We start from the raw sequence: 57320 nt of genomic DNA, 5'->3' as shown, positions 1-57320 counted from the left end.
CATCCAGGAGGTCGAGGCCGCCGAACCCCAGCCCGGCGAGGACGCCGAGCTCGCGGCCGAGGCCGAACGGCTGGGCCACGCCGAGGCGCTGGCCTCCGCAGCCACCACCGCGCACGGTGCCCTGGCCGGCGATCCCGCCGACCCGGAGGGCGTCGACGCCGCCACCCTCGTCGGGGGAGCCCACCGCGCCCTGGAGGCGGTGCGCAGGCACGACCCGGCGCTCGCGGCGCTCGCCGACCGGCTGGGCGAGGTGCACATCCTGCTCTCCGACATCGCGGGCGAACTGGCCGGATACGCCGACGACCTGGACGCCGACCCGCTCCGCCTCGCCGCCGTCGAGGAACGCCGCGCCGCACTGGCCCAGCTCACCCGCAAGTACGGCGAGGACATCACCGCCGTGCTGGCCTGGGCCGAGCAGAGCACCGAGCGGCTGGCCGAACTGGAAGGCGACGACGACCGGATCGGCGAGCTGGGCGCCGAACGCGACGCGCTCCGCACCGAACTCGCCACGCTCGCCCGTACGCTGACCGAGGCGCGCGCAGACGCCGCCAAGCGGTTCGCGGACGCGGTCACCGAGGAGCTGTCCGAGCTGGCCATGCCGCACGCCCGGGTCACCTTCGAACTCAAGCACGCCGAGGACCCCGACGGGCTGGAGGTCGACGGGCGCACCCTCGCCTTCGGCCCGCACGGCACGGACGAGGTGGAACTGCTGCTCGCCCCGCACCCGGGCGCCCCGCCCCGGCCCATCGCCAAGGGCGCGTCCGGCGGCGAGCTGTCCCGGGTGATGCTCGCTGTGGAGGTCGTCTTCGCCGACTCCGACCCGGTGCCGACCTACCTCTTCGACGAGGTGGACGCGGGCGTCGGCGGCAAGGCGGCCGTCGAGGTCGGCCGCAGGCTGGCGCGGCTGGCCAAGTCGGCCCAGGTGGTCGTGGTCACGCATCTCCCGCAGGTCGCCGCGTTCGCCGACCGCCACCTCGTGGTGCAGAAGACCGACGACGGCACGGTGACCCGCAGCGGCGTCCAGGCCATGGAGGGCGAGGACCGGGTGCGTGAGCTGTCCCGGATGCTCGCCGGCCAGGAGGACTCCGAACTCGCCCGCGCCCACGCCGAGGAACTTCTCGAAGCAGCCCGCACCGGAACGTGACGTTCTGCGGCACGAGCGCTGTCACTCGTGTGAGTGAGAGCGCCGCGCGTGCGCCCCACCGTGGCGGCACTCCGCGCCGTACGGCGGCACGGCGGGCCCCCGCGCCTGGCATCCTGGGCAGACCCAGCCCCCCACTGCCAGCCAGGAGCCCGCCTGTCGTGAGCCCGAGCCGTACCCACGCGCCGCGTCGGCCCGCGGTCGGCGCTCGACCGTCGCACGTCGTCCACGTGCTCGGCGGCGGCCCGGCGGCCGACGGGGCCGAGGCGCCCTCGGCCCGGACGGCAGCCCACGCGCGCTCCCTCGCCCAGGGGCTGACCGCACGCGGGGTACGGGTGACGGTGTGCACCCGGTACGACGGCGCACTGCGGCACGCCTTCACGGAGACCGGCGCGGAGTTCGCCGCCTTGCCGGGCCGTACGGAGGCGGACGCGGTGGCCCGGCTGCGTACTGTCTGCGCCGACGCCGACCTCGTCCACGCACACGGCCTGCGCGCGGGGCTGCTGGCCGCCTCCGCGCTCGGCAGGCGGCGCGGTGAGCTGCCGCTCGTCGTCACCTGGCACACGCTGCCCACGGCCCGGCCGGAGCACGCCTCCCGTGCGGATGCCGCCCGCGAACTGGTGACCCGGCTGCTCGCGAGGCGGGTGGCCCGCGCCGCCACCGTGGTGCTCGGCACCACCACCGAGGTGGTCGACATGGCGCGCCGCAGCGGCGCCCGCGACGCACGGCTCGCCCCGGCACCCATCCCGCTGGCCCGCGCCGGGGCGAGCCGGCCGGGGGACGAGTGCGAGGGCGAGGCCGAAGCGCTGCGGCACAAGGCACGCGCCGGTATCGGCGCCCTCGACCGCCCGCTGGTCCTGACCATCGGCCGGCTCGACGGGCAGCGCGGCCACGACACCGCGCTGACCGCCTCCCGCGGTTGGCGCCACCTCACCCCGCCGCCGCTGCTCGCCGTCGCCGGGGAAGGCCCGCAGCGGGTGTCGCTCCAGCACCGGATCGACGCGGAGAAACTGCCCGTACGGCTGCTGGGGCGGCGGGACGACGCGTTGGGGCTGCTGGCGAGCGCCGACATCGCGCTGCTGCCCACACGGTGCCGGGGGCGCTCACTGGTCGCCCAGGAGGCCCTGCGTGCCGGTGTGCCGCTGGTTGCCGCGGACGGTGGCGGCGTTCCCGAACTGGTCGGCACCGCCGCCGTACTGGTGCCGAGCGGCGACGCCGACTCCCTCTCCGCCGCCGTCCTCGCCCTCCTCGCCGACCCGGCCCGCCGCGCCGCACTCGCCGCCGCGGGACGTGAACGGGCCCGCACCTGGCCGACCGAGGACGACGCCGCGGCCCAAGTGCTCAGCGTCTACGACGAAGTCAGAGGCCCGGCCGCAGGTGCCGGCTGAGCCGGTCGGACTTCCTTCGACGATTCCGCCCGGAGCCGGCTCAGACCCCGTACGCTCCCGACGCCGTCAGGCGCAGTGCGGTGTCGATCAGCGGGACATGGCTGAACGCCTGCGGGAAGTTGCCGACCTGCCGCTGGCGCACGGAGTCCCACTCCTCCGCCAGCAGACCCACGTCGTTGCGCAGGGCGAGCAGCTTCTCGAACAGCTTCCTGGCCTCGTCCACCCGCCCGATCATCGCCAGGTCGTCGGCGAGCCAGAACGAGCAGGCCAGGAAGGCCCCCTCCTCGCCCGCGAGCCCGTCCACGTTCTCGGCGGTGCCGTGCTCGCCCGCCTCGCTGCTGGTGGGGTAGCGCAGCACGAAGCCGTCCTCGGTGGTCAGCTCGCGCTGGATGGCCTCGATGGTGCCGATGACCCGCTTGTCGTCCGGCGGCAGGAAGCCCATCTGCGGGATCAGCAGCAGCGAGGCGTCCAGCTCCTTGGAGCCGTAGGACTGGGTGAAGGTGTTCCGCTCCTTGTCGTAGCCCTTCTCACAGACCTGGCGGTGAATCTCGTCACGCAGGGCCCGCCAGCGCTCCAGCGGCCCGTCCACGTCGCCCGACTCGATGAGCTTGACGGTACGGTCGACGGCCACCCAGGCCATCACCTTCGAGTGCACGAAGTGCCGGCGCGGGCCGCGCACCTCCCAGATGCCCTCGTCCTTCTCCTCCCAGTGGTTCTCCAGGTAGCCGATCAGCTTGAGCTGGAGCAGCTGGGCGTAGTCGTTGCGCGCCAGGCCCGTCATATGGCCCAGGTGCAGCGCCTCGACCATCTCGCCGTACACATCCAGCTGGAGCTGGCCCGCGGCGCCGTTGCCCACCCGGACCGGCGTGGAACCCTCGTACCCCGGCAGCCAGCTCAACTCGGCCTCGGACAGTTCACGTTCGCCCGCGATGCCGTACATGATCTGGAGGTTCTCCGGGTCGCCGGCGACCGCGCGCAGCAGCCATTCGCGCCAGGCGCGCGCCTCTTCGCGGTAGCCGGTGCGCAGGAGGGAGGAGAGGGTGATGGCCGCGTCCCTCAGCCAGGTGAAGCGGTAGTCCCAGTTCCGCACCCCGCCGATCTCCTCGGGCAGCGAGGTGGTCGGCGCGGCGACGATCCCGCCGGTGGGCGCGTAGGTCAGCGCCTTGAGCGTGATCAGCGAGCGGACCACGGCCTCCCGGTAGGGCCCGTGGTAGGTGCAGGTCTCGACCCACTCGCGCCAGAAGTCCTCGGTGGTGCGCAGCGCCTCCTCCGGCTCGGGCAGCTCCGGTGCCTCCCGGTGCGACGCCTCCCAGCTGATGGTGAACGCCACCCGGTCGCCCGGGCCGACGGTGAAGTCGGAGTAGGTCGTCAGGTCCTTGCCGTAGGTGTCGGCCTCGGTGTCCAGCCAGACCGAATCGGGCCCGGCGACGGCCACCGTGCGCTGCCCCACCTTGTGCACCCACGGCACGACCCAGCCGTAGGAGAAGCGCATCCGCAGCGCCGAGCGCATCCGCACCCGCCCGCTGACGCCCTCCACGATCCGCACCAGCTGAGGTGCGTGGTTCTCACGCGGAGGCATGAAGTCGATGATCCGGACGGTACCCCGCGGGGTGTCCCACTCCGATTCGAGAACGAGAGAGTCCCCCCGGTAGCGGCGGCGGTCGGCCTGCGGCGGGTCACCGCCGGCCGGGTGGGCCGGGCCCACCCGCCAGAAGCCGTGCTCCTCTGTGCCGAGCAAGCCGGCGAACACCGCATGGGAGTCGAAGCGGGGTAGACAGAGCCAGTCGACCGTGCCGTCCCTGCCGACAAGGGCCGCGGTCTGCATATCCCCGATGAGTGCGTAATCCTCGATGCGCCCAGCCACGTGCATCTCCAGTCGAACGAACTGCGACGCCCCCGCGGGACGTGCTGGATGACCTGTGTGTTTCTGCCTGTCCCAGGCAAGTGTCCGTGAAGGATACGACGCAGCGAACCCTTCCGCTCGACGGTCGACTGGGTCCAGCTGCGCCGATTAGGTGACCTTCGCTGCTGCATTCTGCCGACGTTTACCTGCTGCGACTCCTCCATCACGCTGGGACGCGCCCAGTCGCTCGCCGACCCGGCGGGGCCCCTCGGTAGCCGCACCGCTCCGGCGGCACTGTTACGCTGGTAGCCCGTGGAGCGGTGGGCACGCGAACGCGATCTGTTCGAGACGAAGCCCCCCGAACCGCAGCGAGGCCACCTCGGACACCCGCTCCAGGATGCAGCCTCCGCACCCCACCAAGCGACCACGGGAGCCCCCTCTTGGCCATGCCGCCTACGTCCATGACGACCAAGCACCTCTTCGTCACCGGGGGTGTCGCCTCCTCGCTCGGCAAGGGGCTCACTGCCTCCAGCCTGGGCGCGCTCCTGAAGGCGCGCGGCCTGCGGGTCACCATGCAGAAGCTCGACCCTTATCTGAACGTCGACCCGGGCACGATGAACCCCTTCCAGCACGGTGAGGTGTTCGTCACCAACGACGGCGCCGAGACCGACCTGGACATCGGCCACTACGAGCGCTTCCTCGACGTCGACCTCGACGGCAGCGCCAACGTCACCACAGGGCAGGTCTACTCCACGGTCATCGCCAAGGAGCGGCGCGGCGAATACCTGGGCGACACCGTGCAGGTCATCCCGCACATCACCAACGAGATCAAGCACCGCATCCGCCGGATGGCCACCGACGACGTGGACGTCGTCATCACCGAGGTCGGCGGCACCGTCGGGGACATCGAGTCGCTGCCCTTCCTGGAGGCCGTCCGCCAGGTGCGGCACGAGGTCGGCCGCGACAACGTCTTCGTCGTGCACATCTCGCTGCTGCCCTACATCGGCCCCTCCGGCGAACTGAAGACCAAGCCCACCCAGCACTCCGTCGCCGCGCTGCGCAACATCGGTATCCAGCCGGACGCCATCGTGCTGCGTGCCGACCGCGACGTGCCGGTCTCCATCAAGCGGAAGATCGGGCTGATGTGCGACGTGGACGACGCCGCCGTGGTCGCCTGCAAGGACGCCCGCTCCATCTACGACATCCCCAAGGTCCTGCACTCCGAGGGCCTGGACGCCTACGTCGTCCGCAAGCTGGACCTGCCCTTCCGCGACGTGGACTGGACCCAGTGGGAGGACCTGCTGCGCCGCGTCCACCAGCCGGACCACGAGGTGACGGTCGCGCTGGTCGGCAAGTACATCGACCTGCCCGACGCCTATCTGTCGGTCACCGAGGCGCTGCGCGCGGGCGGCTTCGCCAACAAGGCCCGCGTCAAGATCAAGTGGGTCACCTCCGACGACTGCCGCACCCCCGAGGGCGCCAAGCGCCAACTCGGCGACTGCGACGCCATCTGCATCCCCGGCGGCTTCGGCGAACGCGGCGTGGACGGCAAGGTCGGCGCCATCACCTACGCCCGCGAGAACCGCGTGCCGCTGCTCGGCCTCTGCCTGGGCCTGCAGTGCATCGTCATCGAGGGCGCCCGCAACCTCGCGGGCATCAAGGACGCGAACTCCACCGAGTTCGACCAGGGCACCGCGCACCCGGTCATCTCCACCATGGAGGAGCAGCTCGACATCGTCGCCGGTGAGGGCGACATGGGCGGCACCATGCGGCTGGGCATGTACCCGGCCAAGCTCGCCGAGGGCTCCATCGTGCGCGAGACCTACGGCGGCGAGCCCTACGTCGAGGAGCGCCACCGCCACCGGTACGAGGTCAACAACCACTACCGCACCGAGCTGGAGAAGAAGGCCGGCCTGGTCTTCTCCGGCACCTCGCCCGACAACAAGCTCGTCGAGTACGTCGAATACCCGCGGGACGTCCATCCCTATCTGGTCGCCACCCAGGCCCACCCCGAGCTGCGCTCCCGCCCGACCCGCCCGCACCCGCTCTTCGCCGGCCTGGTCAAGGCCGCAGTCGAGCGCCGGCAGGGGGAGTGAGCACCATGGCCGACCGCATTGCCGACACCCCCGAGGAGTGGGAGGTCACCGCGACCTCCGAGCCCTTCCAGGGCAACAAGACCGGGGTCCGTACCGACCACGTCGTGATGCCCGACGGCTCCGTCGTCAGCCGCGACTACCAGACCCACCCCGGGTCCGTCGCCATCCTGGCCCTCGACGACCAGGACCACGTCCTGGTCCTCAGCCAGTACCGGCACCCCGTCCGCGAGAAGCTGTGGGAGATCCCGGCCGGGCTGCTGGACGTGCCCGGCGAGAACCCGCTGGTGGCGGCGCAGCGGGAGCTGTACGAGGAAGCCCACGTCAAGGCCGAGGACTGGCGGGTACTCGTCGACGTCTACACCACCCCCGGCGGCAGCGAGGAGGCCGTACGGATCTTCCTGGCCCGCCAGCTCTCCGACGTCGAGGGCGAGCGCTTCGAGGTCGCCGAGGAAGAGGCCGAGATGGAGCTGGCCCGGGTGCCGCTGGAGGAGCTGGTGCGGGGCGCGCTGGCCGGGGAGCTGCACAACAACTGCCTCGTGGTGGGGTCCCTGGCGCTGAGCGCCGCGCTGTCGAGCGGTGGCGGGCTGGGCGCTCTGCGGCCCGCCCAAGCGCCATGGCCCGCACGGCCCTTCGACCCGATGTAACGGCAGCCCGCCACCCCGTCCGCCTGCCCCTGTGAAGAGGGCGGGTGGACGGGGAAGGTCACCTGAGCCGATGTGGTGATTTTCGGGACGGGCGCGGCAACCAATGGCGGCTGTCCCCCCTACGCGGTGAACTACGCTCGCAACCATTCCTCCGCGCACACACCAGGTGAACAGCGAACGGGAGCGTAGCCCGTGACAGATCAGGCGGTGCAGCCCACGACGGCGGGGCCGGCCCCGCGCCCTTTCACGGGACCCCACCCCTTCACAGGCCGCGACCGCGAACTCCGCGCGCTGCGCGAGGACATCGAACGTGCGGGGCTGCACACCATCTCCGGCCGCCCCCTCCCACAGAGCCGGGTGCTGCTGATCGCTGGGGCGCCCGGCTCCGGCCGTACCGCTCTCGCCGAAGAGTTCGTCCGCCGGATCGCCGACCGCTACCCGGGCGGCGTGCTGCGGGCCCGCCTCACCGATCCCGGCGGCACCCGGGTCCCCACCGAACGCACCGCGCGCGACCTGCTGGCGGCCCTCGCGCAGGACGGGACAACCGGGACAGCCGGGGAAACCGGGGCGTCCGGGGCAACGGCTCCCGGCACACCGCCGCCCGGCGCCGACGAGTCCGTCGTCACCGAGACGCTGCGCGCCGCCCTCGTCCGCCGTGGCCGCGTCATCCTGCTGCTCGACGACGTGGCCGACTCCGACCAGGTGCTCGACCTGGCGCCGGAGAGCCGGGACTGTCTCGTGGTCGCCGTCTCCTCCGGGCCGCTCACCGATGTGCCGGATGTGCGCCCCTGCACTCTCGGCGGCCTCGACCGGGCCGCGGCCGTCGCTCTGCTGGCCCGGTACGCGGGCTCCGCGCCCCGCATCACGGTGGATCCGCGCAGCGCCGAGGCACTGGCCGAGCTGTGCGGCGATCTCCCCGCCGCGCTCACCCTGATGGGCGGCTGGCTCGGCGCACACCCCAAGCTCTCGGTGCTCGACGCCGACACGAGGCTGGCCGGGAGCGAACAGGCCGGCCCGGATGGCGAGGAGGCAGCACAGCCCCCGGCATCGCGGCCCTCGATGCCACGGCCCCCGGCGCCGCGAGCCCCCGCGCCGCCCGCGTCTCACTCGTCCTCCGCGCCCGGCACGCCCCCCGCACCCCTCGCACGGGCCTTCCGGCTCGTCCACGATTCGCTGACCCGCCCGCACGCGCGCCTGCTGCGGCTGCTCTCCCTCGCGCCGGCCGGCGTCGTCGACCCGCAGCTGGCCTCGGCGCTCGGCGGCTGCTCGGTGAGCACCGCGCACGCGGCCCTGGACGTGTACGTACGGCTCGGTCTGCTGCGTCCGCTCGACGACGAAGGCGGCGAAGGCGGCGACGGCGGTGGAAGCGGTAGCAGCGGTAGCAGCAGTGACCGCTATCAGGTGCCGGGCTGCCTGGATCCGCTGCTGCGCACGGAGTTGGCGGCGCACGAGCGTCCGGGCGAGGCGCTGCTGGCCCGGGCGCGGATGCTGGAGCGGCTGGTACGTCAGCTCCAGGCGTGCCGCGCGGTATGCGAACCGGCGGGGTCCGAGGCGCGCAAGGAGCTGGCGGGAATGCCGCGGGCGCTGCGCTTCCTGCACCCGCTGGAGGCGCGGGCCTGGCTGGAGGCACGGCGGCCCGCGCTGCTGTCGGCGGCCCGGATGGCCGTCGCGGAGGGGGAGGGGGAGCTCGACACGCTCGCCCGCCGGCTGGTCTCCGCGCTGGCCCGGGCCTTCGACGCGCACCGCGATCCCGAGGAGGCGGCGCCCGAGATCTACCGGCTGCACGAGCTGGTGCTGCGGGTCGCCGAGCGTAACCGTATGCACCGGGAGCGTGCCGCGGCGCTGCTCAACCTCGGGGATCTGGATGCGCGGACGGACCGGTTCGAGGAAGCCCTCGTCCGCTACCGCACGGCGCTGGACGCGGCCCGCCGGGGCAACGACGAGCGGGCGGCGGGCCGGGCCCTGGAATCGCTGGGTGACAGCTATGCGGAACTGGACGACTGCGACCGGGCCGCCGACTGGTACGGCAGGGCGCTCGCGCTGCGGCTGGCCCGGGACGAGCGGGCCGACCGGGAGGCCACGGCACGGCTGCACGGCCGGATCGGCACCGTCCACGCACAGGCGGAGCGCTGGGAGGAGGCGCTGCGGTCCTGGCGGGCCGCGGCGGCGGTCTTCCGCAGGCTGCGGGAACCCGGCGCCCAGGCGCGGGCGCTGGCGGAGGCCGCCCAGGTGCAGGAGCACGCCGGGTGGCCGCAGGACGCGCTGCGTACCTGGGGGCAGGCGCTGGAGGTCTCCAGGGGAGCGGGGGACGTCCGGCTGGAGTCGGCGCTGGAGCTGCGGGCCGCGGACGCCTGCGCGCGGGTGGGCGACCTGCGTGCGGCCCAGCGGCACCGTGCGGCAGCCGCGCGACTGCGGGGCTCGTCGCCGCGGGCCGCCGCGGCGGACCTCGGGCCGGGGCGCCGGGAGGAAGCGGAACCGGTTCCTGGGTACTCGGCGGACAGTGACGAGGGCCACTGAGCGACTGTCCGGAGCCTCATCTGCGGTGCCGACAGGGGCTCTGTCGCGCCACACCACCGGCAACCTGCGAAACGTAAAGCAATCCCGGAAAAGATCGACCCTTTGTAAGGCTGGACAGCTCAGCTTCCTTCATTAGACTGGTCGAGCCGCGGTCCCCCCGGTGTTTTCGAGCATGCGCGACCCGGCTTTCTCTGCCTTCTGCACCCTGAGTGAAGGACCGTGATCGACGTGAAGGTCGGTATCCCCCGCGAGGTCAAGAACAACGAGTTCCGTGTCGCCATCACCCCGGCCGGGGTGAACGAGCTGGTGCGGAACGGTCACGAGGTGTTCGTGGAGAAGGACGCCGGAGTCGGCTCCTCCATCCCGGACGCCGAGTACACCGGTGCCGGTGCCACCATCCTGGCTACGGCGGACGAGGTGTGGGCCACGGCTGACCTGCTGCTGAAGGTCAAGGAGCCGGTGGCCGAGGAGTACCACAGGCTCCGCAAGGACCAGACCCTCTTCACCTATCTCCACCTCGCCGCCTCCCGCGAGTGCACCGACGCGCTGCTGGAGTCGGGCACCACGGCCATCGCCTACGAGACCGTCGAGCCGGCCAACCGGACGCTGCCGCTGCTCGCGCCGATGTCCGAGGTCGCGGGCCGGATCGCCCCGCAGGTCGGTGCCTACCACCTGATGGCCTCCGCGGGTGGCCGCGGCGTGCTGCCCGGCGGCGTGCCCGGCGTGAACCCGGGCCGCGCGGTCGTCATCGGCGGCGGTGTCTCCGGCTGGAACGCCACCCAGATCGCCGTCGGCCTCGGCTTCCACGTCACGCTGCTCGACAAGGACGTCAACAAGCTCCGCGAGGCCGACAAGATCTTCGGCAACCGGGTGCGCACCATCACCTCCAACGCCTTCGAGTTGGAGCGTGCGGTGCTGGAGGCCGACCTGGTCGTCGGTGCCGTCCTCATCCCGGGCGCCAAGGCCCCGAAGCTGATCAGCAACGAGCTGGTCTCCCGGATGAAGCCGGGAAGTGTTCTTGTCGACATCGCGATCGACCAGGGCGGCTGCTTCGAGGACTCGCGGCCGACCACCCACGCCGAACCGACCTTCCGCGTCCACGACTCGGTCTTCTACTGCGTCGCCAACATGCCCGGCGCCGTGCCCAACACCTCCACGCACGCGCTGACCAACGCGACGCTGCCCTACATCGTGGAGCTGGCCAACCGCGGCTGGCGCGAGGCGCTGCGCCGCGACTCCGCGCTGGCCAAGGGCCTCAACGCCCATGACGGGGAGGTCACTTACGGCCCCGTCGGCGAGGCGCACGACCTGCCGGTGCGGGACATCACGACGCTGCTGGGCTGAGCCCGGAACCCGCCGGCGGGCTGGCGTGAGGGCTGGGACTTCAGCCCGCGGCCGGGGTCAACCCCCGGCGTCAACGTCAGCAACCTCACGTCACCGTCCGGACCTTGGAGGGAAGGTCCGGACGGTGACGTCGTCGTGTCCGCGGGACGGCGGCCCAACTTGCCCTTAACGTAACTGTCCAACCTTTTTGTCCACCCGGGAAACTACCCGGACGTCACTCGGGAGCCTCTTGACATCAGGGGGCCCGCATACCGACACATCGGGCCGTCTGAGGCGGATTGTGTTGCTGCGGACCGCCGACACGCCATAGAGTCGCCAACCGTCGGCATGGTGTCACGCTGACCTGTTGAGAAATTTCCTGGTCACCAAGGAGGTACGACGACTTGTGAACGAGTCGACATTTTCTCCCGGGGGTGGTCAACCAGGAGCGCCTGTACGAGGCCAGGGGTCCTCAGGTCCCACAGGACCCGAGGGTGTCGGCTCCGTCGCTGTCCGCACCTTCGCAGCCCACCAGAACCCGACGCCCACCATGACAGCCAACCAGAGCACGGACGGCCAACACGTGAACGCCACGGCCGGCGACGCTACGAACGGTCAGTCCGCCGAGCGTTTCGCCGACTACAGTGACCCGCAATACGACCCCAACTACGGCGAACTGCCAGAGGGTCGCTTCTACGACCCGGACGCGGAGTACGAACCCGATCCGGAGTACGCGGCCACGCTCGCGCCCGACGCCGCGCGCCAGCGCCGTGAGCGGATCGGCCCGACCGGGCGCCCGCTGCCGTACTTCCCGATTCCAGGGCCGGTGAACGAGCACGGCCCGGCCAAGATCATCGCGATGTGCAACCAGAAGGGCGGGGTCGGCAAGACGACCTCGACCATCAACCTGGGCGCAGCGCTCGCGGAGTACGGACGGCGCGTACTGCTTGTCGACTTCGACCCGCAGGGCGCCCTCTCGGTCGGCCTCGGCGTCAACCCGATGGAGCTGGACCTGACGGTCTACAACCTCCTCATGGAGCGCGGACTGGCACCCGACGAGGTGCTGCTGAAGACCGCGGTGGCCGGGATGGATCTGCTGCCCAGCAATATCGATCTGTCGGCAGCCGAGGTGCAGCTCGTCAGCGAGGTGGCCCGCGAGTCGACACTTCAGCGCGCGCTGGGCCCGCTGCTCAACGACTACGACTTCATCGTCATCGACTGCCAGCCCTCCCTCGGACTGCTCACCGTCAACGCGCTCACCGCGGCGCACAAGGTGATCGTTCCGCTGGAGTGCGAGTTCTTCGCGCTGCGCGGCGTCGCGCTGCTGACCGAGACGATCGAGAAGGTCCAGGAACGGCTCAACCCGCAGCTGGAGCTCGACGGCATCCTGGCGACGATGTACGACTCGCGGACGGTGCACAGCCGTGAAGTGCTCGCCCGCGTCGTGGAGGCGTTCGACGACAACGTCTACCACACCGTCATCGGACGCACCGTCCGCTTCCCCGAGACCACCGTCGCGGGCGAGCCGATCACGACGTACGCCTCCAACTCCGTAGGTGCCGCCGCCTATCGCCAGCTCGCCAGGGAGGTGCTCGCCCGGTGCCACGCCGAGTGAGTCTCCCGGCAGCCGACGAATTGTTCCGTACGACCGGTGGTACCGCCGTACAGCCCTCGGCACCGCAGCAGGAGCCGTCCGCACAGGTCGGCCAGGCGAACGGGGAGCCGCCGTCGGCCCAGCCCGCGGCGGGCCCGGCGCCGGGCGCCTCGCCGTCCCCCGGACCCAAGGTGCCCGCGCCCGCCTCCGAACCCGACCCGCAGGCCGACACCGCCGAACAGACGGCCGCTGCCGAGCCCGGCGAGTTCGGCAGCGAGGCGGTCAACGGCAGCCGTCGTACGGCCCGCGGGACGCGTGCCGGAGCCAATGCGGACGAGCAGCGCACCCCCGCGCCACCCCAACAGGCGGTTCCTGCACCGGCCGAGCGGACCGGCCGGCGCGGCAGCACCGCCAAGGGCCGTCAGGCGACCGGCTCTTCGGCCGCGACGTCCTCCGCGTCAGCGTCAGCGTCCGCTGCCGCTTCGCCGTCCCGCCGCGGCCGGGCGGCCCGCCGTCCCAGCGGGCGTGAACGGCACGACGAGAAGATCACGGTCTATGTCTCGGCCGAGGAACTGATGGACCTCGAACACGCCCGGCTGGTGCTGCGCGGTGAGCACGGACTCGCCGTCGACCGCGGGCGGATCGTGCGCGAGGCCGTGGCCGTGGTGCTGGCCGATCTCGAATCGCGGGGAGACGCGAGCATTCTCGTTCGGCGGTTGCGCGGGCGCTGACCTGCTTGCCAGTACGCTGCCTGCGATGCCCACTCCTGACGACGCACTCCGCAGCCGGGGCTCCCGCCGACCGCTGGGGCGGGGGCCCGGAACGGCGTACGAGTCGGAGCCGGCGTCCGTACCGGAGGCGGAACAGGCCCCGGTGCCACCCCCGCCGGTCGCGTCGGTGCCGGAGCAGCCTGTTGCCGAGCCGCAACCGGTGCCGGACGTGCCCTTCGAGGACCCACCGGACGAGCGCCCGGACAAGCTGGCCGAGGCCGAGGCCGAGGCAGAACCCGAGCAGAACGGCGGGCAAGAGGGTGGCGAAGAGGCCGGGCAGGAGGCCGACGACGGCCGTTTCCGGGTCGTCCTCGACAACTTCGAGGGCCCCTTCGACCTGTTGCTTCAGCTGATCTCCAAGCACAAGCTGGACGTCACCGAAGTCGCGCTCTCCAAGGTCACCGACGAGTTCATGGCCCATATCCGTGCCATGGGCCCGGAGTGGGACCTCGACCAGACCACCGAGTTCCTCGTCGTCGCCGCCACGCTGCTCGACCTGAAGGCCGCGCGGCTGCTGCCGCAGGCCGAGGTGGAGGACGAGGCGGACCTGGCGCTGCTGGAGGCCCGGGACCTGCTCTTCGCGCGGCTGCTCCAGTACCGCGCTTACAAGGAGATCGCGGGCATCTTCGCGGCCCGGCTGGAGGAGGAGGCCCGGCGCTTCCCCCGTACCGTCGGCCTGGAGGAGCAGCACGCCGAGCTGCTGCCCGAAGTGGCGCTCAGCGTGGGTCCGGAGGGCTTCGCCAAGCTGGCCGTCAAGGCGATGCGGCCCAAGCCCAAGCCGCAGGTCTACGTCGAGCACATCCACGCCCCGCTGGTCAGCGTCCGCGAACAGGCCGAAGTGGTCGTGGCGCGGCTGCGGGAGCGGGGCGAGGCCAGCTTCCAGGAGCTCACCGAGGACGCGCCCGACACCCTCACGGTCGTCGCCCGCTTCCTCGCGCTGCTGGAGCTCTACCGCGAGCGGGCCGTCGCGCTGGAGCAGGACGAGGCGCTGGGCGCGCTCCTCGTCAGGTGGCACGGCACGGCGGACACCGAACCGCTGGTGACCGACGAGTTCGACCAGGAGCCAGGGGAGCGCAACGATGACTGAGATCACCAGGCCCGACGAGGCACCCGAGAGCTACGAGGTGCAGGAAGCCGCCGCCGAGACGGACCAGGCCGCCGGGACGGATCAGGCGGCCCCGGACCCCGCCGGAGCCTCCGAGGTCGCCCAGCTGCCGCTGAAGCCCGCGCTGGAGGCCGTCCTGATGGTCGTCGACGAGCCCGCCACCCCCGAGCACCTGGCCAAGGTGCTGGAGCGGCGCCCCCGCGAGGTCTCCGACGCGCTGCGTGAACTGGCCGACGAATACACCACCCAGGGCCGCGGCTTCGAGCTGCGACTGGTCGCAGGGGGTTGGCGTTTCTACACGCACGGTGATTACGCGGACGCGGTCGAGCGCTTCGTACTGGACGGGCAGCAGGCCCGGCTGACCCAGGCGGCGCTGGAGACCCTCGCCGTCGTCGCCTACCGGCAGCCGGTCAGCCGCTCACGGGTCTCGGCCGTACGCGGTGTGAACTGCGACGGCGTGATGCGCACCCTGCTGCAGCGGGGTCTGGTGGCGGAGGCGGGCACGGAACCCGAAACAGGTGCGATCCTTTACAGGACGACGCATTACTTTCTGGAGCGGATGGGCCTGCGCGGCCTGGACGAGCTTCCGGAGCTGGCGCCCTTCCTTCCGGAAGCGGAGGCCGTTGAGGGGGAGACCCAGGAAGGTATGCCGTCGTTCGACGTAGACGATCCTTCCCCCGACTCCCAGACGGAACATTGATGCGAAGCAGCGGCAGGAACACCGGCGGAAACCGAGGCGGCAAGCAGGGCGGCGCGGGCCGAGCCGGCCAGGGGGGCCAGCGCGGGCAAGGCGGCCAGCGTGGCCAGGGCGCCCCCCGAGGCCAGCGGGGCCAGGGCGGGCAGCGAGGGCGGCAGCAGTCCTCCGACGCCCGGCCGCTCCGTCCCGAGGAGCGCCGCTACACCCAGGGCGGCACCAAGCCCGGCGGCGGCCAGCCTGGCGGCGGCAAGCCCGGCGGTCCCAAGGCGGGCGGCGGCAAGCCCGGCGGCGCCAAGAGCAACGTCCGCAAGGACGTCACCAAGAGCGGCGCCCCCAAGGCCCGTGACCGCAAAGCCTCGGCGCCCGCGCGCCCCCGCGAGTACGAGGCGAAGATCGAGGAGCGCAACCGGGCCCGGCACAGCAAGCCCCCCGTCAAGCTGCCCAAGACCTTCGGCGAGCAGGAGGGCGAGCGCCTCCAGAAGGTGCTGGCCCGCGCGGGCATGGGCTCACGGCGCGCCTGCGAGGAACTGGTCGAGCAGGCCAGGGTCGAGGTCAACGGCGAGATCGTCCGCGAGCAGGGGCTGCGCGTCGACCCCGAGAAGGACGAGATCAAGGTCGACGGACTGACCATCGCGACCCAGTCGTACATCTTTTTCGCCCTCAACAAGCCCGCCGGAGTCGTCGCCTCCATGGAGGATCCCGACGGTCGCCAGTGCCTGGGCGACTATGTCCAGAACCGGGAGACCCGGCTCTTCCACGTGGGCCGTCTGGACACCGAGACCGAGGGGCTCATCCTGCTCACCAACCACGGTGAGCTGGCCCATCGCCTCACTCACCCCCGCTACGGCGTCACCAAGACCTATCTCGCCGCCATTCAGGGGCCGCTGCCCCGGGACCTCGGCAAGCAGCTGAAAGCCGGTATCCGGCTGGACGACGGCTATGCGCGGGCCGACCACTTCAAGGTCGTCGAGAACACCGGCAAGAACTACCTCGTTGAGGTCTCGCTGCACGAGGGCCGCAAGCACATCGTGCGGCGCATGCTCGCTGAGGCGGGGTTCCCCGTGGAGAAGCTGGTCCGTACCCGGTTCGGGCCCATCGCACTGGGCGACCAGAAGTCCGGCTGGCTGCGCCGCCTCACCAACACGGAGGTCGGCATGCTGATGAAGGAGGTCGGTCTGTAGGGCCCGACCCGGTGCCGGTAGCCCGGGACCCCCAGCAACGGTGGGCCCGGCGGGCGCTCAGGACCACAGGGCGAGCTCGAGCGCCCGCCCCTCGGCATCGCGGCGAACCTCCAGCATCCCGGCCACAGCAGACCGGTTGACCCGCCCATGGATCCGCGGCGCGGGCTCCCAGCAGACGCGAGCGTCCAGCCGACGCTCGTCGATCATGAGGGCCATCACAGGACCGACGGCATCCCGGAAATGCGAGTCGGCGACGGCAAGCGCCAGCCCCTCGTCGGCCGTACACGGAATGAACCCGTCCTCGGCCAGCGCGCGCGGCGCGTACGGGCGGTCCGGGGCGAGCAACCAGTCGTCGAGCGGGACCACGTGGAAGAGCATGTCTTCACTTGTACCGTCTCACTGGGCGGTCGGCCCGGACATCCGCGCGTGCCCGTACCTACCCTGACCCGCCGGACACGGGCAACGGTGAGGAGCGGCGGTGGCGGAACGAGCAGTGCGTGCGGTGCGCGGCGCGGTACAGCTGGACCGGGACGACGCGGAGCACATGAACGAGCGGGTCGGCCGGCTGCTGACCACGGTGCTGGAGCGCAACAACCTCTCCACCGAGGACCTGATCAGCATCTGGTTCACGGCCACCCCGGACCTGCACAGCGACTTCCCGGCCGCCGCGGCCCGCAAGCTGGGCATCGTGGACGTGCCCCTCATCTGTGCGCAGGAGCTCGAGGTCGCGGGTGCGATGCCCCGGGTGGTCCGTATCCTGGCTCACACGGAGACCGAGCTGCCCAGGTCCGGCATCAACCACGTCTATCTGGGCGCAGCCGCAGCGCTCCGCAAGGACATCGCCCAGTAGGCGCAGCAGCCAAGTAAGGACGTCGCTCAGCCATGCGCACCGCCCTCGTGCTCGGCACGGGACTCATCGGCACCTCGGCCGCGCTGGCCCTCTCCGCGCGGGGAGTGAAGGTGCACCTCAGCGACCGTGACCCGGAGCGGGTCCGTACGGCCGCCGCGCTGGGCGCCGGTACGGAGGGGGAGCCCGCGCCGGGCTCGCCCGTGGACCTGGCGATCGTGGCCGTACCGCCCGCACACCTGGCGGCGGCCGTGGCCGACGTGCAGCGCCGGGGACTGGCGCGCGGGGTCATCGACGTGGGCAGCGTCAAGGGCGGCCCGCGCCGGGAGCTGATCGAGCGGGGCGGCGATCTGACGACGTACCTGGGCAGTCACCCGATGTCGGGCCGTGAGCAGTCGGGCCCGCTCGCCGCGACGGCCGACCTGTTCGAGGGACGGCCCTGGGTGCTCACCCCCACGCAGGGCACCGACACCACCAAGGGCACCGACACGGAGGTGCTCAACCTCGCGCTGGAGCTGATCGCGCTGTGCGGGGCCGTGCCGGTGGTGATGGACGCGGACGCGCACGACCGGGCCGTGGCGCTCGTCTCGCACACCCCGCAGCTGCTCTCCACCCTGGTGGCAGCGCGGCTGGAGGAGGCCGCCGAGACGGACGTACGGCTGTGCGGCCAGGGCATCCGGGACGTGACCCGGATCGCGGGCTCCGACCCGGGAATGTGGGTGGACATCCTGTCCGCCAACCCGGGGCCGGTCGCCGACATCCTCGCGGAGGTGGCCGGCGATCTGGAGACGGCGGTGCGGGCGCTGCGCGAGCTGGACTCGGCGGACGAGGCCAAGCGGGCCGACGGCGCCGCGGGCGTCGAGGCGCTGCTGCGCCGCGGCAACGCGGGGCGGGCCCGGGTCCCGGGCAAGCACGGCCAGGCACCGGCCGTCTACGAGACGGTGACGGTGCTGATCAGCGACCGTCCGGGCCAGCTGGCCCGGATCTTCGCCGACGCGGGCTCCGTGGGCGTCAACATCGAGGACGTCCGGATCGAGCACGCGACCGGGCAGCAGGCCGGGTATATGCAGCTCATGGTGGAGCCGGGCGCCGTACCGGTGCTGGAGCAGGTGCTGCGGGAACGCGGCTGGTCGCTGCGGCAGTAACCGGGCGGTCCGTGGATCTTGCGTACCCGGCATGGGGGCTGCGCTTGCCCACCCTGCGCCCCTGGCGCAGACTGCCCAAGCTTCGCAGGGGGACGCGCCCCGTCAGGGGCGCGGGGAACCGCGCGACCAGCCACAACGCACCCGCACCCCGAAAGCGTCGGCCAGGGGCACCCCCTGGTCGGCACACGCGCGGCACGCTGGAGGGAGGGCCCCGCCCCGGAACGCGGGGCCTGACACGACCGTGGCAGCCGGTAGCCTTGTGCGGGGACCCGGCCCGTCCCGTCCGTCCCCGTGCGCCGCCGCGCGCCGAGAGCCTCAGCCCCACGAAAGGTGCCCACAACCGTGTCTGCAACCCCGGCAGTGATTGTCGCCATCGACGGCCCCTCCGGCACGGGCAAGTCAAGCACCTCCAAGGCCGTCGCGGCCCAGCTGGGGCTGAGCTACCTCGACACCGGCGCGCAGTACCGGGCGATCACCTGGTGGATGCTGAACAACGGCGTCGACGTGGCCGACCCGGACGCGATCGCGGCGGCCGCGGGCAAGCCCAGCATCGTCTCCGGCACCGACCCGCTGGCCCCGGCGATCTCCGCCGACGGCGTGGACGCCTCGGGCCCGATCCGTACCCAGGAGGTCACCGCGGCGGTCAGCGCGGTCAGCGCGGTGCCGGAGGTCCGGGAGCGGATCACCGACCTGCAGCGGACCATCGCGGCCGAGGCGCGCGGCGGCATCGTCGTCGAAGGCCGTGACATCGGCACCACCGTGCTGCCCGACGCCGACCTGAAGGTTTTCCTCACCGCCTCGCCCGAGGCCCGGGCCGCCCGGCGCAACGGGGAGCTGAAGGCCACCGACGGCAAGCCCGTCAGCGACCTGGCCGCCACCCAGCAGGCGCTGGCCGCACGGGACAAGGCGGACTCCAGCCGCAAGGCCTCCCCGCTGAAGAAGGCCGACGACGCGGTCGAGGTGGACACCACCGAGCTGACTCTGGAGCAGGTCGTCGAGTGCGTCGTCACCCTGGTCGACAAGGCAGCGGCGGACAAGGCGGGAACCGCGGAGAACGCAGCGAACATGGAGAAGGCAGCCAGGTGACCGGAACCGACGCCGCTGCCAGTGAGCGGGGCGCCGCAGTCGGCCGCCGGATCGGCATCGGGCTGATGTACTCCCTGTGGCGGCCCCGGGTGCTGGGCGCCTGGCGGGTGCCGCCGACGGGGCCGGTGATCCTGGCGGTCAACCACGCGCACAATATCGACGGACCCATGCTGATGGGCACGGCACCCCGGCCGGTGCACTTCCTGATCAAGAAGGAGGCGTTCATCGGCCCGCTCGACCCGTTCCTGCGCGGCATCGGCCAGCTCAAGGTCGACCGCAGCGCCGCCGACCGTACCGCCGTCACCAGCGCGCTGGCCGTGCTGGAGCAGGGCGGTGTGCTGGGCATCTTCCCGGAGGGCACCCGGGGCGAGGGCGACTTCGCGGCGCTGCGCGGCGGGCTGGCCTACTTCGCGCTGCGCTCCGGCGCGCCCGTCGTCCCGGTCGCGGTGCTCGGGAGCACGGACCGTCCGGGCCGGGTGATACGGGCGCTGCCACCGCTGCGCAGCCGGGTCGATGTGGTCTTCGGCGACCCGTTCACCGTGGGGGACGGCTCCGGGCGCCGGACCAGAACGGCGCTGGACGAGGCCACCGTACGGCTCCAGGAGCGGCTCGCCGGGCACCTGACCGACGCCAGGCGGTTCACCGGCCGCTGACCCGCGTACCACCCGCACAGCAGCCGCGGCACCGGCAGCAGCTGAACAGACCCGCTGAACGACGAGGACGAGACGTCATGAACGACCAGATGCACCCCGCCGACGACGGCACCGAGCACGTCCACGGCGAGCTGGGTGACGCCGAGTTCGCCGAGTTCATGGAGCTCGCCGCCGAGGAGGGCTTCGACCCGGAGGAGGTCGAGGGCGCGCTCGGCGAGGCGGGGCATGGGCCGCTGCCGGTCCTCGCCGTCGTCGGCCGTCCCAACGTCGGCAAGTCGACGCTGGTGAACCGGATCATCGGCCGCCGTGAGGCCGTGGTGGAGGACCGTCCGGGCGTCACCCGGGACCGGGTCACCTACGAGGCAGAGTGGGCGGGCCGCCGCTTCAAGGTCGTCGACACCGGCGGCTGGGAGCAGGACGTCCTGGGTATCGACGCCTCTGTCGCGGCGCAGGCCGAGTTCGCCGTCGAGGCCGCCGACGCCGTGGTGTTCGTGGTGGACGCCATGGTGGGCGCCACCGATACCGACGAGGCCGTCGTCAAACTGCTGCGCCGCGCGGGCAAGCCCGTGGTGCTGTGCGCCAACAAGGTCGACGGCCCCTCGGGCGAGGCGGACGCCGCCTATCTGTGGTCGCTGGGGCTGGGCGAGCCGTACCCCGTCTCGGCGCTGCACGGGCGCGGTACGGGGGACATGCTGGACGAGGTGCTCAAGGTGCTGCCGGACGCGCCCCGGCAGACCTTCGACGGCACCCCGCTGGGCGGGCCACGCCGAATCGCCCTCATCGGCCGCCCCAACGTCGGCAAGTCCTCGATGCTGAACAAGGTGGCGGGCGAGGAGCGCGTCGTCGTCAACGAGCAGGCCGGCACCACCCGCGACCCGGTGGACGAGCTGATCGAACTCGGCGGCAAGACCTGGAAGTTCGTCGACACCGCGGGCATCAGGCGGCGGGTCCACATGACCGAGGGCGCCGACTACTACGCCTCGCTGCGTACCGCGGCGGCGCTGGAGAAGGCCGAGGTCGCGGTCGTACTGATCGACGTCAGCGAGTCGATCAGCGTGCAGGACCTGCGCATCATCACCATGGCCGTCGACTCGGGCCGGGCCGTGGTGCTGGCGTACAACAAGTGGGACACCCTGGACGAGGAGCGCCGCTACTACCTGGAGCGCGAGATCGAGCAGGAGCTCGTCCAGGTGCGCTGGGCGCCGCGGGTCAACGTCTCGGCGCGCACCGGGCGGCATATGGACAAGCTGGTCCCGGCGATCGAGACGGCGCTGGAGAGCTGGGAGACACGGGTTCCGACGGGCAAGCTGAACGCCTTCCTCGGCGAGATCGTCGCCTCGCACCCGCACCCGGTGCGCGGCGGTAAGCAGCCCCGCATCCTCTTCGGCACCCAGGCGGGCACCAGGCCGCCGAGGTTCGTGCTGTTCGCCTCCGGCTTCCTGGAGGCTGGCTACCGGCGCTTCGTGGAACGGCGGCTGCGCGAGGAGTTCGGCTTCGAGGGGACGCCGGTGCAGATCTCGGTGCGGGTCCGCGAGAAGCGCGGCCGCAAGAAGTAGCCCGGTCATGGCCGCCCGGCCGGGGCGTCGGGCGGCCCCTGCCCCCGCCGGGCCGGCTCAGTGGTGGTGGCCGTGGCGGGGGGCCGGGGGCAGTGCCGGCAGGTGCCAGGCGGGGCTGTGCCAGGTGGCGGCCGACTGCTCCTGGTCGCCCCAGGTTCCCGTCCCCGTGCCGTGCACCGTGCCGAACCCCTCGAAGCGCAGCTCCTCCTCGCCCGTACGGTCGCCGGGCAGCGCTCGGAAGAGTCTGCGGTACTCCGCGTACAGCGAGTCGTAGATCGGCGTGGACCCTTCCGGGGACGAGCTGTGCGGCGTCCGCATCCGGGGGACCGCCGGGGCGCTGGACGCGCTCACGGCACGCCCGTGGGCGAGGTGGGAGTGGTGGGCTCGGAGAGGCTCGTATTGCTGCACGTCTGCCCAACGACCGTGCGGCGCCCCGGATGCGGGCCCGTGCGACGAATGACCTGATCGCACGGGTTGTCCCTGTTCGTACGTGCTCTGCCGGTGCACACTCTCGCCCCCGGTCGCCCCCTGCGGTCGGGGGCGGTTCGTGCCCGGCCGCTGCGGGCGGCTCATGTGCCCGTCAGCGGCATGGTGCCGGCGACCAGGACGCTGCTTGCCGCCGCCTTCTCCAGTGCCTCGCGCATCAGGTCCTCGCGGGGCTGCGGGCCGATGGAGCCCGCGGGTGCCGCGTAGACGACCACGGTGTGGCTCTTGGCCGCCGCCGTGCGCCAGCCCTCGGTGACGGCGAGCGGCTGGTGCGCCTGCCACCAGGCGACCGGCTGTCCGCCGGGTGAGGCAGGCGGCTGGAAGATGGCGTGCAGCTGCCCCATGGCCACCAGCACCGACCAGCCGATCACCGGTACGGGCCGCCGGGCGACATCGGTGACGGGCATGAAGCCCTGCTCGATCAGCAGGGGGAGGAAGTCGTCGCCTGGCCCCTCCGACCCGGGGCGCGCGATGGGCCCCGTGGGCTCGACGACGATGGCGGGGTGCGGGGAGTCGTCGATGAGGACCTGCCCGCAGGTGACCCCCAACACTGCCTGCCGCGGCCCGGTTTCGGGCGTCCCCGCGCGGGAGGGAGCCGCCGGGGAAGGCACGGCGGGCGAGGGGGCGGGGGCGGCGGGAGCGGGGGTGGCAGGCGCGGGCGGTGGCCCGGTGTGTCCGGTGGGCGGAGCCGTCTCGTTGGTGAGGGAGCGTACGGCGCCCTTGAGCTGGTCCTCGGCGACGGTCACGACCTGGGAGGGGATGCAGGCCGCGTGCGCGAAGGCGAGGACGGCGGTCTCCTCGCCGACGAACAGAACGGTGCTGGTGCGCTCCCGGGCGGTGTTGCCCCGGGTGCGGCACGAGGTGCAGTCGTAGTCTCCTGGGGCGTTCTCTCCGGCGAGCAGCCTGTCGGCTTCTGCTTCGCCGATCTCGGCGCGTACGGCGTCGCTGACATCGAGCATGGGGGGCACGGGAGCTCCTGGCTTTGGGTTCCTGTTCGCCTGGACAACGGGCGATCTGTGGTCACGGTCACGCGTATGCGCCTGCGCGCGTCCCCGGTTCGTACGCAACCGGTCACACAAGCGGGGGAACAGTTCACCCCCCGTCAATATCTGGCAGCGACAAGAGAGTTCGACCGGTGAAGTGACTCACAGGAGAGGGGCCGGGCTGTCAACTACTGCCCGGAATACAGGTGTTTGGGGGGTGTCCTAAAACCGATGTTATACCCGGTAACCGGCGCATGGCCTGCAAAGACATGCTTCTGGTTGAAACTCGGGCGAGGCGCTCTCTACATTCCACGGCGGTGCAACGAGCACCACCCGGGACAGGCGGAGCCGAGCGCGGGCGTCCGATGCGCCGACCAGCACTTGCTCACGCAGGGGGAGACAACGGGGATTCCCGGGTTCGTGGAGAGGGTTTGATTTGTCCAAGCGTCGTACAGCAGTGCTCACGGGTGCCGGTCTCGCCGCCCCGCTCGCCCTGCTCGCCGCCACGGCTCCGACGGCCTCGGCGGCGTCGAACGACGGAGTGTGGGACCGCATCGCGCAGTGCGAGAGCGGAGGGAACTGGCAGACCAACACCGGCAACGGCTACTACGGCGGTCTCCAGTTCTCGTCCAGCACCTGGCGGGCATACGGCGGAGGTGCCTACGCGCCCACCGCCGACAAGGCCAGCAAGGGGCAGCAGATCGCTGTTGCCACCAAGGTGCAGCAGGCCCAGGGCTGGGGTGCCTGGCCCAACTGCTCGGTGAAGGCCGGGGCTTCCGGCACCCCGCCGCAGACGTCCCAGCCGGCCACCGGGTCGGCGCAGTCCGGACAGGGCGCCGGACAGGGCGCCGGGCAGCAGTCCGCACCGCAGTCCGGGTCCGGGTCGGACGACCGTCCTGCCTCGCACCCCAACCGCGGCTCCGTGCGCGAGGGCTCCGGCAACTACACCGTCAAGAGCGGTGACACCCTCGGCTCGATCGCGGCAGCGCACGAGAAGAACTGGAAGGACGTCTACAGCACCAACAAGGACGTCATCGGGGGTGACCCCGACGTGATCCTCGCCGGCCAGAAGCTCAAGGTCTGAGCTCGGCACGGCTCGCACACGGCTCCACAGGCCGAGCGGCCCCGTCAGGCAAGCACCATTGCCTGGCGGGGCCGTCGCCTGTGCGCGTCGGCTCCCCGAACGGTTCACGCATCGAAAAAGTTCCCAACACGGGATCACAAAAGTAAAACCATTCAGAACTCTTCTGAAACAACGTGCTCAATGTGTCCAACCCTCCCCGGTACTTAACGGTCTAGCTCGGTGACAGGCGGACAGAGGGGGACTGACCGCGAGGATGCGTGGGGACTCGGGTAAAATGCACATTTCATTTTTGCTCCACAACGGGTACGCCATCGGGGGAACCGTCCGTACTACCTACAACCTGGCCCGCAGCCTGGCCGAACACCACGACGTCGAGGTGGTCTCGGTCTTCCGGACCAGGGAACGTCCCGTCTTCGATCCGGGGCCGGGGGTGAGACTCCGTCACCTCGTGGACACCCGCGGGGTGCGCTCGCCAGCGGATCTGGGCGCCGAACACGCGCTGCCCGCCCGGGTCTTCCCCGAGGCCGACGGCAAGTACCCGATGTACAGCGGGCTGACCGACCGCCTCATCGGGGAACACCTGGGCAGCACCGAGGCGGACGTCGTCATCGGCACCCGGCCGGGACTCAACACCCACATCGCACGCCAGACCAGACGCGGACCCGCACGGCTGGGCCAGGAGCACCTCACCCTCGCGCTCCACTCCCGCCGCCTCAAGCTCGTGCTGCGCAGGGCCTATCCCCAGCTTGACGGGCTGACCACCGTCACCGAGGCCGACGCCGCCGACTACCGCCGACTGCTGCGGCTGCCCGGCGTGCGGATAGACGCCGTGCCCAACAGCGTGCCGGAGCCCGGCGTCACCCCGGCCGACGGCAACAGCAAATGGGTCGTCGCGGCGGGCCGGCTGGCCCCGGCGAAACGGTACGACCTGCTGGTACGGGCCTTCGCCAAGGTGGTGGCCGAGCGGCCCGACTGGGGGCTGCGGATCTACGGGGGAGGGCGGGAGCGGCCGGGGCTGCGCGCTCTCATCGACGAACTCGGCCTCTACAACCACGTCTTACTGATGGGCCCCACCCATCCCATCGAGCCCGAGTGGGCCAAGGGCTCGATAGCCGCCGTGACCTCCAGCCTGGAGTCGTTCGGCATGACCATCGTCGAGGCCATGCGCTGCGGTCTGCCCGTCGTCGCCACGGACTGCCCGCACGGGCCCGCCGAGATAGTGCGCCCCGGCGTCGACGGCAGGCTCGTCCCCATGGGAGACGAGGACGCCGTCGCCGGAGCGCTCCTCGGCCTGATCAACGACGACGAACTGCGCCGCCGAATGGGCCGGGCAGCGCTCGCCGACTCCGCGCGCTTCGACCCGGCCCACGTCGGGGCCCGCTACGAGTCGATACTGCGCGACCTCGTCGGCAAGGGCAGCCGCGGACTGCACCGCACCCGTGGCTCGCTGCTGAGCGGGGCCTACGCCGTCAAGGACGCCCTCATCGGCATCGGGCAGCCGGGAGCGCTCCCAGGAGGAGGTACAGCATGAGCGGAAGCACCACCGATACCGTCACCCCCCAAGCCGGTGATGCCGCGGACAGTCCGCTCGCCTCACTCCCCACCGCGGAGGACGAGAAGCGCCCCCGAACCGCTGGAGACACCGGAGAGCCCGTGCGCCCGAAGCCCGCCCAGCGTGGCCCGGCAGCCGACTGCACCGCCGACAGCGCAGGGGGCCTCACCTTCGACCTGAGACTTCCGGCAGCCGAAGCACAGGACGGGGACGCGGGGTTGCTGCTGCGCCGCCGTCCGGACCCCTCGGGCGAGACCGAAGAGGTCCGGCTGCCACTGGTCCCCGTGCAGGAGGCGGAACCCGGCACGCTGCGCGCCGCACTGCCCAGCACCGTGCGGCTGACCGAGGGCCGCTGGAACGCCTTCCTCGTACGCGCCGGGCGCGCCCCCCGAAGGCTGGCGCCCGGCGTCAACGACCTGCGCTCGCTGGTCGACCGCGTCCCGCACGAGAGCCGCAGCTGGCTGGGCGTCCGCATCCCGTACGCCACCAAGCACGGCAACCTCAGCGTCCGCGCCTGGGCGCGCTGGCCGCACGCCGAGGCGGGCGTGCTGCGGGTGAGCGACGGCGTACTGGCGCTGAACGGCCGGCTGTACGGAGCCGAAGTGTCGGACACCGCGCGGGTGGAGGCGTGGCCCCGGCGCGGCGAGAGCGCGCCGGTCGTCGTGGAAGCGGCCCCGGAGGGCCCCGACCAGCGGGGGTTCACCGCCGTACTGCCGTACCCGCTGCTGGCCGGAAACCGGCTGTGGGACCTGTGGCTGCGTCCCGCGGAGGGGGCGGAGGCGGTGCGGATCGCCCGCATCCTGGACGACATCCCCGACAAGAAACGGATCTTCACCTACCCCGCACACGCCGTTGACCCCCATCCCGAACACAGTGCGGTGCCCGCCAACGCGAAGCCCTACTACACCCTCAACAACGACTTGGCCGTACGCGTGGACCGCATGCACTAGTGCTGCCCGGCAAGGAGGGCTGCGCTTGCCCACCCTGCGCCCCTGGCGCAGACTGCCCAAGCTTCGCAGGGGAGACGCGCCCCGTAAGGGGCGCGGGGAACTGCGCGACAAGCCACGACGCTGCCGCAGTCTGCAACGGGCAGGAAGGGACACCCCCTCGTCAGGCGCAGTGAAAGACTCCAGCTCATGCTGGAGACCTCCGCACGCCTGCTACGGCTGCTCTCACTGCTGCAGACCCACCGCGACTGGTCGGGCAACGACCTCGCCCAGCGGCTCGGCGTCAGCCCCCGCACCGTCCGACGGGACGTCGACCGGCTGCGCGAGCTGGGCTATCCCGTCCACTCCACCAGCGGCACGGCAGGCGGCTACCAACTCGGCGCCGGGGCCCAGCTGCCGCCGCTGCTGCTGGACGACGAGGAGGCGGTCGCCGTCGCCGTGGGGCTGCGCGGGGCGGCCGGTGGCGGCGTCGAGGGCATCAGCGACGCCTCGGCGCGAGCCCTCGTCAAACTCGAGCAGGTCCTTCCGCACCGGCTGCGCCGCAGGGTGGGTGCGCTCAGCGAGTTCACCGTTCCGATGGTGGGCGGCCACCGCGGGCCCGCCGTCGACGCCGGCACCCTGGCCGAGCTCGCCCACGCCTGCCGCGACCATGAACGGCTGCGTTTCCAGTACGAGAAACACGACGGTGCCCCCTCCCGCCGCGTCGTGGAGCCGCACCGGCTGGTGACGACCCACCGCCGCTGGTACCTGGTCGGCTGGGACGTGGACCGGGCCGACTGGCGTACTTTCCGGGCGGACCGCATCACGCTCACCCCGCCACACGGTCCCCGCTTCGAGCCCCGTACACCCCCGGCCGAGGACTTGGCGGCGTGGGTGTCCGAGGGCGTGTCCACCCGCGTCTATCCGGCGCGGGCCACGGTGTTGCTGCACGCGCCCATGGAGCAGGCGGCCGAGCGGATTTCGATGTCGGCCGGGACGCTGGAGGCGGTGGACGACCACAGCTGTCTGCTGCGTACGGGCGGTTACTCGATGGAGGCAGTGCTGATCCATGTGCTCATGCTCGGCTTCGACTTCGAGGTACGCGAGCCGGCAGAGCTGACGGAGTACATCGGCCTGCTGCGGGACCGGCTGTCCCGCTCGCTGCCCCCGGCGGACCGGAGGCGGGAGGGGCTGTAAACAGTCCTGGGGAACTCTTCCGCCAGATTTCAGTTGCTCTTCCCGCGCAGTTCCGGAATTCATAAGACAGTCGTCAACACCGGTAATTGCGGCGCCGGAAGCGGAATGCGGAATTCGTCGAATTGTGTGCTGGGTGGGTACTCGGAAGCCACGTACGAGTGAAGCGGGCAACGGGGACCGTGCACCGAGCGTTGTGACGCAAGCGTGACGCCGCCGCAGCGAAGGCGGCACTTCCGGCTGTTGTGGCCGTCCGCATACGGTGGCCCCATGGCACCGGAATCCGCAGTACCGCAACCCCCCGACGACGACCCGGAAAGCTATGTGGGCCTCGCCGCTCAGGAGGCCGAACGACGTGCCCGGGAGCGCGGCTGGACCAGTGTGCGTCAACTGGAGCCGGACGCGATCATCACCATGGAGTACGTCACAGGACGGCTGAACCTGGCGGTCAAGGACGGTCAGGTGGTGCGCTGCTGGCCCGGCTGACGGCCGCCGTCAGCGGCGCTCGGCAGCAGCGCCCGTCAGTATCCGCCCGTCAGTAGCGCGAGGAGGCCGGGGCCCGCGCCTCGTCGGCCGTACGCGGCAGAGCCGTGCGTGCCCCGCCCCCGGAGTCCTGCGCCGGCACCCGCGCCCCGACCAGCGGCTGCCGCGCGTGCACCGGCTGTGCGGCGGGCGGGGCGACCGGACCGGGCCGGGGTGCCAGCGAGGAGCCTGCCGTGCTGAACCGTTCACGCAGCGCGAAGACGAGCGCCTCGACCCGGGCGAGCGCCGGCTCGCACCACGGGAGCCCCAGCAGGATCAGCAGCCCGGCGGCCCAGCCCAGGAGTACGTCGCTCACCCAGTGCGTACCGAGATAGACGGTGGTCGCGCCCACACCGAGCGCGAAGACGGCGGCGACGACCGACAGCCACCGGCGGGCCCGCGGAGTGGTGGCCAGATAGGCGAGGATGCCCCAGGTCACCACGGCGTTGGCGGTGTGCCCGGAAGGGAATATATCGCCGCCTGCCCACAGTTCGGCCGAGCCGATCTCGGTCGCGTAGTGCGGCCCGAGGCGGCCGAGGCCGATCTTGACGGCGCCCACCGACACGTTGAGCAGCAGCAGCGCGAACCCCAGCGCCAGCAGCGGCCGCAGTGTGCGCTGCCGCCAGGAGCGCCAGCCCAGCCAGGCCGCGACCAGCACCGCCGTGGGTCCGCGCTGGCCCAGCACCACGAAGGCGTCAAGGAAGCCGTGGATGGCGGGCCACTGCTTGTACGGGCGGAAGAGCATGACCTGCCAGTCGAGCTGCACCAGCCACGTTGTGCCCAGCACGGCGACCACGATCGCCAGATAGAAGGCGACCGTGGCGCTGAACAGGCCCAGCCGGACAGGGCTCATCCGCGGGAAGGGTCCGCGAGGGCGATGAGGCTCCTGCTCCAGCCGGGAGAAGATTCGGTCGGTACGCACCTAATCGAGATTACCGGGCGTGAAGAGTCACTTCGGCGATGACGGCCCCTTCGTGATGGCGATGTGATGTGCAAAAGCGTCCCGCGCGGGCTTAGGTTCTGTTTATCTCCCATGATTCCGGGGCCGATTGATTGTCCGGACGGGACGCCGAAGCGACTTCGGTCACAGGTGGGTTGACGGGAATTTTCTCCATTCCCCGTCAGGGCGCCCGGTTTTCGCGGCGCACGCGCTCACGCCCGCAGGGCCCGGATCTCACGGCGGGCCCGTGCCGTTGAGCCACCACGCGCCGTAGCAGGCCGACGCCGCCGACAGTGCGCACAGCGCCGCAGCCGCACGTGCCGTACTCCAGCGCGCCAGCCCGGCCGCAGCGGGGAGCAGCAGCGGGAAGGCGGGCAGCAGCAGCCGCGGCTTCGAGCCGAAGTACCCCTTGGCGCACAGCGCGAGAACCACCACCACGCCCGCGTACACCAGCAACGCGGCGGGCTGCCGCTGCCGTACGCACAGCACGTACAGCCAGATCACCAGCGCGACGCCCGCGAGCAGCCCGAGGCCGCCGACGACGGTGCCCGTCAGGTTCTTCCAGATGAACCCGGCGAACGCCCAGCCGCCGTCGAAGCCGTTGCCCCACTGACCCTGAATGTCCAGATATCCAGTGACACTTCCTGTGCGGAATCCCACCCACACGACGTACCCGAACCAACCTGCCGGTGCCAGCAGCAGTCCCAGCGCCATCCGTGCCCCGGGCCCCCGTCGCTCCCGCCGCAGTTCCAGCAGCGCCGCGATCCACACGGCGGCTACCACCGCGGCCCCTACCGGCCGGGTCAGCCCCGCCAGCGCCGCCAGTGTCCCGGCCCACACCCAACGGCCGGTCAGCACCGACCACAGCGCCCATGCGGCCAGTGCCGTGAACAGTGACTCGCTGTAGGCCATCGACTGCACCACACCGACCGGCACCGCCGCCCACAGCACCGCCAGACAGAGCCCCGCGCGGTGCCCGTGCAGCCGCGCACCGGTCAGATACAGCGCCCAGGCCGCCGCCAGCGAGGAGAGCCAGCTCACCGTCATCCCGGCGTCCGGAGCGCTCAGCGGCGAGAGCTCGGCCAGCCCTCGCTCCAGCGCCGGCAGCAGCGGGAAGAACGCCAGGTCCGAGTGGACCCCGCCGTCCGGCAGCCGTATCCGGTAGCCGTACCAGCCGTCGGCGACCCGGACGTACCACAGGGCATCCCAGCGGGCCGTGAGCAGCGTGTGCGCACTCGTGCCGCGCGCCGTGCTCCAGACCGCCAGTACGACCAGGCCCAGCGCCCGCACGCCCGCGTACGCCAGCAGCGCGGCGGCGGGCCGGCGCCATGCCTTCGTACGGACATACGCGGTGGCGGTCCGGGCCTGGGGCTTGCCGGGATCGGCGAGGTCAGTCATTCGGACGATTATTGGCCACCGGCCCGATGCGGTGGTCAGCGGGAGGGAAACCGGCGCCGGTGCGGCCGGAGCCGGGAAATGGCTGGAAAATCGTGGTCATGGACGGCCGTGCCTCGGGCAGATGCACCGGCGACGGTCCACCTGTTGAATGGGGGAGCGATGGACGCGCGCGCCGGTTCGCGTACGCTGACCGGCACTCGCCCTCTTCATCGGGGCCGGACGTCGACGCCGACCGGGCCGTGCGCGGACAGGTCGCCGCGACCCGGGCAGCCGTCCCCCACCCCCACGGTCCGCCCCGCGGGTGCGAGAGCAACAGGAGGTGCGTACATGTCCGGGACGACCACGGCCATATCGCGGAAGGCGGCGGACGTCCCCGAAAGCGGAGCGGGAGCGCGGCAGCCGGGCGGAGACGTGAACCGGTGGATCGTGCTCGTCGTGCTGTGCACGAGCCTGCTCCTGGTGGCCGTCGACGCCACCGTGCTGCACGTCGCCGTGCCCGCCGTCTCCGAGGACCTGCGGCCCGGCTCGATCGAGCTGCTGTGGATCGTGGACACCTATCCGCTGGTGTGCGCCTCGCTGCTCATCCTCTTCGGCACGCTCGGCGACCGGATCGGCACCCGCCGGGTGCTGCTGTTCGGCTATGCGCTCTTCGCCGCCGCCTCTGCCGCCGCCGCGTACGCGCACACTCCGGGCGTGCTGATCGCCGCCCGGGGGCTGCTCGGGGTCGGCGGCGCCATGATCATGCCGGCGACGCTCTCGATACTCCGGGAGGTCTTCCCCGACCGCCGCGAGCGAGCGCTGGCCGTCGGCATCTGGAGCGCGGTCGCCGCGGTGGGCGCGGCCGTCGGGCCGCTGGTGGGCGGGGCGCTGCTGGAGCACTTCTGGTGGGGCTCGGTCTTCCTGATCAACATCCCGCTGATGGCCGCCAGCCTCCCGGTGGGACGGTGGCTGCTGCCGGAGTCCGCCAAGGGCAGCGACGGCCCGTGGGACGTGCTGGGCGCCATGATGGCCGCCTTCGGCCTCTTCGGGGTGATACTCGGCGTCAAACAAGCGGGCGGCGGCGAGCTGCTCACCCCGCTGTGCTGGCTGCCGCTGCTGACCGGCGCCGTACTGATCACGCTGTTCGTCCGCCGCCAGCACCGGCGCCCCCACCCGCTGATCGACTTCGGCACCCTCACCCGCGCCGCCTTCGGCACCTCCGTCGGCTGCATCGTGCTGACCGTGCTGGCGCTGGTCGGGCTCGCGCTGATCGCGGCCCAGTACCTCCAGCTCGTCCTCGGGCTCTCCCCGCTGGAGACGGGGCTGCGGCTGCTGCCGCTGTCCGTCGCCGCCATCGCCGCCGGGCTTCTCGGCTCCCGGCTGCTGGCGCTGCTGGGGCCGCGTCTCATGGTCGCGCTCGGCTTCGTTGTCACGGCGCTGGCCGTGCTGTGTCTGACCGGTGTGGGCCAGCACGACAGGCCAGGGCTGCTGATCGGCGGCTTCGTGCTGCTGGGTTTCGGCCTGGAGACGACCCTGTTCGGCTGCTACGAATCCATGCTGAGCGAGGCGCCGCCCGGCCAGTCCGGCGGCGCGGCGGCCGTCGGTGAGACCGCTTACCAGCTCGGCGCCGGCATCGGCATCGCTCTGCTGGGCAGCGTGATGAACGCCGCCTACGGCCCCGGCGTACGCGCCGCAGCGCAGCGCCTCGGCCTTCCCGGTAGCACCGGCGCGGACGCCAGCCACTCGCTGGGCGAGGCGTACGAGGTGGCGGGACAACTCGGCGGCGCCCACGGCGAGGCGCTGCGGTCCGCGGCCCGCTCCTCGTTCGTCACGGGGCTGCATGTGACGCTGCTGGTCAGTGCCTGTCTGCTGCTGTTCGGCGCGCTGGCGGCGCTGCGGCTGCCCCGCAGGATGGACAGCACCTGCAGCACCGCGGAGAGCGGTACGGGGGAGCGGAACAGCACTCCGGAGGACCAGCAGGGACGCTCCGGGCACCCCTTGTCGCGGGGCGTTACCCACCCGTAGCGTCAGCTCGGTAGCCGTGATCGTGCTCCGCGTGAGTTTTCGCCGCGTGAGCTTCACCACCGAAAGGCACTGCCATGAGTTCGCTGCCCGCGTTCGACGCGCACGACCCGCTGGGGCTCGACGACCTGCTCGGCGACGAGGACCGTGCCGTGCGCGACACCGTGCGCTCCTGGGCCGCCGACCGCGTCCTGCCGTATGTCGCCGACTGGTACGAGCGCGGCGAGCTGCCCGGCATCCGTGAGCTCGCCCGCGAACTGGGCTCCATCGGCGCCCTCGGGATGTCGCTGACCGGCTACGGCTGTACGGGCGCCAGTGCCGTGCAGTACGGACTCGCCTGCCTGGAGCTGGAGGCCGCCGACTCCGGCATCCGTTCCCTGGTCTCCGTCCAGGGGTCGCTGGCGATGTACGCCATCCACCGGTTCGGCAGCGAGGAGCAGAAGCAGCGCTGGCTGCCGTCGATGGCCGCCGGCGAGGTGATCGGCTGCTTCGGGCTGACCGAGCCCGACCACGGCTCCGACCCGGGTGGCATGCGCACCTACGCCAAGCGCGACGGCTCGGACTGGGTGCTCACCGGCCGCAAGATGTGGATCACCAACGGCTCGGTTGCCGGGGTCGCGGTGGTCTGGGCCCGTACCGACGAGGGGGTCCGCGGTTTCGTCGTCCCGACCGACACCCCGGGCTTCTCCGCGCCCGAGATCAAGCACAAGCTGTCGCTGCGTGCCTCGGTCACCAGTGAACTCGTGCTCGACGAGGTGCGGCTGCCCGCGGATGCCGTACTGCCCGAGGCGCAGGGTCTGCGCGGCCCGCTGAGCTGTCTGAGCCATGCCCGGTACGGGATCGTGTGGGGCTCGATGGGCGCTGCGCGAACCTGCTTCGAGGCGGCGCTGTCCTACGCCACGGAGCGGGAGCAGTTCGGCAAGCCGCTGGCCGCCTTCCAGCTCACCCAGGCCAAGTTGGCCGACATGGCGGTCGAACTGCACAAGGGGGTGCTGCTCGCGCACCACCTGGGCCGGCGGATGGACGCGGGGCGGCTGCGGCCGGAGCAGATCAGCTTCGGCAAGCTCAACAACACGCGGGAGGCCATCGAGATCTGCCGCACCGCACGGACCGTGCTGGGGGCGAACGGAATTTCGCTGGAGTACCCCGTGATGCGGCACAGCACGAACCTGGAGTCCGTGCTGACATACGAGGGGACCGTGGAGATGCACCAGTTGGTGCTGGGCAAGGCGTTGACCGGGGTCGACGCCTTCCGCGGATAGCGGTTATCCCGGCTCCGGAGGGGCTGTCGGGAAGCCCCTCCGGAGGTCAGCTCTGGTTGAAGAAGCCGCTCCGGTCCCGGCGGTCCTCGTTGGTGACGACGCTGTAGTCGGGCGGCGTCAGCAGGAAGACGCGGTTGGCGACCCGCTCGATGGAACCGCGCAGACCGAAGGTCAGCCCCGCCGCGAAGTCGACGACCCGCTTGGCGTCGGCGGACTCCATGGCGGTGAGGTTCACGATCACCGGGACGCCGTCCCGGAACAGTTCGCCGATGCCGCGGGCGTCACGGAAGCAGTCCGGGCTTACCGTCGCGATCTTGGTGCCCTGGTCCTGTGCCGTCTCAGCCGTGACGCGGACTCTGGGGTCGGTGACCCACGGCTCGCGTGCGGCGTCCCCGGGCTCCGGACCGTCGGCGGGGCCGTCCGCACCGTCGGCATAGTCGTAGTACCGCATCTCGCTGTCGTCGACGAGGCCCAGCCAGGCACTCGCCTTGCGCACCGATCCCATGGACGCCTCCTCTCCTCTGCGCGGTGTCCCACCGTTCTTAGCGCTCCGCCGCGGGTCCGCAACCCCTATGGTCGTCCATGATGCTGATGATGCGCCAAGCGGTTACCCGTCCGGCACGGCATTCGTGACGGTTCTGGTGCACAAACGGGTGGCGCTCTGTCAGGTCTTGAGTGTTCAACGGCTGGTGACGGGGCGCAGGATGCTCCACATTGTCCACGTTCCGACCGGACCGGATTGTCGCCGGTGACATCCGAGTGAGCGACCGCCCCGCCGTGCTCCCAGGTTGACCAGGGGGCCGGCCAGGGATTGGCCAGGTCCGTCTCCTCCCCACTCCGCCCGGGGTCAAACGGTGTTGGCGGCACGCGAACTGGACTCAAGGAGTCCGAAAGACGCCCTTGCGGGTCCGGAAAACTACGGCGAATACTCCATTCAGCGTTTGTCAGGAGCACGCTTGGTTTTCCCTGAACGGGAGGAAAAGTGAGGATCAAACGCACAAAAGCCATCGACAGCATGGCACGTCGCAGACGCAGCCGGCTGATCGCCGTCGCGTCGGGCATGGCAGCGGCAGGGGCGCTCATCGCGCCGGCCACGGCCTCAGCAGAAGCTCCGTCCCCCCACACCTACACCGCGAGTCAGCTCAACTCGGCAGGTGACGCCGTGCGCGCCGCCGATGTCGCGGGCACGGCGTGGCACGTCGACAAGGAGAGCAACAAGCTCGTCGTCGCGGTCGACAGCCGCGTCTCACGAGCCGACATCGCGCAGATCCGGCGCGCCGCGGGCAAGAATGCGGGCGCGGTGGAGATCGAGCACGTCAAGGGCACGTTCCAGAAGTACGTTTCGGGCGGGGACGCCATCTACACCGGTTCCGCCCGCTGCTCGGCCGGCTTCAACGTCCGCAGCGGCAGCACCTACTACCTGCTGACCGCCGGACACTGCACCGAGCTCGGCGGCAACTGGTACACCAACTCCAGCCGCACCACCCTGATCGGTCCCACCGCCGGATCCAGCTTCCCCGGCAACGACTACGGCCTCGTGCGCTACAGCAACTCCTCCGTCCCGCACCCCGGCACCGTGGGCAGCGTCGACATCACCGGCGCGGGCAACGCGTCCGTCGGCCAGAGCGTGACCCGGCGCGGCAGCACCACCGGCATCCACAGCGGTCAGGTGACCGGGCTCAACGCCACGGTCAACTACGGCGGCGGCGACATCGTCTCCGGCCTCATCCGGACCACCGTGTGCGCGGAGCCCGGCGACAGCGGCGGGCCCCTCTACCGGGGCGGCACCGCGCTCGGCCTGACCTCCGGCGGCAGCGGCAATTGCAGCAGCGGCGGAACGACCTTCTTCCAGCCGGTGACCGAGGCGCTCAGCGCGTACGGCGTGAGCGTCTACTGACGTACTGCCTCTCTGAGGCGCGCCGGTACCACCAGTATCTGCACTGATACAGCTCGGCCTTGTGCCCGTGCACGCTCCCTGGGTGCGTGTACGGGCACTTCCGCGTGTGCGGGGATGCTTCTTCGTGCGCGGGTGTGTTCGGGTTGCACGCGTGGCGAGGCGCCGTGCGCGCGGGTGCGGGCGGCTGCGGAGTGCTTCGATCCGGCGTCGCGATCGCGCTGTTGGGGGATGAATACCGGACAGGTCCATTCCTCACGTCGCGAACACGCGGTGTTGCCCCGCGTGTTCGCGCTACCGGACGTCGGGGACAGGAAGGGACGTTCGGCACCTTGACGGGCGGACCGAACTTCCGGTCGGCTGACGCGAACTGAACCTTGTGCGGGGATCGGTGGGTCGCAATACTCGGCCCACAAGTTGGCATGGACGCGACTTCCTCTTGGGTAAGAGGCCCGTGTCCATACATCCTCCGGGACCGCCCACAACTCGGGCGGGCCCAACCCCCCACTGGAGGTATCACGTTGTCCAACCACCGACGCGTTCCCAAGCGGCGGATACTGCTGGCCGGCGCGGGCGCCGCGGCCCTCGCGGCCGGCGCGCTCACGGTCACCACCGCCAACGCCGCTCCGGAAGCACCCACGGCCAAGACCCTCTCGGCCACCTCGGCGGCCGAGCTCGCTTCCAAGCTCACCTCGGACCTCAAGGGTGACGCGGGCTCCTACTACGACGCCAAGGCCAAGCAACTGGTCGTCAACGTCACCGACGACGCGGCCAAGGAGAAGGTCGAGGCGGCGGGAGCCAAGGCCCGGGTCGTCGAGCACACGCTCTCCCAGCTCACGTCCGCCAAGGACGCCCTCACCAAGAACGATGTCACGGGCACGGCCCGCGCCGTCGACGTGAAGACCAACAAGGTTGTCGTCACCGCCGACAGCACGGTCAAGGGCGCCAAGCTGGACAAGCTGAAGAAGCAGCTCAAGGCCCAGGGTGACAAGGCCGAACTGAAGCGCACCAACGGCAAGTTCACCACCAAGATTGCCGGTGGCGACGCCATCTGGGGCGACGGCAGCCGCTGCTCGCTCGGCTTCAACGTCACCACCAAGGACGGCAAGCCCGGCTTCCTGACCGCGGGCCACTGCACCACCGCGATCGCCTCCTGGTCCGACAAGGAGGGCGGCCAGCCGATCGCCGAGAGCGGCGACGGCAAGTTCCCGGGCGCCGACTACGGCATCGCCACCTACTCCGGCGACACCGACCACCCGAGCGAGGTCAACCTCTACGACGGCGGCAAGCAGGCCATTTCCGGCGCCGGCGAAGCGGAGGTCGGCCAGAAGGTCACCCGTAGCGGCAGCACCACCCAGGTGCACGACGGCACGGTCAAGGCGCTGGACGCCTCCGTCTCCTACCCGGAGGGCACCGTCGACGGGCTGATCCAGACCGACGTGTGCGCCGAGCCCGGCGACAGCGGCGGTTCGCTCTTCGCGGGAGACAAGGCGCTGGGTCTGACCTCCGGCGGCAGCGGTGACTGCTCCTCCGGCGGCGAGACCTACTTCCAGCCGGTGCCCGCCGCGCTCGACGCGCTGGGCGCCAAGATCGGCTGACCCCCACCGGCTGATCGCAGCATCCGGCCACCACGCGGGATCCTGGTGAGCCCCATACGCGGAGGGGCTCGAACCCCCCACAGCGGAACCCCCCGGACCCAGGTCCGGGGGGTTCCGTCGTTCCGTGCGCCTCAGGAGGATCCGAAGGCGGCCGTCAGCTCAGCTCGGCTGCGACCAGCTCGGCGATCTGTACGGCGTTGAGCGCGGCGCCCTTGCGGAGGTTGTCGTTGGACAGGAAGAGCGACAGACCGTGCTCCACCGTCTCGTCGGCACGGATCCGGCCCACGTAGCTGACGTCCTTGCCCGCCGCCTGGAGCGGGGTGGGGATCGGCGACAGCTCCACGCCCGGCGCCCCGGCGAGCAGTTCGGCGGCACGCTCCGGGCTCAGCGGGCGCGCGAAGCGCGCGTTGACCTGGAGCGAGTGGCCGGTGAAGACGGGGACACGCACACAGGTGCCGGAGACCTTCAGCTCGGGGATGTCCAGGATCTTGCGGCTCTCGTTGCGGAGCTTCTGCTCCTCGTCCGTCTCGGCCAGGCCGTCGTCGACGATCGAGCCGGCCAGCGGCAGCACGTTGAAGGCGATGGGACGCTTGAACTTGTCCGGCTCGGGGAAGTCCACCGCCTCCCCGTCGAAGGTCAGCCGCGCCGCGTCGTTCTCCACCGCCTTGCGAGCCTGGCTCTCCAGCTCGGCGACGCCCGCCAGACCGCTGCCGGAGACCGCCTGGTAGGTGGCGACGACCAGCGCGGTCAGCTCCGCCTCCTCGTGCAGCGGGCGCAGCACCGGCATCGCGGCCATGGTGGTGCAGTTCGGGTTGGCGATGATGCCCTTGGGGCGGTGCTTGGCCGCGTCCGGGTTCACCTCGGAGACGACCAGCGGCACCTCGGGGTCCATTCGCCAGGCCGAGGAGTTGTCGATGACGACCGGGCCCTGCGCCGCGACCTTCTCGGCGATCGCCTTCGAGGTGGCGCCGCCCGCGGAGAACAGGACGATGTCCAGCCCGGTGTAGTCGGCAGCGGCCGCGTCCTCGACGGTCACCTCGCCGTCCTTCCAGGGCAGCGTCCGGCCCGCGGAGCGCGCGGAGGCGAACAGGCGCAGCTCGTCGACCGGGAAATCACGCTCGGCCAGAATCTCGCGCATCACTGTGCCGACCTGACCGGTGGCTCCGACAATCCCGACCTTCATGGGGCTCCTTCTGCCTTTCGCTGAGCGCGCGGCTTTGTGAGGCTTGCGCCTTTCGCCGCGCTGGTGTCGTGCGTGCCCCTACCCTGCACGGTGCCGGGTACGGGGTGCCAGTACTTTGATTTCGGTCACAGCCCGGCACCGGGGAGAGAGCTGCACGCGGCGGGCTATGCGCGGGGCGTGCGCAGTCCCGTGGTCAGCCCCCGCAGACAGCGTACGGCGAGTGCGGCGGGACCCTGCTCCGGATCGTCGGGCTCCGCCTCGGTGGTCGCCCAGGTCTCCATCGCGATCCGCATGGCGGCATTGGCGGCGGCTGCCGTCAGCCGTAGCTCCAGGGGATCGGTGCCCTCGCGCGCGAGCTGGGTCAGTACGGGCACCAGCGCCTCCTCCGTCTCCGCGTGCACCCGCAGCCACACCGAGCGCAGCGCCGGATCACCGGGAACGGCACGCAGCAGGCCGCGAGTACTCTCCAGCGCCTCGGCCTGGAGGTCCGCGTACGGCCCGTCCGGGGTGAGCGCCGCCCGGACGGCGTGCTCCAGCGCCTGCGCCACGGACAGCTCGGCGGGCGCGGCGGCCAGGTCGGCGAGCCACTGGCGTACCCCGCCGGTCAGCAGCGGGGCTACGGCCTCCTCCTTGGTGCGGAAGTAGCGGTAGAAGGTGCGCAGCGAGACGCCCGTCGCCCGGGCGATCCCCTCCGCGGTGACGCCCGCCGCCCCGTGTTCGGAGAACAACTCGGCGGCGTGCCGTGCGATCTCCCGCTCGGTCTCGGCCTTACGGCGCTCGGTGAGGGAGGGGCGCTCCGTCTTGCGGTGCTCGGTGGGGGAGAGGGAGGGGTGGGGGCGGGAGGTCATGGACGGAAGCGTATGTCAGGGGATGAGCGCTTGTGCAGGATGAGCCTTTATGGCACGTCGTGCCATTGCGGCGTACTTTGGCGAAGCAGTGACTCGTCAATCGCCATGGAAGAGGAGCAGCCATGAACCGCTTCACCGGCCGCAAGGTTCTTGTCACCGGCGCGGGCTCCGGTATCGGCCAGGCCACCGCGCTGCGAATACTCGCGGAGGGCGGCACCGTCGTCGCGGCGGACATCGTCGAGGCCGGGCTGGAGAAGACCCGCGCCCTGGCCGCCGAGGCCGGTACGGACGGGCGGCTCGGTACCGCCGCCGTCGACATCTCCGACGAGGACTCCGTACGGGAGCGTGCCGGGGCCGCCATCGAGCGCCTCGGTGGGCTGGATGTGCTGGTCAATGCCGCGGGCATCCTCGACTCGCGGCACACCGAGAGCATGACGCTGGAGTTCTGGAACCGGATCATCGGTGTCAACCTCACCGGGACCTTTCTGATGACCCGGCAGGCGTTGCCCGCCTTGCTGGCCGGCGGTCGGGGGGTCGTCGTCAATTTCAGCTCGACCTCGGCGAGTTTTGCGCATCCATATATGGCTGCGTATGCCGCGACGAAGGGGGGCATTCAGTCCTTTACGCATGCCATTGCGGCCGAGTACAGCAAGCGGGGGTTGCGGGCCGTGTGTGTGGCGCCGGGGTCGATCGCGTCTGGTATGACGCGGGATCCGGGGTTGCCGGAAGATGCGGACTTCGGGTTGTTCGCGAAGTTGATGCCTGCGTTGGGGGAGGGGTTTGCCGGGCCGGAGGTTGTTGCCGGGGCCATTGCGATGTTGGCCTCCGACGATGGGGCCTTCATCACTGGCACCGAGCTCCGCATCGATGGCGGCACCCACATGTGAGGGCCCTCGCGGCGTACCCCCCACAAGCGACGTGCCCCCCTCGCGCGGGGGTCTCACGTATGGGGGTGCTATTCGAATACAAGTTCGACGACCTGGTTTATTGTGGTGGCCCGGGACGACGGGAGGGGGCACAGGGGCGAGGGCGACAGAGGATGCGGAGGTGACAGACGGTGCGGAGGTTCACACACCTGCACGTGGCCTCCGGTTTCTCCATGCGCTACGGCGCCTCCCACCCCGAATCCCTCGCGGAGCGCACCGCTGAGCGGGGAATGGAGGCGGTCGCCCTCACCGACCGGGACACCGTCGCGGGAGCGGTCCGCTTCACGAAGGCGTGCACCAGGGCTGGGGTGCGCCCGGTGTACGGGGTCGAGCTCGCCGTCGAACAGGCGGCGAACCAGGACGGCGCGCGGACCGGAGGCCGCCGTCGTACGCCGGTCAGAGGCGGAAGCTTTGTCGATGAGTCGGCCCAGCGAGTCGTCTTCCTCGCCCGGGACGGCGCCCATGGCTGGGCCGAACTGTGCCGGATGATCACCGCGGCGCACGCCGACACGCGGGGCAATCATGACAAGCCCCTCCTCCCATGGGCGGCGCTGCGCGGCGAAGCCGTGACCGTGTTGCTGGGCGCCGACTCCGACGTCGGCCGCGCCCTCGCCGCGGGGCGCCCCGACCGTGCCGCGGCCCTGCTCGCCAGATGGCGGGAGATATACGGTGCCGCGCTCCGGCTGGCCGTCACGGGTTCCGGGCCGCTGCGGGAGGCGGCCAGGACGCTGGGGCTGGCGGCCCAGGAGGGAGTGAAGCCCGTACTGACCAACGCCGTGCGCTACGCCGACCCGGCAGCGCCGGCCGCCGAGGTGAACGTCGCCGATGTGCTGGACGCGGCGCGCCGCCTCGTCCCCGTCGACCCGCGCAAGGGCCTGGACAACGGTGAGCGCTGGCTGAAGGGGCCGGAAGAGATGGCCGAGGCGGCGGAGCGGATCGCGGAGGCCGCCGGATACCGGCACAGCACCGCACACCGCCTGCTCGCCCTCACCGAGGAGACCGCGGAAGCCTGCCGGGTCGATCCGGAGGAGGACCTGGGGCTGGGGCGGGTGCACTTTCCCGAGCCGCATCTGGCCGGGACCGGCGGTCGTACGACGGCACGTGCCCTGCGCTCGCGCTGCGCCGCCGCAATGGTCACTCGCCGTTACGACAAGGACCCTGCGCGCTGGCGGCGGCTGGACGAGGAGCTGGCCGTTATCGAGGGGCTTGGTTACTCCTCGTACTTCCTGACCGTCGCGCGCATCGTCGAGGACGCCCGGGAGCTGGGGATCCGGGCCACTGCGCGCGGGTCGGGGGCCGGGTCGTTCGTCACCCACCTGCTGGGCATCGCACAAGCCGACCCGGTCGAGCACGGGCTGCTGATGGAGCGGTTCCTCTCGCCGCGCCGGGCCGAGCTGCCGGACATCGACATCGACGTGGAGTCGGCCCGGCGGCTGGAGGTGTACCGCGCCATCTTCGAACGCTTCGGCGAGGAGCGGGTGGCCACCGTCGCGATGCCCGAGACCTACCGGGTACGGCACGCCATCCGCGACGTGGGTGCGGCGCTGGCCCTGGACCCGGCCGAGACCGACCGGCTCGCCAAGGCGTTCCCGCACATCAGGGCGCGGGACGCGCGCGCCGCACTGGCCGAGCTGCCGGAGCTGGAGCAGCTGCGGCAGGAAGGGGCGCCCACGGAGCACGGAGAGCGGTTCTGGGAGCTGGTGGAGGCGCTGGACGGGCTGCCGCGCGGGGTGGCCATGCACCCGTGCGGGGTGCTGCTCTCGGACTCGTCGCTGCGTGCCCGTACGCCCGTCGTGCCCACCAGCGGCGAGGGCTTCGCGATGGCGCAGTTCGACAAGGACGACGTGGAGGATCTCGGGCTGCTCAAGCTGGATGTGCTGGGTGTGCGCCTGCAGTCGGCGATGGCGCACGCGGTCGCCGAGGTGGAGCGGGCCACGGGGGAGCGGATCGAGCTGGATGCCGTCCCGGAGGGCGATCGTGCGACCTATGAGCTGATCCGCGCCTCCGAGACGCTGGGCTGTTTCCAGATCGAGTCGCCGGGCCAGCGCGATCTGATCGGGCGGCTCCAGCCGGAGACCTTCCACGATCTGGTTGTCGACATCTCCCTCTTCCGGCCCGGGCCGGTCGGTGCCGACATGGTCAACCCCTTCATCGAGGCCCGGCACGGGCGGCGCCGTATCCGCCATCCGCATCCGGCGCTGGAGGAGCCGCTGGCCGAGACATACGGGGTGGCGATCTTCCATGAACAGGTGATCCGCATCCTCTCCCGGCTGACCGGCTGCGACCGGGGCCGGGCCGACGAGGTGCGGCGGGTGCTCAAGGACGACGAGCAGCGGCCGGGTGCGAAGCGCTGGTTCGAACGTGCGGCCGCGCGGCAGGGGTTCACGGCCGAAGTGATCGCCCACGCCTGGGAGGTGGTGGAGTCCTTCGGCTCGTACGGCTTCTGCAAGGCGCACGCCGTGGCGTTCGCCGTACCGACCTACCAGTCGGCATGGCTCAAGACGCATCGCCCTGCTGCTTTTTATGCCGGGCTTCTGGAGCACGACCCGGGCATGTACCCCAAGCGGCTGTTGCTGGCGGACGCGCGGCGGCGCGGGGTGCCGGTGCTGCCGCTGGATGTGAACCGGTCCTCGGTTTCCTATCGGATCGAACTGGAGTCCGATTCCGGGGTGTGGGGGCTGCGGCTCGCGCTCGCCGAGGTGCAGGGCATCAGCGAGGCCGACGCCGCCCGCATCGAGGCCGGACAGCCCTACGGCTCGCTCAGCGACTTCTGGCGCCGGGCCCGCCCCTCCCGCCCCGTGGCCGAACGCCTCGCGCAGATCGGCGCACTGGACGCCTTCGCGCCCGGCGGCAACCGCCGCGACCTGCTGCTGCACATCGCCGAACTGCACCGCGCCCAGCGCGCGGCCGGGGCACGCGAGGGGCAGCTGGCACTGGGGGAGAGCGCTGCCCCGAGCGGGACCGCGGACCCGGCCCTGCAACAGGCCGAGCCCGTCCATCTGCCCGACCTGGACAGCGGCGAACGCCTCGGCGCCGAACTCGACGTCCTCGGCATGGACACCTCCCGCCATCTGATGGCCGACCATGTCGCCTTCCTGCGGGAGCTGGGCGCCCACTCGGCCCGCACCCTGCGCTCTGCACGGCACGGCGAGACGGTGCTGATCGCGGGCGCCAAGGCCGCCACCCAGACTCCGCCGCTCGCCTCGGGCAAGCGCGTCATCTTCACCACCCTGGACGACGGCACCGGCCTGTCCGACCTCGCCTTCTTCGAGGACTCGCACGCGGCCTGCGCCCACACCGTCTTCCACTCCTGGCTGCTGCTGGTGCGCGGCGTGGTCCAGCGGCGCGGCCCGCGCAGCCTCACCGTCGTCGGCTCCGCGGCCTGGGACCTGGCCGAACTGGTCGAACTGCGCCGCGAGGGCGGCCTGGAGGCGGTCACCGCGCGGCTGGGCGCACCCGCGGAGGGCGGCGGGGAGCCCGCCACCGGGCCCGGCCGCACCATCGAGGTCGCCCCCGGCTACGAGATGCACCCCTGGGCCGACCTCCGCCCCGCGGGCGAGCCGGCGGGCTCTCCCAAGGCGCTCCGCAAGATGTGGCACTCCAGCACGGGGAGCGCGGGATGAACGACATACCCGCGAACGACGGCTCCGCGAACGACAGATCCGCGAACGCGCCGGGCGAACCGCATGTGCTCTACGTGCACTTCGGCGACCCCACAGGTGACCTCACACCCGAACGGTACGACGCGCTCCTCGCCCTGCTCACCGACATCACCCCCGTCGTCCAGGCCCTCCCGCCGGACGCGGCGCTCGCCGATGTCCGGGGCGCACTGCGGTACTTCGGGCGGGACGCGGCCGAACTGGCGCGACTCGTACGGCTGCGCGCGCTCGCCCTGTACGGCGTCGACTGCACCATCGGCGTCGCCGCCAGTCCGCTGCTCGCCCGGATGGCCGCGCAGGCGGGCGAGCCGGGACAGGTACGCGAGATACGCCCCGAGGAGGCCGCCGACTTCCTCGACCGCAGGCCGGTGGCCGCGCTGCACGGGGTCGGCCCGGCGACAGCGCGGGCACTGTGCGCGTACGGGCTCGACAGCGTCGGCAGGCTCGCCGCCGCGCCGCTCGCCACTCTCCAGCGCATCCTCGGCGCCGCGCCGGGCCGGCGGCTGCACGAGCGGGCGCGGGGCATCGACCCCACGCCCGTCACCCCCACGGCACCGCCGCGGTCGGCGAGCGCGGAGCACCGCTTCGAGCGGGACGAACTCGATGCCGCGCGCCGCCGGGGCGTACTGCTCACCCTCGCCGACGAGTTGGGCTTCCGGCTGCGCGCCGAGGAGCAGGTGGCCCGGGCCCTCACCCTCACCGTCCGCTACGCCGACCGCTCCGCCACCACCCGTACCCGCACTCTCCCCGAACCCACGGCCCACACCCCCGCGTTGGCCACCGTGGCCTACGCCCTGCACGACGCGCTGGCTCTCCAACGTGCCCGGGTCCGCGAGGTCGCGCTCCGCGCGGAGGAGTTGACTGCCGCTGAGCTTGCCTCCCATCAGCTCTCGTTCGACGTACGGGAGGAAAAGGCCCGCCGTGCGGAGGCGGCGGCCGATCGCGCCCGCCGCCGCTTCGGCCCCTACGCGGTCCGCCCGGCGGGGTCGGACCCGCCGCGGGCCGCCTGAGGGGGTGCCCCTGCCTGTCGCTTGCGGGCTGCGGGTTCGTTTTGGCTGGTGGGGGCACCTCCCGGCCGGAGTCCCCCAGCCTCCGGCCGGGAGGTACCCCCAGGGGAACTGCTGCGCTCGGCTACTCCGCGGCGCGGAAACTCCGCAGGCGGAGGCTGTTGCCGACGACGAAGACGGAGGAGAAGGCCATCGCGGCGCCGGCGATCATCGGGTTGAGCAGACCGGCCGCGGCGAGCGGCAGCGCGGCGATGTTGTAGGCGAAGGCCCAGAAGAGGTTGGACTTGATGGTGGCGAGGGTGCGCCGGGAGAGGCGGATGGCGTCGGCGGCCGCGCGCAGGTCGCCCCGTACCAGGGTGAGATCGCCGGCCTCGATGGCCGCGTCGGTGCCGGTTCCCATCGCCAGGCCCAGATCGGCCTGGGCGAGCGCTGCCGCGTCGTTGACGCCGTCACCGACCATCGCGACCGAACGCCCCTGCTCCTGGAGGCGCTTGACGACGCTGACCTTGTCCTCGGGCATGACCTCGGCGATCACGTCGTCGGGTTCGATGCCGACCTCGGCGGCCACCGACTCGGCGACGGTGCGGTTGTCCCCGGTCAGGAGCACAGGCCGCAGGCCCAGGCCGCGCAGCCGCCCGATGGCCTCGGCGCTGGTGGGCTTGACCGCGTCTGCGACCTCCAGCACGGCGCGGGCCTGTCCGTCCCAGGCGACCGCGATGGCCGTACGGCCGGCCTTCTCGGCCGCTTGCCTGGCCGCCGCCAGTTCGGACGGCAGCTCCAGAGCCCAGTCTGCGAGGAGCTTCTCGCGTCCGACCAGTACCGCGTGGCCCTCGACGATGCCCTGGACACCGAGCCCGGGAATGTTGGCGAAGTCCTCGGGGGCGGGCAGCGTGCCGTACTTGGCCGTGGCGCCCTTGGCCACGGCCTGGGCGATGGGGTGCTCGGAAGCGTTCTCCAGCGCGCCCGCCAGCCGAAGGGCTTCCTCCTGGGTGGTCCCGTCCGCGACGTGTACGTCGAGCAGGGTCATGGTGCCGGTGGTGACGGTGCCGGTCTTGTCGAGCACGATGGTGTCGGCCTTGCGGGTGTTCTCCAGTACTTCGGGGCCCTTGATCAGGATGCCGAGCTGGGCGCCGCGTCCGGTGCCGACCATCAGCGCGGTCGGGGTGGCCAGGCCCAGCGCACACGGGCAGGCGATGATCAGGACCGCAACCGCCGCCGTGAAAGCGGCGCTCAGCCCTGCCCCGTTGCCGAGCCAGAAACCGAGCGTGGCCAGTGCCAGGCCGATGACCACGGGCACGAAGACCCCCGAGATACGGTCCGCCAGGCGCTGGGCGGCGGCCTTGCCGTTCTGGGCGTCCTCGACCAGCTTGGCCATCCGCGCCAGCTGGGTGTCGGACCCGACGCGGCCGGCCTCGACCACCAGCCGCCCGCCCGCGTTGAGCGTCGCACCGGTGACACTGTCACCGGTACTGACCTCCACCGGCACGGACTCACCGGTCAGCATCGAGGCATCCACTGCCGAACTGCCCTCGACCACGACCCCGTCCGTGGCGATCTTCTCCCCGGGCCGGACCACAAAGCGGTCACCAACCGCCAGTTCCCCGGTGCCGATCAGCACCTCGCGCCCGTCGCGCAGCACCGTGACTTCCTTGGCGCCCAGCTCCAGCAGCGCCGTGAGCGCCGCCCCCGCCTTCCGCTTGGAGCGGGCCTCGAAGTACCGCCCGGCCAGGATGAACGCGGTCACACCCGCGGCGGCCTCCAGGTAGATGTTCCCCGCACCGTCGCTCCGCCCGATCGTGAACTCGAAGGGATGCCTCATCCCGGGCATGCCCGCCGTGCCGAAGAACAGCGCCCACAGGGACCACAGCATCGCGGCCGAGGTGCCGAGCGAGATGAGGGTGTCCATGGTGGCCGCGCCATGCCGCGCATTCGTCCACGCCGCACGGTGAAAGGGCCAGGCACCCCAGACCACGACCGGCGCCGTCAGCGTGAGAGAGAGCCACTGCCAGTACTCGAACTGCAGGACCGGAACCATCGCCATCGCGATCACGGGTACGGAGAGAACCACCGAGCCGATCAGCCGCTGACGCAGGAGGCGCAACTCCTCGTCCCGGGCGCCCCCTTCGGTGGCCCTGCCCGCACCGCCCACCTCCGGCCCTGGCCCCGGTCCCGGACCAGGCTCCGGGCGCCGCGGTTCGGGCGGGGCCGCCGTGTAGCCGGTGGCCTCTACGGTGGCGATCAGATCGGCGACCTGGACGCCCTCGTCCATGCTGACCTTGGCCTTCTCCGTCGCGTAGTTGACGCTCGCCGTGACGCCGTCCATCCGGTTGAGCTTCTTCTCGACACGGGCGGCGCAGGAGGCGCAGGTCATGCCACCGATCGCCAGCTCGATCTCCGTTCCGGCGGCCGGGCGACCGGCACCCGTGAACTCGGCGCCCGTGGTGCTCTTGGTGCTCTCATGCGTCGCGGACATGGTCCCTCCAGGTCAACAGTCTCGCGTGCCCACTCTGTCATACCCGCGAGGGGTATCGGTAGCGCACGAGTCCTGTATACCCCGCTGGGGTATCTATCGCAAAGGGTGCGCGGCCCGAGGGGGTGCGGAGGGGGCGAGTGAGGGGAGTGCGCAACCCCGCGCGCTCCGCCGGATTTCGTTCCGTACAGATACTGGTCAGCGACCCTACTCGCGCGTAAGTTGACCGCGATTCAACAGCTCCGCTCCCACCTCCATCCCTCACCGCGCCAGGAGCCGTACATGAAGCTGAAGCTGTCAGCGTCGTCAGCGAAGCGCATACGCAGAGCAGCCGCCGCCGCTGCGGCCATGGCGATCGCCGGCGTGGCCCTGCCCGCCAGTGCCACCGCCACCGCCACGGCCTCGTCCGAAGGCGAGCAGACGACCAGCGGCTGGAACGACTACTCCTGCAAGCCCTCCGCCGCCCACCCCCGCCCTGTCGTCCTGGCCCACGGGACCTTCGGCAACTCCGTGGACAACTGGCTCGGGTTCGCGCCGTACCTGGTCAAGCGCGGCTACTGCGTGTTCTCCCTGGACTACGGACAGCTGCCGGGCAAGCCGTTCTTCCACGGACTCGGCCCCATCGAGGACTCCGCCGAACAACTGGACGCCTACGTCGACAAGGTGCTCGCCGCCACGGGCACCGACAAGGTCGACATCGTGGGCCACTCACAGGGCGGCGTGATGCCCCGCTACTACCTCAAGTTCCTCGGCGGCGCCTCGAAGGTGAACGCACTCGTCGGTATCGCACCCACCAACCACGGCACCACCCTCAGCGGGCTGACCAAGCTGGTCGATCATTTCCCGCCCGCCGGCGACGTGGTCGACAAGGTGGGCCCGTCGCTGCTCCAGCAGAAGGAGGGCTCCGACTTCATCAAGAAGCTCAACGAGGGCGGCGACACGGTGCCCGGCGTCAAGTACACCGTGATCGCCACCAAATACGACGAGGTCGCCACGCCCTACAAGACCGGGTTCCTCGACGGCCCGAACGTGAAGAACGTGACGCTCCAGGACCTGTGTCCGGTCGACATCTCCGAGCACGTGGCCATCGCGCTCACCGACCGGGTGGCATGGCACGAGACGGCGAACGCGCTCGACCCGGCCCACGCCACCCCCACCACCTGCTTTTCCTGAGGCAGGCGGCTGCTCCGGGGCTCAGCCCTCGGTGTAGATCTTCTCGGCGTACTTCGGGCCGTAGTACTCCTCCAGGAACTCCAGGGAGTCCTCGGTCCGGTCGAGGGCCTTGGCCAGCCGGGCGCGGTTCGGCAGCGCGTCCGGCTGCCAGGTCTCCGGCTGCCAAATGCCGGAGCGCAGGAACGCCTTGGAGCAGTGGTGGAAGAGCTCGTCGATCTCCACCACCAGTGCCAGCTTGGGGCGGTTGCGCCGCGCCACCATCTCGTCGAAGAACGGCGCCTCGCGCACGATCCGCGCCCGTCCGTTGATCCGGAGGGTGTCGCCGCGGCCCGGCAGGAAGAAGATGAGGCCGACGTGCGGGTTGGACAGGACGTTGCGCAGCCCGTCGATGCGCTTGTTGCCCGGCCGGTCGGGGATGGCGATCGTACGGTCGTCCAGAACCTTGGTGAAGCCGGGCGGGTCGCCCTTGGGGGAGACGTCGCAGCTTCCGTCGGCCGCCGACGTGGCGACGAGGCAGAACGGTGAATGGGCCAGCCATTCGCGGTCCAATTGATGCAGCGCGGTGCGGGACTTGTTCACCGCGTGGGAGGCCGGTTCTCCGACGAGGGCGCGCAGCTCCTCCTCGCTGGTGACCTCCACCATCGCTCTCGCCGCTTCGGCCGCTTCCGTTGCCGTCATGAGCACTCCGCTCCGTCGCCGCTGTACGGGGAACGAGCGTACGACGCCGCTTTCCCCTGTGCGACGGGAAACCGTGACGGGAAACCGTGACGGAAAGCCGTGACGGAAAGCCGTGATGGGAAACCGTGACAGGGGAAGCGGCGCCGACCGCGGCCGGCTCCGGTCAGCCGCGGGACTTGGCGGCCCGGCGGCGGGCCGTGGCGAACAGCACTCCGGCACCCGCCGCGAGGACGGCGGCGCCGCCGATGGCGAGCGGTGCGGTGTTGCCGTCGCCGCCGGTCTCGGCGAGCTTCGTCTTCTCGGCCCCGCCGTTGGGCACGGGCGCGTTGGCGGGGTCGTCGCTCTGGTCGGCATCGGGCGTCGAGCTCTCGTGCGGCGCGTGCGGCGCCCCCTGGTGCCCGGCGGGGTGCTGGTCGCCGCCGTGGCCGTTGTGGTCCACGGTCGACTCGTCCATGCCCGCCTTGATGTCCCGCTCGTCCGGGGCCTCTGGCGCCTCCGTAGCTGCAGCGCCGTCGCCGAAGGTCACGTCCGAGCAGGTGTAGAACGCCTCGGGGCTGTCCGAGCGCTGCCAGATGCTGTAGATCAGATGGTGTCCCGACTTCTTCGGCACGGCGCCGTCGATGACGTAACTGCCGTCCTTCAGCGTCGGGTTGGTGACCTTGGCGAACGGCTTGGACTCCAGGTCGGACCACTTGAGCGGCTTGGCCGGGTCGTAGCCGTCCTTGGTGATGTACAGCTCGAAGGTGCCCTTGTGCGGCGCCGTGGCCTTGTACTGGAAGGTGTGCTGACCCGGCTTCATCGCCGTGGCGGGCCAGTCCGCGCGGGGCAGGTCAAGCCCCTTGTACTTGTCGCGGCCGGCACTGCACAGCTTTCCGTCCGGGATGATCTCCTTGTGCTTGCCCGCGGCGTCGGGGATGTTGACCTCGTTCCAGTCGTAGAACGCCTGGGTCCCGCTGGCCGCGACCGCGGCCTTGCACGCCTTCGACTTCGGGCTCTCGGGTCCCTCGGCGAAGCAGGTCGAGACCCGGCTGACCGGGTCCGACATGGAACCGTGCGCGGCGGCGGGGCCGACTGCCAGCGTGGTGAGCGCGAGCGGAGCAAAGCCCAGTGTGGCAATCCGTGTTGCTTTGCGGCGAACGGTCATGAGAGTGGCTCCTTGTCACGGAGGTGGGGGGCGGGAGAGGGCGGGCCGGGCGGGATCGGGGCCGGGCTCAACGGCCGCCTCCCCAGCGGCCGATGCCGAACCCGGCCCCGCGACCGGCACGTTAGCCACCTGGAAGGCCCTGAACCGCCCTCCAGCGCCTTCTCCGGCGATCTTTAGGGCTCGCTTAAGGCACCTCTAAGCGCCCGAACAGGCTCAGGGACCGGAACCCTCGTGCCGGACGCGCGGCCGGCGCGAGGGGTCCCGCGACGGCGACGCCGAACGCGGTGCCTGTTGCTATCGCGCCGGTCACCCGCTCGCGAAGCGCGGGCGGCACGACCCGGTCGACCGCGTCCGAGTACGGCGCCCACGCCCACCCCGAACTGCTGCCCGCCGGCACCAGCCCCGCCGTCAGCGTGCCAGGACCGGCCGCCTGTCGCCGGACGTTCCCGCAGCGCGGAGCACCGTGACCGGAGGCGCGAGTTCCAGCAGAGGGGAACCGCTAGCTGTGGTTATGCGTTTTTCTCCCTGAACGCCCCGCCTGACCGTAGGTGCACACAGCGGAGCAGGCATGGGGCGAACGCGACAAACGGGGCGAAAAGTCGAAGGGAGGGAGCGCGGCCGTGAATCTGCTGGATCTGCTCCTGATCTTCGCAGCGCTCGCCTACGCCGGTTCCGGATACCGCCGGGGACTGGTCGCGGGCCTCGTCTCGCTGGCCGGTTTCGTGGGGGGCGCGGTCCTCGGCGTCTGGCTGCTGCCGTTCGTCCTCGACCTCGCTGAGCGCGGCACGACCACCGCCACCGTCCTCGCGCTGCTGACCGTGCTGGCGCCCGCGCTCGCCGGGCACGCGCTGGCCTCCCCGCTCGGCTGGCGGATACGCGACGCGCTCAGCCGCACCCCCGCGCGCTGGGTGGACGGAGCGGGCGGTGCCCTCGTCAACATCGTCGCCGTGCTCGTCGTCGGGTGGGTGGCGGGCAGCGCGCTCGCCGCCTCGCCCTCGCCCGCGCTCAACCAGGCCATAAGGGGCTCCTCCCTGCTGGAGGGCGTGCACGAGCGGATGCCCTCCAGCGCCGCGACGTGGTTCAACCGCGCGACCGGCGCGCTCACCACTGCCGGCTTCCCACCCGTCTTCAACCCGTTCGAGCAGGAGCCGGGCGCCTCGGTGCCCCAGCCGTCGGGCGACGCCGTCACCAGGGCGGCGACGGCCGCGGCCCAGCGCAGCACGGTCAAGGTCGAGGGCGTCGCCGACGTGGACGGCGGCGAGCAGGGGCAGGAGGGCAGCGGCTTCGTCTACGCCCGCGGCCATGTGATGACCAACGCGCACGTCGTCGCCGGCGTCGACGCGCCGACCGTGCGGGTCGGCGGCGTCGGACGCCCGTACGCGGCGAAGGTCGTCCTCTTCGACGCCGAGAAGGACATCGCCGTCCTCGACGTGCCGGGTCTGACCGCGCCCGCGCTGCACTTCGCAGGCGACGCCACCCGCGGCGACCAGGCAGTGGTCGCCGGCTACCCGGAGAACGGCGGCCTGGACCTGCGAGCGGCAGCCGTGGCCGCGCGCACCCCGGCGCGGGGCCAGGACATCTACGGCGGTGCGCTGACCACCCGCGACATCTACGCCATACGCTCCCAGGTCCGGCCGGGCAACTCCGGCGGCCCGCTGCTGACGCCCGGCGGGCGGGTGTACGGCGTGGTGTTCGCCCGCTCCACCACGGACGCCGGCACCGGATACGCGCTCACGGCCGACCAGGTACGGGACGCCGCACGGCAGGCCGCGGATTCCACCGTCGCCGTGGACACCGGGAACCGCTCGGCGCTGTGACACCGGGCAGCGGACACCTCACAGCTGTTTGATGCAGCGCCACTCCGTGGCGACCTCCGCATAGCCCAGCCGCCGGTTGACGGCCAGCATCGGCGCGTTGGTCGCGTCGTTGCCGGTGTACGCGTGGGCGTAACCAGCGGCGCGGGCACGGCGCAGCGCGGCCAGCTTCGCCAGCCGCGCCAGCCCCCGGCCCCGGAAGGCCCGCCGGGTGCCCGTCATCCCCGACCAGTAGCGGTCCACCCCGTCCGTCTGCGCGACGCTGTACGCCGCGACCTGGCCGTCCACCAGCACCACACTGCTGAGCTCCGGGTCCCAGTCGGGCCGCTGCCAGTTGTGCCGCAGCCACTCGTCGTACGGGGTGCGGCCCACGCTCACATCGCCCGGCTCGTCCGCGGCGCACTCCGCGTCCGCCTCGTACAGCGGCCGCAGGTCCTCGGCGAACTCGGCGACCCGGTGCAGGGTGACGCCCGCGGGCAGCGGTTCGGGCAGCCGGGGCAGGGCCGCACGGCGCAGATCGAGCCCGAGGAAGCGGGCCTGCCGGGAGCGGGCGTAACCGCGGCGCTCGGCAAAGCCTTCGGCCCGGTCGTCGTCGGCCACCCAGCTGTGCACCCGCCGCACGCCGATCCCCGCCAGATACGCCTCACCCGCGGCCACCAGCGCCGAGCCCACCCCCTGGCCGGACGCCCCGGGCGGGACCGCCGTGTGCAGAAAACCCTGCCCCGGTTCGGTGCTCCCCGCGACCAGTCCCGCGTCCGCGCAGCCGGCGACCGTCCCGTCCGGCCGTTCGGCGACGATCCAGCGCAGCCGCTGGCCGGCCGGGGCGTGCGCCACCTCCCAGCCGAGCGTCTCGGCGGTGCAGACGAGATACGGGACGGTCGCGCGGCGGACAGTGGCGACGGCTTCGGCGTCCCGCGGATCGTCGGCGCGCAGCGGGCGGACTGTGAGCGTCATGGCGCGGAGGCTACGTCGGCCGTGCGGCGCGCCGCTTCCCCTTTTCCCAAGGTGGGGGAGGCCCCGGGTGGGGGAGAATCGCCCCGTCGACCCTCGCTCCCCGGAGGACCCGTGCCGCGGAATCCATCGAACGCCCTGAGCATCACCCTCGACGCCGACGCGCAGGAAGCGCCGTACGAGCAGGTGCGGGCGCGCATCGCCGCGCTCGCGCGCGGCGGCGACCTGCCCACGGGCTACAAGCTCCCGACCGTGCGGGGTCTCGCGGAGGAGCTGGGACTCGCGGCGAACACGGTCGCCAAGGCCTACCGCGCGCTGGAGACCGACGGCGTCATCGAGACCAGGGGCCGCAACGGGACCTTCATCGCCGCCGCCGGGGGTGTCACCGAGCGCGAACTGGCCGAGGCCGCACAGACCTTCGCGGCCCGGGCCCGGCGGCTGGGCGCCGACCAGGAGGCGGCACAGGCCGCCGCCTGGGATGCGCTACGCGCGCAGTACGGCGCGTAGCGCTCCCCCGATCCGCGCTCCCCCGATCTCCGGCAGGCGGGCCCCGGCCCGGCAGATGTTCCCGGATCCGGCAGGGGCCCGATCTCCGGCAGGCGGTTCGGCGTCAGAGGCGGGCCGCCGCCATGGTGGTCGTGGTACGGAAAGCCGCCACCGGGGCGTCCGCCAGAGTGCCCATCTCCGCCCAGCGGATCACGGTGACCTTGGCGCCCTTGCGCACCACCGCGAACAGGTTCACGCCGTGCTCCGACTCCGGCGGCGCGGTGTGCACGCCGTAGAGGTGCGCGCTGTCCCCCGTGTCGACGGTGCCGTAGTCGTCCCAGGACGCCGTGCTGCCGGGGTTGTCCCGCAGCCAGTCGGCCGCACAGTTCGCCGCGCGCTTCTCCAGCTTGGCCGCCAGCTTGCCGGCCGCCTTCGGGGACGCGGCCTTGACGCTGACCTGGGAGGCGTGGGTGTCGTAGTCGGTGCCGAAGAGCCGGTGATAGGTGCCGGCGGTGTTCGGGATCGCACGGGTCATGCAGAAGGGCTCCGGGTCCGGCAGGCCCTTGCTGACCGGGCCCTCGTACCACGGCGATGTCGAGTGCGGGGGCAGGTCGTCGGCGGTCAGAAAACCGGGAGCCGTGGTCCGGGGCGCGGCCGGGGCCGCGGTGGCGGTGGCCGCCGCGGCGGTGAGCAGGGCGACGGCCGCGGCGGCGGTGACGGTGGCCGGGCCGACGATGGAGCGAGAGCGCATGGGCGGGTCCTCCCCCTGAGCGGGCTTTTGCCGGAACAGACCCCCGAGTGTGGCCGATGGTTGTCCGGAAGGGCTCCCGCCGGTCACAGATACAGGCCCGAGCTCTCCCGCTCCTGGTGGGGGACGTCGGCGGGGCGCTTGCCCTTCTTGAGGGCGTAGAGCTCCGCCAGGGTGGCACCGTCGCGCCCGATGCCCTCCTCGGTGCCGAGCCAGGCGACGGACTCCGCGCGGCTGAGCGAGCCCACCTCGATCCGGGCAAGACAGCGCCCGGGCCGGACCACGGCCGGGTGCAGCCGCTCCAGGTCCTCGTTCGTGGTGACTCCCACCAGCACGTTGCGGCCCTGGCCGAGCAGTCCGTCGGTGAGGTTCAGCAGCCGGGAGAGCGCCTGCCCCGCCGCGTACTTGGCCTCGCCGCGGATCAGTTCGTCGCAGTCCTCCAGGAGCAGCAGCCGCCAGCGGCCGGACTCCGGGTCCGAGTCGTCCGCACCGATGGCGATGTCCATCAGATAGCCGATGTTGTTGAACAGGTGCTCGGGGTCGAGGACGCAGTCGACCTGGCACCAGTTGCTCCAGGAGCGGGCCAGTGTGCGCAGCGCCGAGGTCTTGCCGGTGCCGGGCGGGCCGTGCAGCAGCAGGAGGCGCCCGGAGATCTCGTCAGGGGTGACCTTCATCAGGTCGTCCATGGCGGTGGCCACCCGCGTGGTGTAGTTCTGCCGCACATCGGCCCAGGACCCGGCGCTGATCGTGCGGGAGGTGCGGCGCGGGCCGCGCATGGGGGAGTGGTACCAGAAACCCATGGAGACCTGGTCCTCCTGGGGCTCGGGCTCGTCCTCCGCGCCGTCCACGGCCTGCTTCAGCCGCTGTTCGGCCAGTTCGTCGGTGACCGCCGTGACCGTGACCTCGGCGCCCCGGTTCCAGCGCGAGACCCGTACCGTCCAGCCGTCCCCCTCGGCGAGCACCGAGCCGGAGTTGTCGTCCTTGGCCTCGCGCAGCACCTGCGCGCCCGGCGGCAGCAGGGTGTGCCCCTTCTTGATGCGGTCGACGGTGTGGCTGCGCGAGTACGGCTGTTCCCCCAGGGTGAAACGGCCCAGGAAGAGGGCGTCGATGATGTCGCCTGCGGAGTCGCTGTCGTCGATGTGCAGCCGGGAGGCCACTGCCCGCTCGGGCGGGGTCGCAGCCTGCGGCGCGGCCTGGTCGGGGCTCGGGACGGGGGTGGTCGGGGGCGTCGTCGGGGTCTCGGAAGCCAGGGCCGCACTCCTGTCATCGGATCGGCGGTCGGTACACATGACCGCCATGATCCGGCATGATGGCTCCACTCGCACGCGGGTTTCGCGGCGTGCCACCCGCGCACCTGGAGAGGCCGTCCGCCCCGCGTGTGCGCCGGTCGGCTTCCGAACTCCGGCTGATGTGTCCGTATTTGCGGCGTTTCCCGGGGTGCCCGGCAGGTGCCGGGACGGCGTACCGTGTTCCCCAACAGCCTTGTGGGGCAGGTGAATGCTGTGGCCGGGATACACGCATGTCGTAGTCGGGAGATAGGGTTACTCTGCCCGGGCCGGGTGCCCTCGTATGGGTGGGGAGTGACATGGAACAGATAACAGTCGGCAGCAGGGCGCGGGTGCCCGCGATCAAATGCGGTACCGGCGCGACGAGTTCGCGCCTCGACCGGCACCTCTCCGTGCTCGCAGGTCCCGCCGTCCCACAGGGCGAGGCGGAGGACGCGACGACGCTGATGCGTGAGATCACGCAGCGCGACGCGGTGCGGAGCCGGGCGAGCAACCGCAGTGCGCGGGTCTCGCTCTTCGCTCCGCTGCGCAAGCTGCGCCGCACCCTCTTCGGCGGCCGCGGCTGAAGGCGGCCGCCGGACTGTTGTCCCGGCGGCCGTCCCCGCTCGCCCCTGCCCGCCCGTGAATCCGGCCCACCCCGCCCATGGCTGCGCTTGCCGGCCCGCTGACCAGAAGGCGGTATTCAGTCCGTCACGTTCTCCAGCGTGACGGAGAAGGCGAAGCGGTCGCCCCGGTAGTGGATGCGGACCACGTCCACCACCCGTTCCTCCCCGTCGTAGGTCACTCCCGTGTAGTGCAGGATCGGGCTCAGCAGCGGAACCTCCAGCAGCCGGGCCGTCTCCGGATCGGCCAGCCGCGCCTCCACCGTGTCCGTGATCCTGCTGATGCGCACCCCCACGCGATCCCGCAGCACCTTCGTCATCGGCCAGCCGCGGCGCAGATCCGCCGGGTCGATGTGCTCGGCCACGTCCGGGCGGATCAGGTTGAGCGCCCAGTTGGTCGGCTCGCCGCTCTCCCGCTCGCAGCGCAGCCTGCGGTAGGCCATCGCCTCGCTCTGATCCGGGAAGTGCTCCGCCAGCTCGGCGGGGACCGGCTCCGGGCCGTGGCCCAGCAGCGTGGTGGGCTCCCCGGACTGCTGGGCCACGATCGTGTCCACCGAACCCAGCAGCCGCACCGGACGGGAGCGGCGCGCGTCCGGCTCGATGAAGGTGCCGCGCCGCCGGTGTCTGCTGATCAGCCCCTCCGCCTCCAGCTCCTTGAGCGCCTGGCGCATGGTCAGCACGCTGACCCCGTAGTGTCCGGCCAGCTGGTCCTCGGGCGGCAGCCGGTCCGGCGCCTGTGGCGGGCGGCCCAGTATGGAGGCTCGGAGCGACTGCGAGACCTGGTACCAGAGCGGCAGCTTCCGGTTCAGTTCGACGGAATCCGGGGTGAACAGCGGCGTCATGGGACGTGCCTCCACAGGTGAGGTCGGCCCTCCGGCGGCGTCCGCCCCGGCCGGGCAGAGCGGGCAGGCCGGGGCGG

General features: G+C 71.7%; 48 protein-coding genes (1 of these 48 running past the window's edge). 32 read left to right on the top strand and 16 right to left on the bottom strand.

Annotation, left to right across the window (positions count from 1 at the left end):
- Both recN and ACTWQF_RS32940 read left to right on the top strand, forming a co-directional pair.
- On the top strand, positions 1-1144 hold the 3' portion of the coding sequence (gene recN / locus ACTWQF_RS32945) for a DNA repair protein RecN (protein WP_443283406.1). Its footprint begins 599 nt before the window's first position; the window shows 1144 of its 1743 coding nt (coding positions 600-1743); the start codon falls outside the window, past its left edge; it ends in the stop codon at positions 1142-1144.
- A gap of 158 nt (positions 1145-1302) precedes the next feature.
- On the top strand, positions 1303-2529 hold the full coding sequence (locus ACTWQF_RS32940; RefSeq protein ID WP_443283405.1) for a glycosyltransferase family 4 protein: 1227 nt from the start codon (positions 1303-1305) through the stop codon (positions 2527-2529).
- A gap of 40 nt (positions 2530-2569) precedes the next feature.
- Here ACTWQF_RS32940 and ACTWQF_RS32935 read toward each other — a convergent pair whose 3' ends face one another.
- On the bottom strand, positions 2570-4399 hold the full coding sequence (locus ACTWQF_RS32935) for a glycoside hydrolase family 15 protein (RefSeq protein WP_443283404.1): 1830 nt from the start codon (positions 4397-4399) through the stop codon (positions 2570-2572).
- 419 nt (positions 4400-4818) lie between these two features.
- Between ACTWQF_RS32935 and ACTWQF_RS32930 the strand changes: the two genes are divergently transcribed.
- The 9 genes from ACTWQF_RS32930 to ACTWQF_RS32890 all read left to right on the top strand — a co-directional run bounded on the left by ACTWQF_RS32930 (position 4819) and on the right by ACTWQF_RS32890 (position 16299).
- Positions 4819-6468 (top strand): CTP synthase, encoded by a 1650-nt coding sequence (locus tag ACTWQF_RS32930; protein ID WP_443283403.1) that lies wholly within the window; start codon positions 4819-4821, stop codon positions 6466-6468.
- 5 nt (positions 6469-6473) lie between these two features.
- Positions 6474-7112: an NUDIX domain-containing protein gene (locus ACTWQF_RS32925; RefSeq protein ID WP_443283402.1), complete on the top strand. Its 639-nt coding sequence runs from the start codon at positions 6474-6476 to the stop codon at positions 7110-7112.
- A gap of 192 nt (positions 7113-7304) precedes the next feature.
- On the top strand, positions 7305-9629 hold the full coding sequence (locus ACTWQF_RS32920; RefSeq protein WP_443283401.1) for a tetratricopeptide repeat protein: 2325 nt from the start codon (positions 7305-7307) through the stop codon (positions 9627-9629).
- A gap of 228 nt (positions 9630-9857) precedes the next feature.
- Positions 9858-10973 (top strand): alanine dehydrogenase, encoded by a 1116-nt coding sequence (ald, locus tag ACTWQF_RS32915; protein WP_443283429.1) that lies wholly within the window; start codon positions 9858-9860, stop codon positions 10971-10973.
- Between the two features lie 385 nt (positions 10974-11358).
- Positions 11359-12567, top strand: coding sequence for a ParA family protein (locus tag ACTWQF_RS32910; protein ID WP_443283428.1), 1209 nt, complete (start codon positions 11359-11361; stop codon positions 12565-12567).
- Positions 12564-13277 carry a hypothetical protein gene (locus ACTWQF_RS32905; protein WP_443283400.1) on the top strand — a complete coding sequence of 238 codons (714 nt, stop codon included), beginning with the start codon at positions 12564-12566 and terminating at the stop codon, positions 13275-13277. The genes ACTWQF_RS32910 and ACTWQF_RS32905 overlap by 4 nt, the downstream gene beginning before the upstream one ends.
- A gap of 25 nt (positions 13278-13302) precedes the next feature.
- Entirely contained in the window at positions 13303-14403 is a 1101-nt protein-coding gene (locus tag ACTWQF_RS32900) for a segregation and condensation protein A (protein ID WP_443283399.1), read from the top strand.
- Entirely contained in the window at positions 14396-15121 is a 726-nt protein-coding gene (gene scpB, locus ACTWQF_RS32895) for an SMC-Scp complex subunit ScpB (RefSeq protein ID WP_443283398.1), read from the top strand. Before ACTWQF_RS32900 ends, scpB begins: the two co-directional genes overlap by 8 nt.
- Positions 15121-16299 (top strand): pseudouridine synthase, encoded by a 1179-nt coding sequence (locus tag ACTWQF_RS32890; RefSeq protein WP_443283397.1) that lies wholly within the window; start codon positions 15121-15123, stop codon positions 16297-16299. Before scpB ends, ACTWQF_RS32890 begins: the two co-directional genes overlap by 1 nt.
- A 57-nt stretch (positions 16300-16356) precedes the next feature.
- Here the strand turns inward: ACTWQF_RS32890 and ACTWQF_RS32885 are convergent, their stop codons facing one another.
- Entirely contained in the window at positions 16357-16677 is a 321-nt protein-coding gene (locus tag ACTWQF_RS32885; protein WP_443283396.1) for a DUF952 domain-containing protein, read from the bottom strand.
- A gap of 100 nt (positions 16678-16777) precedes the next feature.
- On the opposite strand from ACTWQF_RS32885, the gene aroH reads away from it, so the two are divergent.
- The 5 genes from aroH (at position 16778) to der (ending at position 21586) form a co-directional block, all read left to right on the top strand.
- Positions 16778-17149, top strand: coding sequence for a chorismate mutase (gene aroH, locus ACTWQF_RS32880; RefSeq protein WP_443283395.1), 372 nt, complete (start codon positions 16778-16780; stop codon positions 17147-17149).
- Positions 17150-17181: 32 nt separating this feature from the next.
- Positions 17182-18291, top strand: a complete 1110-nt coding sequence (locus ACTWQF_RS32875; protein ID WP_443283394.1) for a prephenate dehydrogenase — start codon at positions 17182-17184, stop codon at positions 18289-18291.
- Between the two features lie 342 nt (positions 18292-18633).
- On the top strand, positions 18634-19377 hold the full coding sequence (cmk, locus tag ACTWQF_RS32870; protein WP_443283393.1) for a (d)CMP kinase: 744 nt from the start codon (positions 18634-18636) through the stop codon (positions 19375-19377).
- A complete protein-coding gene (locus tag ACTWQF_RS32865) occupies positions 19374-20030 on the top strand; it encodes a lysophospholipid acyltransferase family protein (protein ID WP_443283392.1) in 657 nt (218 codons plus the stop codon). Before cmk ends, ACTWQF_RS32865 begins: the two co-directional genes overlap by 4 nt.
- Positions 20031-20107: 77 nt before the next feature.
- A complete protein-coding gene (gene der, locus ACTWQF_RS32860) occupies positions 20108-21586 on the top strand; it encodes a ribosome biogenesis GTPase Der (protein WP_443283391.1) in 1479 nt (492 codons plus the stop codon).
- Between the two features lie 57 nt (positions 21587-21643).
- Here der and ACTWQF_RS32855 read toward each other — a convergent pair whose 3' ends face one another.
- Both ACTWQF_RS32855 and ACTWQF_RS32850 read right to left on the bottom strand, forming a co-directional pair.
- Positions 21644-21937: a hypothetical protein gene (locus ACTWQF_RS32855; protein WP_443283390.1), complete on the bottom strand. Its 294-nt coding sequence runs from the start codon at positions 21935-21937 to the stop codon at positions 21644-21646.
- Between the two features lie 218 nt (positions 21938-22155).
- Positions 22156-23031 (bottom strand): hypothetical protein, encoded by an 876-nt coding sequence (locus ACTWQF_RS32850; RefSeq protein ID WP_443283427.1) that lies wholly within the window; start codon positions 23029-23031, stop codon positions 22156-22158.
- 460 nt (positions 23032-23491) lie between these two features.
- Between ACTWQF_RS32850 and ACTWQF_RS32845 the strand changes: the two genes are divergently transcribed.
- The 5 genes from ACTWQF_RS32845 (at position 23492) to ACTWQF_RS32825 (ending at position 28297) form a co-directional block, all read left to right on the top strand.
- Positions 23492-24139 (top strand): transglycosylase family protein, encoded by a 648-nt coding sequence (locus tag ACTWQF_RS32845; protein WP_443283389.1) that lies wholly within the window; start codon positions 23492-23494, stop codon positions 24137-24139.
- A gap of 274 nt (positions 24140-24413) precedes the next feature.
- Entirely contained in the window at positions 24414-25670 is a 1257-nt protein-coding gene (locus tag ACTWQF_RS32840) for a glycosyltransferase family 4 protein (protein ID WP_443283388.1), read from the top strand.
- Positions 25667-26641: a hypothetical protein gene (locus ACTWQF_RS32835; protein ID WP_443283387.1), complete on the top strand. Its 975-nt coding sequence runs from the start codon at positions 25667-25669 to the stop codon at positions 26639-26641. The genes ACTWQF_RS32840 and ACTWQF_RS32835 overlap by 4 nt, the downstream gene beginning before the upstream one ends.
- Positions 26642-26827: 186 nt before the next feature.
- Positions 26828-27814 (top strand): helix-turn-helix transcriptional regulator, encoded by a 987-nt coding sequence (locus tag ACTWQF_RS32830; RefSeq protein WP_443283386.1) that lies wholly within the window; start codon positions 26828-26830, stop codon positions 27812-27814.
- Positions 27815-28081: 267 nt separating this feature from the next.
- Positions 28082-28297 (top strand): I78 family peptidase inhibitor, encoded by a 216-nt coding sequence (locus ACTWQF_RS32825; RefSeq protein ID WP_443283385.1) that lies wholly within the window; start codon positions 28082-28084, stop codon positions 28295-28297.
- A 49-nt stretch (positions 28298-28346) separates the two neighbouring features.
- Here ACTWQF_RS32825 and ACTWQF_RS32820 read toward each other — a convergent pair whose 3' ends face one another.
- Complete coding sequence (locus ACTWQF_RS32820; RefSeq protein ID WP_443283384.1) at positions 28347-29255, bottom strand: phosphatase PAP2 family protein; 909 nt, start codon at positions 29253-29255, stop codon at positions 28347-28349.
- A gap of 252 nt (positions 29256-29507) precedes the next feature.
- Positions 29508-30671, bottom strand: coding sequence for a glycosyltransferase family 39 protein (locus ACTWQF_RS32815; protein ID WP_443283383.1), 1164 nt, complete (start codon positions 30669-30671; stop codon positions 29508-29510).
- A gap of 327 nt (positions 30672-30998) precedes the next feature.
- On the opposite strand from ACTWQF_RS32815, the gene ACTWQF_RS32810 reads away from it, so the two are divergent.
- Positions 30999-32675, top strand: coding sequence for an MFS transporter (locus tag ACTWQF_RS32810; protein WP_443283382.1), 1677 nt, complete (start codon positions 30999-31001; stop codon positions 32673-32675).
- Positions 32676-32749: 74 nt separating this feature from the next.
- Positions 32750-33934 (top strand): acyl-CoA dehydrogenase family protein, encoded by a 1185-nt coding sequence (locus ACTWQF_RS32805; protein WP_443283381.1) that lies wholly within the window; start codon positions 32750-32752, stop codon positions 33932-33934.
- A gap of 46 nt (positions 33935-33980) precedes the next feature.
- Here the strand turns inward: ACTWQF_RS32805 and ACTWQF_RS32800 are convergent, their stop codons facing one another.
- Positions 33981-34439, bottom strand: a complete 459-nt coding sequence (locus tag ACTWQF_RS32800; protein ID WP_443283380.1) for a cell division protein SepF — start codon at positions 34437-34439, stop codon at positions 33981-33983.
- A gap of 477 nt (positions 34440-34916) precedes the next feature.
- Here ACTWQF_RS32800 and ACTWQF_RS32795 point away from each other — a divergent pair, with 477 nt between their 5' ends.
- Together ACTWQF_RS32795 and ACTWQF_RS32790 are read left to right on the top strand one after the other, a co-directional pair.
- Positions 34917-35831, top strand: coding sequence for a S1 family peptidase (locus ACTWQF_RS32795; RefSeq protein ID WP_443283379.1), 915 nt, complete (start codon positions 34917-34919; stop codon positions 35829-35831).
- Positions 35832-36349: 518 nt separating this feature from the next.
- Entirely contained in the window at positions 36350-37426 is a 1077-nt protein-coding gene (locus ACTWQF_RS32790; protein WP_443283378.1) for a S1 family peptidase, read from the top strand.
- Positions 37427-37580: 154 nt separating this feature from the next.
- Here the strand turns inward: ACTWQF_RS32790 and ACTWQF_RS32785 are convergent, their stop codons facing one another.
- Both ACTWQF_RS32785 and ACTWQF_RS32780 read right to left on the bottom strand, forming a co-directional pair.
- Positions 37581-38609, bottom strand: a complete 1029-nt coding sequence (locus ACTWQF_RS32785) for an aspartate-semialdehyde dehydrogenase (protein WP_443283377.1) — start codon at positions 38607-38609, stop codon at positions 37581-37583.
- Between the two features lie 164 nt (positions 38610-38773).
- Positions 38774-39457 (bottom strand): TetR/AcrR family transcriptional regulator, encoded by a 684-nt coding sequence (locus ACTWQF_RS32780; protein ID WP_443283376.1) that lies wholly within the window; start codon positions 39455-39457, stop codon positions 38774-38776.
- 122 nt (positions 39458-39579) lie between these two features.
- Here ACTWQF_RS32780 and ACTWQF_RS32775 point away from each other — a divergent pair, with 122 nt between their 5' ends.
- From ACTWQF_RS32775 to ACTWQF_RS32765, 3 genes are all read left to right on the top strand, one after another.
- A complete protein-coding gene (locus ACTWQF_RS32775; RefSeq protein ID WP_443283375.1) occupies positions 39580-40344 on the top strand; it encodes an SDR family NAD(P)-dependent oxidoreductase in 765 nt (254 codons plus the stop codon).
- Between the two features lie 212 nt (positions 40345-40556).
- On the top strand, positions 40557-44006 hold the full coding sequence (locus ACTWQF_RS32770; protein WP_443283426.1) for a DNA polymerase III subunit alpha: 3450 nt from the start codon (positions 40557-40559) through the stop codon (positions 44004-44006).
- Entirely contained in the window at positions 44003-45052 is a 1050-nt protein-coding gene (locus ACTWQF_RS32765) for a DNA polymerase Y family protein (RefSeq protein ID WP_443283374.1), read from the top strand. The genes ACTWQF_RS32770 and ACTWQF_RS32765 overlap by 4 nt, the downstream gene beginning before the upstream one ends.
- A gap of 121 nt (positions 45053-45173) precedes the next feature.
- On the opposite strand, the gene ACTWQF_RS32760 is transcribed toward ACTWQF_RS32765, so the two are convergent.
- The gene (locus ACTWQF_RS32760) at positions 45174-47420 is read right to left on the bottom strand and encodes a heavy metal translocating P-type ATPase (RefSeq protein ID WP_443283425.1); all 2247 of its coding nucleotides are present in this window, start codon (positions 47418-47420) and stop codon (positions 45174-45176) included.
- A 381-nt stretch (positions 47421-47801) separates the two neighbouring features.
- On the opposite strand from ACTWQF_RS32760, the gene ACTWQF_RS32755 reads away from it, so the two are divergent.
- Entirely contained in the window at positions 47802-48692 is an 891-nt protein-coding gene (locus ACTWQF_RS32755; protein ID WP_443283373.1) for an alpha/beta fold hydrolase, read from the top strand.
- Positions 48693-48713: 21 nt separating this feature from the next.
- On the opposite strand, the gene ACTWQF_RS32750 is transcribed toward ACTWQF_RS32755, so the two are convergent.
- Positions 48714-49370 carry a pyridoxamine 5'-phosphate oxidase family protein gene (locus tag ACTWQF_RS32750; protein ID WP_443283372.1) on the bottom strand — a complete coding sequence of 219 codons (657 nt, stop codon included), beginning with the start codon at positions 49368-49370 and terminating at the stop codon, positions 48714-48716.
- 163 nt (positions 49371-49533) lie between these two features.
- Positions 49534-50514, bottom strand: coding sequence for a lytic polysaccharide monooxygenase auxiliary activity family 9 protein (locus ACTWQF_RS32745; protein WP_443283371.1), 981 nt, complete (start codon positions 50512-50514; stop codon positions 49534-49536).
- Positions 50515-51134: 620 nt separating this feature from the next.
- Between ACTWQF_RS32745 and ACTWQF_RS32740 the strand changes: the two genes are divergently transcribed.
- A complete protein-coding gene (locus tag ACTWQF_RS32740; RefSeq protein WP_443283370.1) occupies positions 51135-52331 on the top strand; it encodes a MarP family serine protease in 1197 nt (398 codons plus the stop codon).
- 18 nt (positions 52332-52349) lie between these two features.
- Here ACTWQF_RS32740 and ACTWQF_RS32735 read toward each other — a convergent pair whose 3' ends face one another.
- The gene (locus ACTWQF_RS32735) at positions 52350-53282 is read right to left on the bottom strand and encodes a GNAT family N-acetyltransferase (RefSeq protein WP_443283369.1); all 933 of its coding nucleotides are present in this window, start codon (positions 53280-53282) and stop codon (positions 52350-52352) included.
- A 111-nt stretch (positions 53283-53393) separates the two neighbouring features.
- On the opposite strand from ACTWQF_RS32735, the gene ACTWQF_RS32730 reads away from it, so the two are divergent.
- On the top strand, positions 53394-53786 hold the full coding sequence (locus tag ACTWQF_RS32730; protein ID WP_443283368.1) for a GntR family transcriptional regulator: 393 nt from the start codon (positions 53394-53396) through the stop codon (positions 53784-53786).
- A 103-nt stretch (positions 53787-53889) separates the two neighbouring features.
- Here the strand turns inward: ACTWQF_RS32730 and ACTWQF_RS32725 are convergent, their stop codons facing one another.
- Positions 53890-54516 carry a hypothetical protein gene (locus ACTWQF_RS32725; protein WP_443283367.1) on the bottom strand — a complete coding sequence of 209 codons (627 nt, stop codon included), beginning with the start codon at positions 54514-54516 and terminating at the stop codon, positions 53890-53892.
- An 83-nt stretch (positions 54517-54599) separates the two neighbouring features.
- Positions 54600-55802 carry a DUF5925 domain-containing protein gene (locus tag ACTWQF_RS32720; protein ID WP_443283424.1) on the bottom strand — a complete coding sequence of 401 codons (1203 nt, stop codon included), beginning with the start codon at positions 55800-55802 and terminating at the stop codon, positions 54600-54602.
- 296 nt (positions 55803-56098) lie between these two features.
- On the opposite strand from ACTWQF_RS32720, the gene ACTWQF_RS32715 reads away from it, so the two are divergent.
- A complete protein-coding gene (locus ACTWQF_RS32715; protein ID WP_443283366.1) occupies positions 56099-56365 on the top strand; it encodes a hypothetical protein in 267 nt (88 codons plus the stop codon).
- 116 nt (positions 56366-56481) lie between these two features.
- On the opposite strand, the gene ACTWQF_RS32710 is transcribed toward ACTWQF_RS32715, so the two are convergent.
- A complete protein-coding gene (locus ACTWQF_RS32710; RefSeq protein WP_443283423.1) occupies positions 56482-57243 on the bottom strand; it encodes a GntR family transcriptional regulator in 762 nt (253 codons plus the stop codon).
- Between the last annotated feature and the right edge of the window lie 77 nt (positions 57244-57320).

The organism is Streptomyces sp. 8N114 (genome assembly GCF_052245835.1).
GTDB lineage: Bacteria > Actinomycetota > Actinomycetes > Streptomycetales > Streptomycetaceae > Streptomyces.
This window is presented reverse-complemented; position numbering and strand designations above follow the sequence as displayed.

Bases quoted from the DNA above. Each gene is read 5' to 3' on its own strand.
- ACTWQF_RS32765 (WP_443283374.1), top strand. From the start codon at position 44,003: ATGAACGACATACCCGCGAACGACGGCTCCGCGAACGACAGATCCGCG.
- ACTWQF_RS32850 (WP_443283427.1), bottom strand. From the start codon at position 23,031: ATGCTCGATGTCAGCGACGCCGTACGCGCCGAGATCGGCGAAGCAGAA.
- ACTWQF_RS32710 (WP_443283423.1), bottom strand. From the start codon at position 57,243: ATGACGCCGCTGTTCACCCCGGATTCCGTCGAACTGAACCGGAAGCTG.
- ACTWQF_RS32745 (WP_443283371.1), bottom strand. From the start codon at position 50,514: ATGACCGTTCGCCGCAAAGCAACACGGATTGCCACACTGGGCTTTGCT.
- scpB (WP_443283398.1), top strand. From the start codon at position 14,396: ATGACTGAGATCACCAGGCCCGACGAGGCACCCGAGAGCTACGAGGTG.
- ACTWQF_RS32825 (WP_443283385.1), top strand. From the start codon at position 28,082: ATGGCACCGGAATCCGCAGTACCGCAACCCCCCGACGACGACCCGGAA.
- ACTWQF_RS32900 (WP_443283399.1), top strand. From the start codon at position 13,303: ATGCCCACTCCTGACGACGCACTCCGCAGCCGGGGCTCCCGCCGACCG.
- der (WP_443283391.1), top strand. From the start codon at position 20,108: ATGAACGACCAGATGCACCCCGCCGACGACGGCACCGAGCACGTCCAC.
- ACTWQF_RS32715 (WP_443283366.1), top strand. From the start codon at position 56,099: ATGGAACAGATAACAGTCGGCAGCAGGGCGCGGGTGCCCGCGATCAAA.
- ACTWQF_RS32815 (WP_443283383.1), bottom strand. From the start codon at position 30,671: ATGACTGACCTCGCCGATCCCGGCAAGCCCCAGGCCCGGACCGCCACC.
- ACTWQF_RS32805 (WP_443283381.1), top strand. From the start codon at position 32,750: ATGAGTTCGCTGCCCGCGTTCGACGCGCACGACCCGCTGGGGCTCGAC.
- ACTWQF_RS32785 (WP_443283377.1), bottom strand. From the start codon at position 38,609: ATGAAGGTCGGGATTGTCGGAGCCACCGGTCAGGTCGGCACAGTGATG.
- ACTWQF_RS32885 (WP_443283396.1), bottom strand. From the start codon at position 16,677: ATGCTCTTCCACGTGGTCCCGCTCGACGACTGGTTGCTCGCCCCGGAC.
- ACTWQF_RS32780 (WP_443283376.1), bottom strand. From the start codon at position 39,457: ATGACCTCCCGCCCCCACCCCTCCCTCTCCCCCACCGAGCACCGCAAG.
- ACTWQF_RS32735 (WP_443283369.1), bottom strand. From the start codon at position 53,282: ATGACGCTCACAGTCCGCCCGCTGCGCGCCGACGATCCGCGGGACGCC.
- ACTWQF_RS32925 (WP_443283402.1), top strand. From the start codon at position 6,474: ATGGCCGACCGCATTGCCGACACCCCCGAGGAGTGGGAGGTCACCGCG.
- ACTWQF_RS32930 (WP_443283403.1), top strand. From the start codon at position 4,819: ATGCCGCCTACGTCCATGACGACCAAGCACCTCTTCGTCACCGGGGGT.
- ACTWQF_RS32875 (WP_443283394.1), top strand. From the start codon at position 17,182: ATGCGCACCGCCCTCGTGCTCGGCACGGGACTCATCGGCACCTCGGCC.
- ACTWQF_RS32775 (WP_443283375.1), top strand. From the start codon at position 39,580: ATGAACCGCTTCACCGGCCGCAAGGTTCTTGTCACCGGCGCGGGCTCC.
- ACTWQF_RS32720 (WP_443283424.1), bottom strand. From the start codon at position 55,802: ATGTGTACCGACCGCCGATCCGATGACAGGAGTGCGGCCCTGGCTTCC.
- ACTWQF_RS32840 (WP_443283388.1), top strand. From the start codon at position 24,414: ATGCACATTTCATTTTTGCTCCACAACGGGTACGCCATCGGGGGAACC.
- ACTWQF_RS32760 (WP_443283425.1), bottom strand. From the start codon at position 47,420: ATGACCTGCGCCTCCTGCGCCGCCCGTGTCGAGAAGAAGCTCAACCGG.
- ACTWQF_RS32810 (WP_443283382.1), top strand. From the start codon at position 30,999: ATGTCCGGGACGACCACGGCCATATCGCGGAAGGCGGCGGACGTCCCC.
- ACTWQF_RS32800 (WP_443283380.1), bottom strand. From the start codon at position 34,439: ATGGGATCGGTGCGCAAGGCGAGTGCCTGGCTGGGCCTCGTCGACGAC.
- ACTWQF_RS32835 (WP_443283387.1), top strand. From the start codon at position 25,667: ATGAGCGGAAGCACCACCGATACCGTCACCCCCCAAGCCGGTGATGCC.
- ACTWQF_RS32770 (WP_443283426.1), top strand. From the start codon at position 40,557: ATGCGCTACGGCGCCTCCCACCCCGAATCCCTCGCGGAGCGCACCGCT.
- ACTWQF_RS32750 (WP_443283372.1), bottom strand. From the start codon at position 49,370: ATGACGGCAACGGAAGCGGCCGAAGCGGCGAGAGCGATGGTGGAGGTC.
- ACTWQF_RS32725 (WP_443283367.1), bottom strand. From the start codon at position 54,516: ATGCGCTCTCGCTCCATCGTCGGCCCGGCCACCGTCACCGCCGCCGCG.
- ACTWQF_RS32935 (WP_443283404.1), bottom strand. From the start codon at position 4,399: ATGCACGTGGCTGGGCGCATCGAGGATTACGCACTCATCGGGGATATG.
- ACTWQF_RS32755 (WP_443283373.1), top strand. From the start codon at position 47,802: ATGAAGCTGAAGCTGTCAGCGTCGTCAGCGAAGCGCATACGCAGAGCA.
- ACTWQF_RS32830 (WP_443283386.1), top strand. From the start codon at position 26,828: ATGCTGGAGACCTCCGCACGCCTGCTACGGCTGCTCTCACTGCTGCAG.
- ACTWQF_RS32890 (WP_443283397.1), top strand. From the start codon at position 15,121: ATGCGAAGCAGCGGCAGGAACACCGGCGGAAACCGAGGCGGCAAGCAG.